The following is a 57,552-nucleotide window of genomic DNA, read 5'->3' on the forward strand; positions in this document are numbered from 1 at the left end:
CCCCCGAGCAGCCCGAACAGCAGCATCGGCGCGAACTGGCAGGCGACCGTGATGCCGACCTGCGCGACCGACCCGGTCAGCTGCAGCACGAGCCAGTCCTGCGCGATGCGCTGCATCCAGCCGGCGGTCATCGCCACCAGGTTGGTCGCCGTGAACAGCCGGAAGTTCGGCACGGACAGGGCGATGAGCGTGTGGCGCCACGGCGGTCGCGTAGCCTGGATCGGGAGCGGTTCGGTGGGCGGGGGGAGGGTCGTCGGTGACGCGCTCACGGTGCGGGGTTCTCCGGACGTCGGTGTGGATCTGGTACCCCAACGAAACTACGTGGCGCCGGCTCATTCGATACCCCTATGGTGGCTATCACTCCATTGCGATGTCGAATGAGGTCGCACCGACGGAAGGCGCGACGTGCTCGATCCGGTCCTGTTGCAGACGTTCCTGGCCGTGGCGGAGACCGGCAGCTTCACGCAGGCCGGGACCCGGCTCGGCATCAGCCAGCCGACGGTGTCGCAGCACGTCCGGCGCCTGGAGACCGCGGTGGCGCGCTCCCTGGTCGCCCGGGACACCCGCGGCGTCGCCCTGACCGACAACGGGGACGCGATGGCCGGGTTCGCACGGACGATCCTCGCCGCGCACGCCACCGCCGACGCCTACTTCTCCGGCGCGGCCACCCGCGGGCGGCTGCGGTTCGGGGCGGCGGACGACCTCGCCATCACCCAGCTGCCGCGGATCCTGCGGGACTTCCGACGGCTGCACCCGCAGGTGAACCTCGAGCTCACGGTGAACCAGTCGTCACCGCTGCTCCGCCGGGTGCACGCCGGCCAGCTCGACCTGGTGTTCATCAAGCAGACGGCGGGGGAGTCCGCCGAGGGCACCCGGGTCGCCACCGACCAGATGGTGTGGATGGCGCAGGACGGCATCGCCCTGGAGCCCGGCGAACCCGTCCCGCTCATCGCGTACCAGGCGCCGAGCATCAGTCGGCAGATGGCGATCGACGCCCTCGAGGCCGCCGGCCGCACCTGGCGGATCACCTGCAACACCCGCGACGTCAACGGGGTGCTCGCCGCGGTGCGCGCGGGCATCGGTGTCGCGGTGTTCCCGCACTCGCTGATCCCGGCCGACCTGGTGAAGGTGTCGCAGCGGCTCGGGCTGCCGGACCTGCCGGCGGTGGACTACGTCCTCATCGCGAACCCGACGGTGCAGCGGGAGCCGATCGACGCACTGACGAACGCGATCCTGTCCCGCGGGGTCGTCCGCGCCGTCTGAGCGCGTGCATCGGCGGCGAGACGCCGGCGTGTTCGGGCTGGTGTCCGCAGCAAGACGCCGGCGTGTTGTCTCGACACCGCCGAGCCGTCGAGACGCCGCGACTTTCGGGGGCGTCTCGACGTCGACGCGGCGTCCTGCCGAGACGACGGCGTCTGAGCGCGCGCGGCGCTACGGGGCGAGCGTCGGGGTCGTGCCGGTGCCGGTGACGTCCGGCAGCGTCACGCCCGCGAGCGGCAGCAACGCCGCCGCGACCGCCCACAGCAGCACGACCGTGCCGACACCGCCGAGCACCGCACCGAGCAGCGCGACCGGTCGCTGCCACGTGGCCGTGCGGTCGCGCAGTGTCACGATCGAGAGCACCAACGCGAGCAGTCCGAGCACCACGCCGACGCCGTGCACGGTCGCCGGAGCGGTGAACCACCAGGCCGCCAGACCGATCGTCGCGATCCCGGCGACGGCACCGAGCACCGCACCGGCGGTCGCGCCGAGCGCACGGCGTGGCCCCGGCACGGCGCCTGCAGTCACGGGCTGGTCGAGCAGTTCGGTCGGGAGGCCCGCCTCGCCCCCGCCGGCACCCTGCGGCACCGGGGTGGGTGCGACCAGGGCCGTGGTCGCCCGGGCTTTCGGGGTCGCGACGGCGGTGCCGCCGGGAGCCGCGGTGGTCGGCGCCGCGTGCAGCACGGCGTCGAACGACCCCGCGGCTGCGGGTGTGGGCGCTGCCGACCGTGCGGCGGCCTGCTGGTGGGCGAAGCGTCGGGGTGTCCGGTAGCCGATCGGGCCGACGGGCTCGGGTTCGGTGCCCTCGACGACCACGTGTTCGAGGCCGGGCACAGAGAACCGGGGCTGTCCGGCGACGGGCACCGCGGGTGTGGCGGTCGGCGGTGCCTCCGGCGAGGGGGTGGTGAGCGGTGCGACGAGCGGTGTCGCGTCCGCCGAGGCGGGTGCGGCGGCGACCGGGGAGACCGGCACCACGAGCCCGGAGGCGGGGACGACCGACGACGGCGGCACCGCGGGGGTCTCGAACGGCACGGTGTGCACGTTCGGCGACGTCGGGGCCGGGGGCAGCAGTTCCTGCTGCGGCGGGAAGTCGGGCACGGGGGCGTCGGCTTCGACCAGTGCGGCGATCGACGCGGGCTCGGACGTCGGTGCGTGCGCGGCCGGCGCATGCGCGGCGGGTGCCCGCTCAGCCGCGGCGTTCCCTGCCGGGGCGCCCGTGGTCGGTGGGACGGGCGCCGCGTGGGCGGCGCGTGACGAGGCGGGGGTGGGGCGGGCCTCCCGGCCGGAGGCGTTCACGTGACCGGCGGCGGCGACCCGCTCGGGCGCGACCTCGTCGACGGGCGGCGCGGTCACCCAGGCCGGGACGGGCCGACGGGGCCGGTCCGATTCGGGCATGCGATGCGCTGCCACTGCGGCGCTCCTTCCGTCGACTGATCCATGCTCAGTTGTAGCGGCAACCGCTGTGTGGATCGCAGCCCCAGTTCGGGGTCGCCGCCGACCGAGGACGACATCGCCGACATGACGACGATCTTCGACCGGGCCTGAGCGGGCTTTTCGCGCCCGGTCGTTTCGCGCTGAGCGACAGGTCACGGGCTGCGGAGCCCGTGGAGTGTCGCTCAGCGCGAAACGGCGGCGGTGCGGCGGTGCGTCGGCGGCGCGGCGCTAGCGCGTCGCGGCGGCCAGGGCGTCGCGCAGCTCGGCGGCGGTCATCCGCGGGCCGTAGCCGGGGGTGTCCCGCTGGATGCGCCAGCCCTCGGCGAGCGGCCCGGCGTCGACGACGTCGAAGCCGAACGCGTCGATGAGCTCGGCGACGGTCTGCTTGGCGGAGCCGTCGTCGCCGGCGATGACGAGGGCACGACGATCGGGGGTGCCGGCGGGCGTCGCGTGGCCGGTGAGGTCGTCGGCGCCGATGTGGTTGAACGCCTTCACGATACGGGCGCCGGGCAGGTGGTCCTGCAGCATCTCCGCCGTGGTCGTGGACTGGTCGTCGAGGGCGGCGATGTGGCCGTCGCGCTCCCAGTAGTAGTTGTTGGTGTCGATGACGACCTTGCCGACGAGGGGCTCGACGGGGATCGTCTCGATCGCGGCGAGCGGCACCGTCACGACGACGATCTCGCCCGCTGCGGCTGCCTCGTCGCGGGTCGCTGCGCGTGCGCCGTCGCCGAGTTCCGTGACCAGGTCGGTCAGGGTCTCCGGGCCGCGGGAGTTCGCGATGACGACCTGGTGGCCGTTCCGTACCGCGAGTCGAGCGAGCTGGGATCCGATGTTGCCGGCGCCGATGATTCCGATGGTTGTCATGGTGTCCCTGCAACGCTGCCCGCCGTCGTGCATTCCCCGGGAGGCGCGAACGCGCCGCCGGGAGCATGATGGCGGCATGGACCCCGACTTCCGCGACGAGACCGACCAGGACCGCTACGCGATGTAGGTCGGCGGCGAGCTCGTGAGCGTGCTCGACTACCGGGTGAACGGTGACGCGGTGGCGTTCCCGCGCACGTACACGGTCCCGAAGCACCGCGGCCACGGGTACGCGGCGCAGCTGGTCGAGTACGCCGTCGCCGACGTCGAGTCGTCGACCACGAAACGCATCGTCCCGATGTGCTGGTTCGTCGGCAAGTGGTTCGACGAACACCCCGAGAAAGCCGACCTGCTCAGCCGCAGCGCCGCGGACTGAGCACCGAACGAAGGGGCTCCCGTGCCCACCATCACCCCGTTCCTCTGGTACGACGACCAGGCCGAGCAAGCGGCCGAGTACTACGTCGGACTGTTCCCCGACAGCCGCGTCGACAGCGTCAGCCGGATGCCGGACGGTCGTGCCCTCGTCGTGGAGTTCACGTTGCTCGGCGCTCCGTACCGCGCGATGAACGGCGGCCCCGGGCACCCGCACACCGACGCGGTCTCGTTCCAGATCGACGTGGACACGCAGGACGAGCTCGACCGGCTGTGGGACGCCCTGCTCGCCGACGGCGGGAGCCCGACGGCGTGCGGCTGGTTGACCGACCGCTGGGGTCTGGCGTGGCAGGTGACCCCGTCGATGCTGGGGGAGCTGATGAGCGGATCGGGTGATCCGGAGGCCAACGCCCGCGTGTTCGAGGCCATGATGCAGATGGTCAAGCTCGACATCCCCGCGCTGCAGGCCGCGGCCTCCGGTCACTGACCCCACTCTCCGCGGACCCGCCGGTAGTGTGACCGGACGAGAAGACCGCCGGCCGGCGCCGGCGCAGACAGGCTGGAGCCACCATGGACCACCCGAGTTCGAGGGTCCGCCACAGCGACATCAGCCGGGCGTACACCGAGCTCGCCCGCATCACCCGTCGGGCGAGCATCCGGGCCCGCGGTTCGGACCAGGTGTTGAGCGTCGTCGACCAGTCCCTCGTCGACTTCGTCGTCCAGCACCCGGGCTGCATGGCCATCGACATCGCCCGGTACCTGCGGCTGAACCGGTCGACGATCTCGCGGCAGCTGTCCGGGCTCCTCGCGACCGGACTGGTGCGCACGACCGACGGCGGCAGCGGCAACGCGAAGCCGCTCGAGGCGACCGACGCCGGCCGCGCCGCGCTCGAGCGGTCGGTGCAGCTGCACCGGGACGCGCTCGACGAGCGGCTCGCCGACTGGTCGGACGACGACATCGCACTGCTCGCCGGGCTGCTGGAGCGCCTCGGTGCCTCGGACGAGGCAGGGCTCCCGATGCCGGCACCCACCGAGTCGTGACGACGTCGTTCGTCCTGCTGTCCGACACGCACCTGCCGAAGCGCGCGAAGGACCTGCCGCCCGGACTGTGGGCCGACGTCGACGCGGCCGACCTCGTGGTGCACGCGGGGGACTGGGTCGACCTCGCCACCCTCGACGCCGTGCAGGCGCGGTCCCGCCGGTTCGAGGGCGTGCGGGGCAACAACGACGGTCCGGAGTTCGACGACCGGCTGCCGCTCGTCGCCCGGTTCGGTGTCGAGGACCTTCGCTTCGCCCTGGTGCACGAGACCGGGGCGTCGACCGGTCGGGAGCGCCGGATGGACGCCGAGTACCCGGACACCGACGTGCTCGTCTTCGGCCACTCGCACATCCCGTGGGACACCGTGGCGCCGTCGGGGATGCGCCTGCTGAACCCCGGTTCACCGACCGACCGTCGTCGCCAGCCCGACCACACGTGGATGCGCGGCACGGTCACCGGCGCCGAGCTGTCCGTCGAACTGGTGCGGCTGCCGCCGGCCGCCCGCTAGTCCCGGTCGTCGGCCTCCGTCGGCGGCCCCCCGTTCCGGAAAGCGACAGATCCCCGCGGAACTTCTCCGGACATCTGTCGCTTTCGCGGGGTGTTCGACGGCCGTCAGTGCAGCAGTGTCGCTTCGGCGGCACCGACCGCGTCGCCCGCAGCCGCGGCGGCACCGACCGCACCGCCCGCCGTGACCGCGCCGCCCGCAGCCACGGTGGCCCCGGCACCAGCAGCCCCTGCCGTCGGCATCCGGAAGAACGCGAGCTCCCACTCCGTCGAACGCCGGAACGCCCGCGCCATCCGCCCCCGCTCGTCGGGCGTCGCCGCACGGGCTGCCTCCTCGACGAGCCGGTTCGCCTCGGCACTCGACGCCGCGAACCCCGGGTCCCCGTACGCCGTGATCCAGTCCGCGAAGGCGTGCCCGTCCGGAGCGACCCCGAGCTGCGACCCGACCCAGGCGTAGACCCGGAAGCACGGCAGCGCCGCGGCGGCGAGCACCGCACGGGAGCCGGAGTCGGCGGCCTCCTGCAGGTGCGCGAGGTACCCGGCGCACGTGGGGTGCACGGGATCGTCGGCGTGCGAGCCGGCCAGCCGACGGTGGTGCAGGTCGCGGGCCTCGTCGGCGCACCCCTGCGCAGCCGCCGCCCAGAACGCAGCAGCAGCAGCGCCAGCACCAGCACCAGCACCCGAACCAGCACCAGGCGCACCGACCCCGAGTGCCGCCAGGTGCCGCTCGTACGCCCGCAGGTAGTGGACGTCCTGCGCCAGGTAGCCCGCGAACACCTCCGGCTCGAGCGTCCCGTCCCGGAGCTCCACCAGGAACGCGCAGTCGATCGTCTCCTGCAGCACCGATGCCGCATCCGCCCACCACACGTCCGTGTACGACAGTGCCGGCAGGGCTGCCCGCGCCTGCGCCCCGTGGTCGACCGGACCGTTGCCGCTCCCGACCGCCAGAGCGTCGGCCCCGCGCAGCGCCGCCGTCAGCCACTCCTTCGCCACCCCGACCGCGAGCTCCCAGTCGCCGTGCCGCGCGGCGAGCGTCGCGATCGCGCTGGAGAGTGAGCACCCGGTGCCGTGCGTGTTCGTCGTCGTGACCCGGGGACCCGTGAACACCCGCACGGTGCCGTCCGGTGCCACGAGCACGTCGTCCGAGGTCGGCCCCTCGTCGTGCCCGCCCTTCGCCAGCACCAGGACGTCCCAGCGCGCCGCCACGGCACGCGCGGCGTCCAGCGACGAAGCTGACGACGACACCCCGGCCAGCTCCGCCAGCACCACGAGCTCGGCCCGGTTCGGCGTCACCAGGTCGGCGAGCGCGAACAGCGCCCCCATGGCCGCCGCCGCGTCCTCGTCGAGCAGCCGGTCCCCGCTCGTCGCCACCATCACCGGGTCGACGACGACCACCGGTGGCCGGTGCTCCCGCAACCAGTCCGTCACGACCCGCACGACGTCGGCGGTGCCGAGCATCCCGATCTTCACCGCGTCGACCACGACGTCGTCCGACACCGCGTCGAGCTGCTCCCGCAGGAACGCGACGTCCGGCACGTGCACAGACCGCACCCCGTGCGTGTTCTGCGCGACGAGCGCCGTCACGACCCCCATCCCGTACCCGTCGTGCGCGGCGATCGCCTTGAGGTCCGCCTGCATCCCGGCTCCGCCCGTCGGGTCGGTCCCGGCGATGGTCAGCACCCGCGGGACGCTCATGCGTCCGCCCCGTGGTGCGTGGCGTCGGCCTGGAGGGACGGATCGCCAGCACCTGACGGCCTCGCCTCCGTCCCGTGGTCGGGTCCAGGGCCCCACGCGGCCACGTACGCCGCCGCGGCGGATCCGGGGTCGGCCGCGGCGCAGATGCCCGAGACGATCGCGACGCCCGCGGCACCGGCAGCCCGGAGCGGCGCGACGTCGTCGAGGGTCACCCCGCCGATCGCCACGCACGGCAGATCGGTGGCGGCGGCCAGCCGGGCGAACCCGTCGTGGCCCAGCGCCGGCGGGTGGTCGGCCTTCGTCGCCGTGGGGTGCACGACCCCGACGCCGAGCAGGTCCACGGTGCCGCGGGGGAGTCGCTCGACGGCAGCCAGGTGCGCGAGCGTGTTCGCGGTGAGGCCGACGTGGGCGTCCGCGCCGAGCAGGGCACGGGCGGCGGTGACGGGGACGTCGGACTGGCCGAGGTGCACGCCCGCGACCCGGTGTCCCGCGTGCCGTGCGGCGAGGGCGACGTCGAGCCGGTCGTCGACCACCACCGTCGCACGGTCCCCGACGGCGTCGGCGACCGCCGCGGTGAGTGCCAGCAGGTCACGCGCCGAGGCGTCCTTGTCCCGTACCTGCACGATCCGGACCCCGGCGTGCACGGCGGCACGGACGACCCCGAGCACCCCGATGCCGTGCCGGTCGGCCAGGGCACCGTCGGTCACCAGGTAGACGCCGAACCCCGCAGACTGCAGCCCGCTCATGCCGACACCGACCGGGCACCGACAGGAGCGGTCTCGACCGTGATCCGGGCCTCGCGGACGACGTCCTCCGAGGTCAGCGACGCCAACCGGTCGAGGAACAGCGGCTGGAAGGTCCCCGGCCCACCGGCATCCCGCGCCGCGAGCTCCGCGGCGATCGTGTGCACGGCGGTGGCGGCGACGGCAGCGGCACCCGCGTCCTCCGGCGCGACCGACGTGAACGCGGCGACGACCGCGCCGAGCGCACACCCACCACCGGTGATGCGTGTCAGCAGGTCGGTCCCGTTCGCCACCCGGACCACACCGATGCCCGGCGCGACCAGCAGGTCGACCGCACCCGACACGGCCACCGCGGCCACGAGCCTCCCGTCCGAAGCAGCGACGGACGCGACCCGGGCGTCCTCCGTGCCCACCGTGCTGTCGACCCCCCGGCCACCGGCCGAGTCGCCGAGCAGGGCGAGCACCTCGGACGCGTTGCCCCGCAGCACCGTCGGGCGCAGCGCGAGCAGGTCGCGTGCCAGGGCGGTCCGCACCGGCAGCGAGCCGACCGCCACCGGGTCGAGGACCCACGGGGTCCCCGCGTCACGGGCGGCGTGCACGGCCTCGAGCGCGGCGACCCGCGGTTCGGCGTGCGGGGTACCGGTGTTCACCAGCAGGGCATCGGCGACGCGGGCGAACGGCCCCGCCTCGGTCGGCACGTCGACCATCGCGGGCGAGGCCCCGATTGCGAGCAGCACGTTCGCCGTGACGTTCTGCACGACGGTGTTCGTGATGCACTGCACCAGCGGGGCCCGGGCACGCACGGCCTCGAGCAGTTCGGCGGTTCGGTGGGCCCAGGCAGGGGAGGGCGCAGCGGTTTCCATGGACGATCCCTTCGCGAGTACGAGCTCGAGCAGGTTCGACGGGTGTGATCTCAGCCGCTGGATGCGGCACCCCGTGTCTCGAGCGACACCGTACACGACGCCCGGTGACCACTTCGAGGCCCGCTCCGGGCACCGTGTGCCAGGGTTGGACCGTGCCAGATGCAACGCCCCCCGGGCCCCCGCCCGGCCCCCGCGACCCCGGCGACGCCTGGGCGGTCGGCCCCGACGGCACCAAGGCGTGGGGACGCTTCGGCGCCGCCGGCCTGCTCGTCGACGACGGCGCCGGCCGCGTGCTCCTGCAGCACCGCGTCGAGTGGAGCCACCACGGCGGCACCTGGGGCATCCCCGGCGGCGCACGGCACCAGGGCGAAGCAGCCGTGACCGCCGCCCTCCGCGAATCCGCCGAGGAAGCCGGCGTGCCCGACGACGCGATCGCCCTGCGCCACACGGCACTGCTCGACCTGGGGTTCTGGACCTACACGACCGTCGTGGGGCGCGCCTCCCGGCCCTTCGAACCCGTCATCGCCGACCGCGAGAGCCTCGCCCTGTCGTGGATCCCGATCGACCAGGTCGACGACCTGCCCCTGCACCCCGGCTTCGGCAGGTCGTGGCCGGCGCTCCGCACCACGATCGCGACCACCCCGCACGTCGTCGTCGACGCGGCGAACGTCGTCGGCAGCGTGCCCGACGGCTGGTGGAAGGACCGAGCCGGCGCCGCGTCACGCCTGCTGGCACAGGTGTCGGCGCTCGCCGCGGGCGGGGTCGCCGCATCGTTGCTCGACCTGCCGTTCGCACGGTGGTGGCCGCGGTGGACCGTGGTGCTCGAGGGGGAGGCCCGGGCCGCTGCGGACGTGGGCGGTGCTGGTGGAGACGGCGGTGCGGACCGCGCTGTCGGCGCTGACCGCGGCGCCGCCACCGGCGCTGTCGACGTCGTCCGTGCTCCGGCTTCCGGCGACGACGCCATCGTCGAGTCCGCGCAGGCCGCGGTGCAGGCCGGCGACGGGCCGGTCGTCGTCGTGACGGCCGACCGCGAGCTCCGCGACCGCGTCGAGGCCCTCGGCGCGGTCGTCCACGGGCCGTCCTGGTTGCGCGACCAGCTGTAGCCGCCTGGACCGCCGTGTTCCGGATGGCGACCGAGCGGCCGTCGGTCGCTGCCGGTACGCTGGCCCTCCGTCAACGGAGACGCAACACGCAGGAGGTTCCCCTTGGAGCGCATCACCAGGGCCGACGACCGAGTCCACCGCCCCGCCGGGCCGTGGACCCCCACGGTGCACCGGCTGCTCGCCCACCTGCACGAGCAGGGGTTCGTCGCAGCCCCGGAACCGATCGCCCTCGGTGACACCCTCGAGACGGTCTCGTTCGTCCCCGGTGTCGCGGGCGAGTACCCCTGGACCGAGGACATCGCCAGCGAGGCCGCCCTCGTCACCAGCGCCCGCCTGCTCCGCCAGTTCCACGACGCCGCCGCGAGCTTTCCGCGCAGCGCCACCGACGACCTCTGGTCCCAGGCCGACCGTGCCCCGGTCGAGACGATCGTGCACGGCGACTTCGCCCCGTACAACTGCGTCTACGACGGCATCGCCGCCGTCGGCCTGATCGACTTCGACACCGCTCACCCCGGGCCCCGCGTCTGGGACGTCGCGAGTGCCGTCTACCGGTTCGCACCGTTCACCACCGGCGCCGTCGAGGGATCGACCGCCCCCGACCTCGACGAGCGGCTCGCGCGCGCCGCCGAGTTCTGCCGCGCCTACGCCCTCGACGACCGCTCCCGGAGCGTCCTGGCCGAGACGATGATCGCGTCCCTCGTCGCCCTCGTCACGACGATCGAGCACGAGGCCGCCGCCGGCAACCCGAAGTTCGTCAGCGACCTGCAGCACGGCCACGCCGACCTGTACCGCGCCGACGTCGCCTACCTGGAGCAGCACGCCGACGCCGTCACCGCCGCCGTCGCGTGACCACCAGCCCCGCGCGGCTCCGCACGGCGCGCTTCGCGGCGCAGGGCATCGCGGTGCCCGGGCTGCGACCCACCGAGGTCATCGAGCGGATGCTGGCGGTGCAGGGGCAGGACCTCGGCCAGGTGCTCTGGGCCATCGGGGTCCGCGCTCCCGGATCGTCGCGGGACGACGTCCGCGAGGCCTTCGACCGCGGGGAACTCGTCCGCTCGTGGCCGATGCGCGGCACCCTGCACGCCCTGCGCCCCGACGACCTGCGACTGCTGCTCTCGCTCACCGCCGAACGGACGCTCCGCACGATCGCCCGGCGCGCCGCCGAGCTCGGCATCGACGACGCCCTGCTCGGCCGGGCCCGGGACGCGACGGTCGCGGCCCTGGGCGGTGGTCGTGCGCTGGTCCGGGACGACCTGTTCGCGGCGTACCGCGCTGCCGGTATCGACCCGGCCGGCGGTCGCGGCTACCACCTGGTCCTGCAGCTCGCGCAGGAGGGCCTCGTCGCCTGGGGTCCCACCGCCCGCGTCGGGCAGGGGCTCGTGCTGCTCGACGAGTGGGCACCCGCCACCGCTGACCTGCCGGACCGCGACGAAGCCCTCCGCCGGGTCCTGCTCGGGTACCTGCGCGGCCGTGGCCCCGCGACCGAGGCCGACGCCGCGAGCTGGACGAAGCTGCCGCTCGGTGACCTCCGCCGAGCGCGGGCGGCGGCGGGGAACGCGGTGGAGGACCTCGGCGACGGGCTCCTCGACCTCGCCGACCGGCCGGCAGCCGCGCGCGTCCCCACCGGGCACCTGCTCCCCGGCTTCGACGAGTACCTGCTCGGGTACGCCGACCGGTCCGCGCAGCTCGACCCCGCGCACGCCGACCGGGTCGTCCCCGGGGCCAACGGCATGTTCCTGCCGATGGCCGTCGTCCGGGGTCGCGTCGTCGGCACCTGGAAGCGCACCGAGCGCCGGGCCGGGCACCTCGTCACCGTCACACCCTTCGGTGCCCTCGATGCGGCATCGGTCCGCGCGCTCGAGGCGGCGGCCGCGCGGTACGCGGCGTTCCTCGGTGCGCCCGTCGCGACCACGGTGGTCTGACGCGACCACCTGCGGACCGTGTGCCGAGACTGCCCGGCCGCCCCGACCCTCCAGACCTCACCCAGCAACCATGCGGCGGACTCCGACACTGCCTCCGGTAATGTCGCAGGGCCATGACGGACAGCCCGGCCGACGCCACCCCCTACGAAGTCCTCGGCGTCCCCGCGACGGCTGACGACGAAGCGCTCCGCCGCGCCTACCGGCGGGCCGCCCGCGAGACGCACCCCGACCTCGGCGGCGACGCCCAGCGCTTCCGCCAGGTCCAGCTCGCATGGGAGCGCATCGGCACGCCGGCAGCCCGGCGCGCGTACGACGTCGGGTCCCGCGCGTACGGCGCGTCCGGGGCGACCGCAGGCAGGGGTGACACCGGTCGCGACGCCTACGCACCCCCGGCAGCGCGTCGCGACACCCGCCCCCGGGCCCGGTCCCACGGACACCCCGGCGGTCGGTCGCGCGAGGTCTTCCTGCAGGCCGAACGCGAGTGGGTCGGCCTCGGCGACCCCATCGAGGACCCGTACGACCCCACGCTCATCCGCTCCGCGCCCCGGCACATCCGGCGCCTGCTCGCCGAGGCCCTGGCCGAAGAAGCGACCGCCCTGATCGTCTCCGACATGGGGATCGGCGTCACGGTGTGGCACGACCTCGACGCCGGAGCCGAGGGCAAGCTCGACCACGCCGTCCTGACCCCGAGCGGACTCTGGGCCGTCGAGTCCATCGACTGGGGCGCTCCGGTCCGCGTCGAGCACGGCGAGATCGTCGGCGAGACGCTCGCGCCGGGGGAGCGACCCGTCAAGGAACTCGTCCGCGCCGCCCGTGCCGTGCAGAAGCAGACCCGGGTGCGGTTCTCCGGGCGGCTGCTCGTCGTTCCGGACGCCGCCGTCACCGAGGACGTGCAGCTCGTCGGCTCCCCGAAGAAGCCCACCGCGCTCGTCGTCCGCCGGAGTGCGCTCGCCCAGGTGCTGAACGGCGTCTGGTCGCCGGCCGGTTCCGTCGACGTGTTCGAGATCCGCGACCGCCTGCAGCAGACCGTCCGCTTCGTCTGATCCTGACGCCTGACGCCTGACGCCTGACGCCTGACGCCTGACGCCTGACGCCTGACGCCCGACGCTCGACCCGGGCTCCGACCGTCACCGTCCGACGCGTCGTACGATCACGGCATGCGCGAAGAGGTCGTCGTCGTGGTCGGCGGATGGGAGCACGACTGCTGTGGGCCCGCCTACGAACGGCAGGCCACGGCGGCGTTCACCGCGTACGGCAGGACGCCGCGGTTCGCCGAGTCCCGGCACCACGACGACCCGTTCGGCATCACGGAGTTCCGTGGTCGGGTGGCCGATCTGCTCGTCGTCGCGGAGGACGGCACCCGCATCCCCGTCCACCGCATCCCGTCCGGTCGCGCGCTGGGCGGATCCGATCCGGACGACGACGGGCACCTCGAGGTGCCCTGGACCGGAGAACGGATCGAGGTCGAGTCCGACACGTTCGAGATCGTGGTCGATGTCCACGTGCCCGGGTCGGGGCCCGGGAAGCGTCAGTAGCCGCGGAGCTTCTCGAGGTCGCGGCGTTCCCGCTTGCTCGGCCGTCCGGCGCCGCGATCACGCATCGGGACGAACCCGGCCTCTTCCTTCGACAGCCGCGGCGGGGTCTTGTCCTCGAAGTGCTTCGCGGCCTCGGGGGCGCTCGTCCGCTTCAGGATGATGCCGGTCACCATGACGATCCGGTCGAAGCCGTTCTGGCGCACCCGCACCTCGTCGCCGGGGCCGATCGGCTGCGCCGGCTTCGCGCGCTCCCCGTTCACCCGGACGTGACCGGCCTTGCACGCGGCGGTCGCGGCCGACCGGGTCTTGGTGATCCGGACGGCCCAGATCCAGCTGTCGACCCGGGCCTTCTCCATGCCGACACTCTAGGCGGCCCGTACCCTGGGGCGGTGCATGCGGACGAACAGGCGGCGATCGCCCGGGCCCGTGCCCTCGGGGTGCTGCACGAGGCCGCGATCGGGGACCGCCTGGTGGTCCGGGCGCACCACGGTGACGGCGCGCAGGACGCCCTCGGTGACCTGGTCGCCCGGACGCCCGACGCCGTGACGATCGCCACCCGCCGCGGCCCGGTCGAGGTCCGGCTCGCCGACGTCGTCGCCGCGAAGCCCGTCCCGCCGCCCCCGCCCGCGCGGCCTGCTCGGCGCTGACGCGCTCGGCTCGCACCGTGCGGACTTGTCGTGCTGTCGAGCCGGGGTCGCACGGTGCGGACTTCGTCGGCGGGTGCGCCGTCGGAGGCTCGATGCGGGGTTGTGGTGCCGCACGGAGCCACCAGCCCCGCACGGTGTGGCGGAGGCGGCACGGTGCGGGATTCGCGGAGCCGGGGTCGCACGGTGCGGACTTCGTCGGCGGGTGCGTCTTCGGAGGCTCGGTGCGGGGTTGTGGTGCTGCACGGAGCCACCAGCCCCGCACCGGCTGACGAACCTCGCACCGTGCGAACCCGGCGCCCCACCCCACCCCGCCGCGCAGCCCGGCCCCGCCCACCCCGGCGAGCCGCAGGCCCCCGCGCCCCGCTCCCGACATACGCTCATCCCATGGCAGTCCCCGTCCCGCTCGGCACCGAGGACCGCACCGCCCGCCTCACCCTCCGCCGCCCGGGCTCCTGGCGCCGCGAGGACTCAGCCCAGGCGGACCTGCGCGTCACCGGCGACGACGTCGTCCTCACCGTCCGATCCCGCCCCAGCGACCGCGCGATCGGCGACGAGAACACCGGCCTGCTCGAACGGCTGCCCGGCTCCGTCGAGGGCCTGCTGCTCGTCGGCTGCGACCCGTGGACCACCGCCGGCGCCCCGGCCCGGCTGGTCGAGTACGTCCGGCCCGACGAGCACGGCGACGTCGCCGGCACCCACCTGCTCTTCGTCACCGGTCGGCACCGCGTCGATCTGACGATCGAACGCCCGCTCGCCCGGCTGCTCGAGACCGACGACCTCGTGCTCGCGGTCCTCGAGAGCGTCCGCGCCACCGAGACGGTCCCGGTCCGCCCCGAGCGTGACCTCGAACCCCTGCCGGCCCCCGCCCCGGCACCGTCGCTCGACGGCCCCCGCCTCAGCACGGACGCGATCGGCACCCTGCAGAGCCTCGCCGGACGCCGGTGGAACCCCACGCTCCTCCGCACCGCGGCGGGCCGCGAACTCATCGAGGCGGGCCTCGTCGGCCGGCTCGGCACCCTGCCGGAGTCGACCCAGACCCTCCTCGAACCCTGGCAGGGCGATGCCCAGCCGGTCACGCTGGAACAGCACCTGCCCGACGGGGGCGAGTCGCGCCTCCAGGCCTGGTCGCAGACCGTCGTCGACGGGACCGACGCGGCGGGTGCCGTGGTCGCGTCCGTCACGCCGGACCGGGCCGTCGCGCTCCTGGCCGGGAGGCTCGGCATCGGTCCGACGTGGACCTTCCCGTTCCGCACGGGGTCGCTCCCAGGGCACCTGCTCGGCCGCAGGCTGGCCGGCGGTCCGGACGCACCGGACCTGCCGGAGGTCCTCGCCGAGGCGGACCCGCGCCTCGCGCGGTTCTGGGCCGCGCCGTGGACCGTCTCGTACCTGCGTCGACCCGGCAAGCCGAAGCCGATCACGATCGTGCGGGCCGAGGGGCACGGGTTCGCGCGCGTGGGCGCGACGAAGGCCGGGGAGACCGCCTTCCGGACGGACTCCCCGGCCAACGTCTACCGGTCGGTGGTGCGGGCGCTGCTGGGCTGAGCGCGCCCGGGTGCTCCCGCTACGCGGCGGGGCCGGCGGTCAGCGTGATCGTGACAGTCTTCGCGGCGCCGGTGCTGTCGGTGTAGCGGACGCTCACCTTGTCGCCCACCGAGTGGGACTGCACGACCTTGGTGAGCTGGTCCGAGCTCGTGACCGCGGTGCCGTCGATGCTCGTGATCGTGTCCCCGGCGGTCAGGCCGGCGCTCGCGGCGCCGGAGCCCTCGACTGTGCCGGCGACGGCGACGCCGCCCGTGGTGCCGGTGGTGTTGCTGACCTCGACCCCGAGGAACGCGGGCAGCCCGATGGTGATCGTGCTCGAGGACTCCCCGGCGAGGATCTTCTCGGCGATCGTCTTCGCGGTGGTGATCGGGATGGCGTAGCCGGTGACGTCGGCCGTGCCGGAGGACGCTGCCGTGGCCATGCCGACGACCTCGCCCTCGCTGTCGAGCACCGGTCCGCCGGAGTCGCCGGAGACGATGTCCGCCGAGATCTCGATCAGGCCGGTCAGGGACTCGGTGCCGGTGCCGGACTCGCTCTGCACCTGGATGTCCTGGTCGGTCGCGGTGACGGTGCCCTCGGCGGCGACGAGGTTGCCGGTGCCCTCGGCGTTGCCGACGTCCTTGACGGTGTCACCGGTGCTCGGCTCGCCGTCGTCGTCGAGCGTGACCGTGGACAGTCCGGAGGCGTTCTCGAGCTTCAGGACGGCGACGTCGTTGGTGGCGTCGGCCCCGACCACGTCGGCCTTGTACTCCTTGCCGGTGGTCTCGTCGGTGACGGTGATGCTCGTCGCGCCCTGGATCACGTGGTTGTTCGTCAGGATCGTGCCGTCGGAGGTCAGGACCATGCCGGTGCCGGCCGCCTGTGACGACTGGTCGTAGTTCAGGACGGTGTTGATCGTCACGACGCCCTTCTTGTCGGCGGCCGTCGCCGCGGTGGCGGGGGACTGGGTCGTGCCGGTGCCGGTGCTGCCGTCGCCGCTGGTGCCGCTGCCGCTGCCGCTGCCGTCGCCGGGCACCGTGAAGCCGTTCGTGCCGTCGCTGCTGCCGGTGCCGCCGGTCCCGTCGGTGCCGGATCCGGTGCCGGGCAGCGTGGTGGTGCCCTGCGACTGGCTCGACGTCGTGGTCGTCCCCTGCGAGGACAGGCCGAGGGCGGTGCCACCGGCCGCACCGACGATGGCGAGCGCGGCGATGCCAGAGCCGATCATCAGTCCCAGGCGACGCGGGCGCTTCGTCCCACCGGGGTGGTTCGCGGTCGCCGCCGAGTACGCCCACGCGTGGTTCGCGCCGGCGAGGGCGGGGCTGCCGATCAGGTACGGGCCGCGGCCGTCCGGCGTGTAGGCGTAGGGGCCGGAGCCGTCCGGACCGTAGAGGTAGGGACCGGAGCCGTCGAACGCGTACGCCGGGCGCAGTGAGGCCGGGTCGGCGTGCGGCGCCTCCCAGTGCATCCCGGGAGCCTGCTGCTGCGCGGCGGGGGTGCCGTCCTCGTCGTGGTCGGCGGCTGCGGGGTTCGGGGTCTCGTTCATCGGTGCTCTCCGGTCGTCCCTCGACGGCCCGGTCGGGCGTCGATGGAGACCAGTACAGGGCGCTTCCCCATGACGAGCCTATGAACGAACCCTGCGCACGCTCCGGGGTTGCTCGGGGGACGCCGAGTGGGGCTCCGGCGTTAGGGTGGCCTTACTTCCATGCCTCCGTCGACGTCCACGCCCCCGGCTCCCAGCTCCGTCCCCCGACTCGTCGGTGCGACCGTGCTGGCGGTCGTCGTCCTCGCCGTGGCGTGTGCGCTGTCGATCGCGTACGGCTCGCGGCCGATCCCGCTCGGCACCGTCCTCGACACGGTGATGCACCCCGGGCGGAGCGACGAGGTCGGGCTCATCGTGCTCGGCAACCGTGTGCCCCGCACCGTCGTCGGACTGCTCGCCGGAACCGCGCTCGGGGTGGCCGGGGCGGTCATGCAGGGCGTGACGAGGAACCCGCTCGCCGACCCGAGCGTCCTCGGCATCAACTCCGGTGCGACCCTGGCCGTGGTGGCCGGGATCGCGGTCTTCGGCGTGAGCGGCACGGCTGCCTACCTGCCGTTCGCGTTCGTCGGGGCCGCACTCGCCGCCGTGCTCGTGTACGGGATCGCGACCGTCGCCCGTCGTGGCCTCTCACCCGTCGGGCTCGCCCTCGCCGGAGCTGTGGTCGCCGCAGCGCTGTCGTCGGTCACCACCGCGGTGCTCGTGACCGACCAGAGCCTGCTCGACCAGCTGCGGTTCTGGCAGGTCGGTGCCCTCGCCGGCAAGGACCTCGGCACGGCGGGGATCATCACGGCGCCGGTGCTCGTCGGGCTGGTGATCGCGTTCGGTCTCGGTCGGTCGCTCAACACCCTCGCGCTCGGGGACGAACTCGCGGCGTCGCTCGGGCAGCGGGTCGTGCTCGTCCGCGCCGTCGGCGGTCTGGTCGCGGTGCTGCTGGCCGGCTCCGCGGTGGCCGCCGCCGGGCCGATCGCCTTCGTCGGGCTCGCCGTGCCGCACGCCGTCCGCCGGCTGAGCGGCCCGGACCACCGCTGGACCATCCTGCTGTCGGCGATCGTCGCCCCCGCACTGCTGCTCGTCGCCGACGTGATCGGTCGCGTCGTGGCGTACCCGGGGGAGCTGCAGGTCGGCATCGTCACGGCGTTGATCGGGGCACCGGTGTTCATCGCGCTCGTGCGGTCGAGGGCGGTGCGGGGACTGTGAGGCAGTTGTTCGGCTCCGGCCGCCCGCGGTCCGGCGGTCTGCGCCGCTCGGCCGGCCTGCGTCGTGAGTTCACGGTGCTCGTCGCCGTGGTGGCGGTCGTCGTGGTGCTCGTCCTGGTCGGGCTCGGCGCCGGTTCGATCCCGCTCACCCCGGGCCAGGTGCTCGCCTCCCTGTTCGGCCAGGGGGACCGGATCTCGGACTTCGTGATCGGGCAGCTCCGCGGGCCGCGGGTGCTCGGTGCCGTCCTCGTCGGGGCCAGTCTCGGCGTCGCTGGCGCGATCGTGCAGAGCGTCGTGCGGAACCCGATCGCGAGCCCCGACGTCATCGGGATCACCTCGGGGGCCAGCGCCGCCGGACTCACCGCGATCGTGCTGTTCGGTGCCAGCGGTGGCACGCTCTTCTCGGTCGTGCTGGTCGGCGCCGTGGTGGTCTCGATCGTCATCGCCGGGCTCGCCTGGCGACGGGGGATCACCGGCAACCGGGTGATCCTCGTCGGGATCGGCGTCGCGGCCATCTGCCTGAGCATCACCGGCTGGATGCTCACGAGCGGCACCGTCACCCAGGCCGGCACCGCGCTGCTCTGGCTCTCCGGCAGCCTGAACGCCGTCGACCGCGACCTGGTCGGGGTGCTCGGCGTCGCGTTCGTCGTGCTCGGCGTGCTCGCGCTGCTGCAGTCCGCCCGTCTGCAGGTCCTGAGCCTCGGGGACGAGGTCGCCGCCGCACTCGGACTCCGGCCGGACCGGGCGAAGGTGCTCCTGCTCCTCACCGCCGTGTGCCTGACCGCCGCAGCCGTCGCCACCGCGGGGCCCGTCTCGTTCGTGGCGCTGATGTCTGCGCCGATCGCCCGACGCCTCGTCGGCGGCGGACGGGTGGCGCTCGCGCCGGCCGCTGCCGTCGGTGCCGCGATCACGCTCGGCAGCGACCTGCTGGCACAGTTCGCCTTCGCCGGCACCGCGCTGCCGGTGGGCGTCGTGACAGGCGTCGTGGGGGCGCCGTACCTGCTCTGGTTGCTCGCGCGGGGAAGGTGACGCCGGGTCGCACGAGTCGATGACGTCTGGTCCCACGGGTCGCTGACGCGGCGCGCGTTCGCGGATCGCGGAAGTCCCTCCACAGTCCCAGATCGGGGCTGCCGCTCGGGGCTTCGTTTCCGATACGCTGGTGGGCCAAGAGGAGGAGGTCCACCGATGCCAGATCCAGTGGTCCCGCAGCCGGGCGGTCAGAAGACCCCGGAGCAGCGGCTGGTCGACACCACGCTGACCTTCAGCATGGACATGGGCGCGGCGCTCACCGCCGAGTCCGGTGTCTCGACCGAAGAACGTGAAGCCGTCAACGCCCTGCCCTCCGGGTCAGCGTTGCTCGTGGTCCGTCGCGGCCCCAACGTGGGTGCGCGGTTCCTCCTCGACTCCGACGTCACGACGGCCGGTCGACACCCCGACGCCGACATCTTCCTCGACGACGTCACCGTGTCGCGCAAGCACGCGCAGTTCCTGCGCCACGGCACGAGCTTCAGCGTCAAGGACAACGGTTCGCTGAACGGCACGTACTTCGACGGTGTCCGCATCGACGAAGCGCTGCTCACCGACGGGGCCGAGGTCCAGGTCGGCAAGTTCCGCCTGACGTTCTACGCATCTCGGGTCGACCTGGCGCGCCTGGCGAACGCGTAGTGGCCTCACGGTCCGCTGCGGCCCGGGCGGGGTCCGCGGCACCGGACCTGCTCACCATCGGGCAGGTCCTCGCTCGCCTCAAGCCCGAGTTCCCGGACCTGTCGAGCTCCAAGCTGCGGTTCCTCGAAGAGCGAGAGCTCGTCACCCCGATCCGCACGGCCAGTGGGTACCGCAAGTTCTCCGCTGCCGACCTCGAGCGGCTCCGGGTGATCCTCGGACTGCAGCGTGACCACTACCTGCCGCTCAAGGTCATCAAGGAGTACCTCGCCGACCTCGATGCCGGACGCGAACCCGTCCTGCCTGGCGGAGGCGACGCGCCGAAGCCGTCGATCCTCGGTCGCGAACGCCGGTACACCCGCGACGAGACGGTCCGGGCAGCCGGCGCCTCCCCGATGCTCCTCGCCGACGCGGTCTCGGCTTCGCTGCTCCCGGCCACCGACACCTACGGCGACGACGGCGTCTCCGTGCTGAAGGCCCTGGTCGAACTGCAGCGAACGGGTATCGAGCCGCGACACCTCCGCACGCTGCGCAGCACCGCCGAGCGCGAGGTCGGTCTCATCGAGTCCGCCCTCATGCCGGTCTCCCGCCGGGGCGACGCGACCTCGCGGGCCAAGGCCACGGAGCTCGCGCGTGAGATCGCCGGGCACCTCGAGATCATCCGGTCGAACCTCATCCGCCAGGCCATCGGTCGGCTCGACGCATGACGCCGTCCGGTGCTCCGACAGGGCTTGTGTGTCAGTGGCCGAGGCGTATCCTCGACACGCCGGACGCGCCGGGTCGGATGTCCCGCGCGGGAGCGGTCGGAGTCGCTACCGTGGACCTCGGAACAACTCTCAACCCGTCGTTGAAGCTTCGGGTGGGAGCTCGATCGTCGTGGAAGGCAAGCTCATGAGTGGGAACGACACCCCTGGCACCGAGTCTGATGTGACCCGGTACGACCTTGGGCTGCTCTTCACCGATGGTCTGCCCGAGCACGACGAGCAGAACGGCTACCGCGGCACCGTCGCCGCACGGGCAGCCGGCATCTCGTACCGCCAGCTCGACTACTGGGCCCGCACCGAACTCGTGCAGCCGACGATCCGCGGGGCCGCCGGCTCCGGATCGCAGCGCCTGTACGGGTTCCGCGACATCCTCGTGCTCAAGCTCGTGAAGCGCCTGCTCGACACCGGCATCTCGCTGCAGCAGATCCGCACCGCGGTCAACCAGCTCCGTGAGTCCGGCGTCTCCGACCTGGCGCAGACCACGCTGATGTCCGACGGTGCCTCGGTGTACCTGTGCACCTCCGACGACGAGGTCATCGACCTCGTGTCCCGCGGCCAGGGTGTCTTCGGCATCGCGGTCGGCAAGGTCCTGCGCGAGGTCGAGAGCTCCCTGGTCGAGCTCGACGCCACCGCCGCGGCCGACCCCTCCGACGAGCTCGCCGCTCGTCGCGCTTCCCGCGCTTCCTGACCGTTCCGGTTCCGGCCGAGTGGTCGCGAACCGTCGTGTGCGCGTCGCCGAGGGGTCACGAACCGTGGCCTACGACGCCGTCTGCCGACAGTTGGTGACCTTTCGTCGGACATGAGCGGCATGTTGTGACCGCTGGCGAGCCGGGGTCGGGCGTGTCTGCCGGGGCCGGGGTGGGCCTCCCGGCAGTCGCCGAGGTGTCACGAACCGTCGTGTGTGAATCGCCGAGGTGTCACGATCTGTCGCCTGCGGGGCTGCTAGCCGACAGTTGGTGACCGCTCGCCGGACGTGAGCGGTGTGTTGTGGCCGCTGGGCGAGCCGGGGTCGGGTGTGTCTGCCAGGGCAGGGGTGGGCCTCCCGGCAGTCGCCGAGGTGTCACGAACCGTCGTATGCGCGTCGCCGAGGTGTCACGGACTGTCGCCTGCGGGGCTGCCTGCCGACAGTTGGTGACCGCTCGCCGGACGCGAGCGGTGTGTTGTGACCGCTGGGCGAGCCGGGGTCGGGCGTGTCTGCCGGGGCAGGGGTGGGCCTCCCGGGAGTCGGCACGCGGTCACGAACCGCCGTGTGCGCGTCGCCGAGGTGTCACGAACTGTCGGCTGCGACGCTGCCTGCCGACAGTTGGTGACCGCTCGGCGGACGCGAGCGGCACGTCACGCGACCGCGACCGCGACCGCGATCACGACCGCGCCGCGACCGCGTGAGCTCCGACCTACGCGGCGCCACCCTCGGCGTACGGACCGATCTTGCCGGTGCGCATGATGCGCTCGAGCAGCTGGTCGAAGTTCTTCGCCATCTCCTGCGCGGACTCGCCGGGCCAGACGTGCAGCGGCTTCGCGGCACCCTGCGCCTGCTGCAGCGACGTGCGCTCCGGCAGCTGCGGCGAGAGCACGAGCGGGCCGAACATGTCCCGGAGTTCCTTGATGCGGAACTGGTGCTCGAGCGACTGCACCCGGGCACGGTTCACGATGATGCCGAGGGGCTGCAGGCGTGGGGAGAGGCCGCGGCGGATCTCCTCGATCGCGCGCAGCGCACGGTCGGCGGCGGCGACGGAGAACAGGCCGGGCTCGGTGACGACGGTGACGCGGTCGGACGCGGCCCACGCGGTGCGGGTCAGGGCGTTCAGCGACGGCGCACAGTCGATGAGGACGAGCTCGTAGTCCTGCTCGACGTTGGCCAGGGCCTCTTCGAGCTTCCAGATGTCGCGGATCGACGGGTGCGGCCCGTCGAAGTTGATGGCGGAGGGCGACCCGACCATGACGTCGATCTTGCCCTGCGACCCCTTCGTCCAGCCCGAGGGGGCGATCGCCTGACGGACGATCTTCTCCTTCGGGTTCTCGAGGACGTCGGCGACGTTGAGGTGGCCGGCGAGGTTGATGTCGAGGCCCGTCGAGACGTCGGACTGCGGGTCCAGATCCACCACCAGCGTGCGCAGTCCCTTGGCGAACGCGGCCGAGGTCAGGCCGAGCGTCACCGTCGTCTTGCCGACACCACCCTTGAGGGAGCTCACGCTGAGTACATGCACGTTGAGCAACGTTACCGCCACTAGGGTTGTCTCACCTCAACCCGGGCTGAAAGGGACGTCGTGTTCACGAAGATCCTCGTTGCGAACCGTGGCGAGATCGCCATCCGCGCGTTCCGTGCCGCGTATGAGTTGGGGGCCCGTACGGTGGCCGTCTACCCGTACGAAGACCGGAACTCCCTGCACCGGCTCAAGGCCGACGAGGCCTACCTGATCGGGGAGCGGGGCCACCCGGTCCGGGCGTACCTGGACGTCTCCGAGATCATCCGCGTCGCCCGCGAGTCGGGGGCCGACGCGATCTACCCGGGGTACGGATTCCTGTCCGAGAACCCCGAGCTCGCCGCGGCAGCAGCCGCGAACGGCATCACCTTCATCGGCCCGGGCGAGCACGTGCTCGAGATGGCCGGCAACAAGGTCACCGCGAAGGAGCACGCGATCGCAGCCGGCGTCCCGGTCCTCGCGAGCACCCCGGCGAGCCGCGACATCGACGAACTGATCGCCGGCGCCGACGCGATCGGGTTCCCGGTCTTCGCCAAGGCCGTCGCCGGTGGTGGTGGCCGAGGCATGCGCCGGGTGGAGACGAAGCCCGAGCTGCGCGACGCCCTCGAAGCCGCGATGCGCGAGGCCGACAGTGCGTTCGGCGACCCGACGATGTTCCTCGAGCAGGCCGTCATCCGTCCGCGCCACATCGAGGTGCAGATCCTCGCCGACGCGACCGGCACCGACGCGGGCACGATCCACCTGTTCGAGCGGGACTGCTCGGTGCAGCGGCGCAACCAGAAGGTCGTCGAGATCGCGCCGGCGCCGAACCTCGACCCCGCGATCGCGCAGGCACTGCACCGTGACGCCGTGGCCTTCGCCCGGTCGATCGGGTACGTGAACGCGGGCACCGTGGAGTTCCTGCTCGACACCGAGGGCGAGCGCGAGGGGCAGCACGTCTTCATCGAGATGAACCCGCGCATCCAGGTCGAGCACACGGTCACCGAAGAGGTCACCGACGTCGACCTGGTGCAGTCGCAGATGCGCATCGCGGCGGGGGAGACCCTCGCCGACCTCGGCCTGTCGCAGGACACCGTCGCCGTGCACGGCGCCGCGCTGCAGACCCGCATCACGACCGAGGACCCGACGCAGGGCTTCCGTCCGGACACCGGCCGGATCAGCACCTACCGCAGCCCCGGCGGCGCCGGCGTCCGGCTCGACGGCGGCACGGTCGCCACCGGCGCGCAGATCAGCCCGCACTTCGACTCGATGCTCGCGAAGATGACGTGCCGCGGCCGGGACTTCCCGGCGGCGGTGTCCCGGGCCAAGCGCGCCCTCGCCGAGTTCCGCATCCGCGGCGTCAGCACGAACATCCCGTTCCTGCAGGCCGTGCTCGAGGACCCGGACTTCGCCCGCGGCGACGTCTCGACGAAGTTCATCGAGGAACGCCCGCAGCTCTTCGGCGGCCACGTCTCGAAGGACCGCGGCACGAAGGTGCTCACCTGGCTCGCCGACGTCACGGTGAACAAGCCGAACGGGGAGCGGTCGCCGCTCGTCACCGACCCGGCCGACAAGCTCCCGGCCACGGACCTGACGGCGCCGGTGCCCGAGGGACAGCGCGACCGCCTGCTGGCGATGGGTCCGGCCGAGTGGTCGAAGGCCCTGCGCGCCCAGACGGCCCTCGCGGTGACCGAGACGACGATGCGCGACGCCCACCAGTCGCTCCTCGCCACCCGGGTCCGCACGAAGGACCTCGTCGCCGTCGCGCCGCACGTCGCGCGGCTCACCCCGCAGCTGCTCAGCGTCGAGGCCTGGGGAGGCGCCACGTACGACGTGGCACTCCGGTTCCTCGGTGAGGACCCCTGGGAGCGCCTGTCCTCGCTGCGCGAAGCGATGCCGAACATCCCGATCCAGATGCTGCTGCGCGGCCGCAACACGGTCGGGTACACGCCGTACCCGACCGAGGTCACCGACGCCTTCGTCGACGAGGCGGCCCGGTCCGGCGTCGACGTCTTCCGCGTGTTCGACGCGCTGAACGACGTCAGCCAGCTGCGTCCAGCCCTGGAGGCCGTGCTCGCGACCGGCACGGCGGTCGCCGAGGCGGCGCTCTGCTACACCGCCGACCTCCTCGACCCCGCCGAGGACCTCTACACGCTCGACTACTACCTCCGCCTGGCGGAGCAGATGGTCGACGCCGGCGCGCACGTCATCGGCATCAAGGACATGGCCGGGCTCCTCCGTGCCGGTGCGGCCGAGAAGCTCGTCACCGCCCTGCGCGAGCGCTTCGACCAGCCCGTGCACGTGCACACCCACGACACCGCCGGCGGCCAGCTCGCGACCCTGCTCGCAGCCTCGCGCGCCGGGGCCGACGCCGTCGACGTGGCCGCAGCACCCATGGCCGGCACGACCAGCCAGCCGAGCATGTCCGCCCTGGTCGCCGCCCTGGCCCACACCGAGCGCGACACCGGTCTGTCCCTCGACGCCGTCGGTGACCTCGAGCCGTACTGGGAGTCGGTCCGTCGCGTGTACGCCCCGTTCGAGTCCGGTCTCGCCGGGCCGACCGGGCGTGTCTACAAGCACGAGATCCCCGGCGGTCAGCTGTCGAACCTCCGGCAGCAGGCGATCGCCCTCGGGCTCGGTGACCGGTTCGAGCAGGTCGAGGACTGGTACGCCGAGGCGAACCGGATCCTCGGCCGGCCGACCAAGGTCACGCCGTCGTCGAAGGTCGTCGGTGACCTCGCGCTGCAGCTCGCAGCGGTCGGTGCCGACCCGGTCGACTTCGAGCAGAACCCGGACAAGTACGACATCCCGGACTCCGTGGTCGGGTTCATGGCCGGCGAACTGGGCGACCTGCCCGGCGGCTGGCCCGAGCCGTTCCGCTCGAAGGTCCTGGCCGGGCGCGACGTCCGCCTCGAGGTCACCCCGGTGCCCGCGGACGAGCGCGCGCACCTCGAGACTCCCGGGCCGGAGCGCCAGCAGGCGCTCAACCGCCTGCTCTTCCCGCAGCCGACGCAGCAGTTCCAGCGCGTGCGGGAGCAGTACGGCGACCTGTCCGTCGTCCCCACCGTCGACTACCTGTACGGGCTGCGCCCCGGGCAGGAGCACAGCGTCCCGCTCGGCAAGGGCGTCGACCTGTTCGTCGGGCTCGAGGCGATCGGCGAGGTGGACGCCAAGGGCATCCGCACGGTCATGACGACGATGAACGGGCAGCTCCGCCCGGTCGCCGTCCGCGACCGTTCGGTCGAGGTCGAGACGAAGGCGGCCGAGAAGGCCGACGCGTCCGACCCCAAGCACGTGGCCGCGCCGTTCTCCGGCGTGGTGACGCTCAAGGTCGCCGTCGGTGACGTCGTCGAGGCCGGTACGCCGGTGGCGAGCATCGAGGCGATGAAGATGGAAGCGGCCATCACGGCGCCCGTGTCGGGCACCGTCGGCCGACTCGCGATCCCGGTGACCCAGCAGGTGGACGCCGGCGACCTCCTGGTGGTGCTGCAGTAAATTGACCGTTCGTCCCATCCGCCTGTTCGGCGACCCCGTCCTCCGCTCGCCGGCCGACCCGATCCGCCCCGAACTGCTCGGGAGCGCCGGGGTCCGTGACCTCGTGCAGGACCTCATCGACACCGTCAAGGAACCCGGACGTGCCGGGGTGGCCGCGCCCCAGATCGGCGTCGGACTCCGTGCGTTCTCGTACAACGTGGACGGTGAGGTCGGATACGTCCTCAACCCCGAGATCGTCGAGGTCTCCGGCGAGCCCGAGCTCATGGAAGAAGGCTGCCTCTCCGTCCCGGGGCTCGGCTACCCGACGCGTCGCTCCCCGTACGCGAAGGTGCAAGGTGTCGACGTCGACGGCGACGAGGTCGTCCTCGAGGGCACCGGCCTGATGGCCGAGGCGCTCCAGCACGAGTGCGACCACCTCGACGGCACCGTCTACGTGATGACGCTCGACCCCGAGGTTCGCCGTCAGGCACTGCGCGACATCCGTGCGCAGGACTGGTTCCACTGAGCGCTTGCACAGTCCCGCGTTCGCCGGCTGTGAACAGTGGTGTGACACCCCCACGGGGGATTGTCGCTTTGTCCTGACGAGGGGGTACCGTGCTGCTGTCGGCCTCCCACCGACGACCATCCCATCCCCCCAGGACTCCCGCATGACCAGTCAGAACGACGAGCTCAGCTCGCACCGCACCCGCACCAACCGTCGACCAGCCGAGACCACCGTCACGACCGGTTCGACCGCCGTCCTCGACGCCCCCGCGACGGAGCAGTCGCAGGAGGCCTGAGCCCCGCAGGCGCCCCCGGCGCCCGCTGAACGGCCTGGAGGCCCGGATCACGTCCGACGGACGTGATCCGGGCCTCCAGGCCGTCGCGTCCACACCCGCGCGTACCTGGCGGAATCGGGCGTCCCTGGTGAGAAGAACCGACCCGGTACGCCCGAATCGACCCGGTACGCCCGGAACGACCAGGTACGCCCGAAGCTGGTCGCTCAGCGGGGCGGCCGCCCGCGTGCCTGGCGGAATCGGGCGTGCCTGGTCGAAAGAATCGACCCGGTACGCCCGAAACGACCAGGTACGCCCGAATCGACCGGTACGCCCGAATCGACCCGGTACGCCCGGGGCTGGTCGCTCAAAGGGGCGGCCGCGCGCGTACCTGGCGGAATCGGGCGTATCTGGCCGGAAGAACCGACCCGGTACGCCCGAAACGACCAGGTACGCCCGAAAGCTGCCAGCCCGCACGAGCGGCGACCGCCTGGAGGCTCGGGGCCAGTCCGCCGGACGGGCGCCGGGCCTCCAGGCGGTTGCGTCCACGACCATGCGCACCTACCGGAATCGGGCGTACCTGGTCGGAAGAACCGACCCGGTACGCCCGATTCGACCAGGCACGCCCGGCAGGCGCTACGCGCGGTTGCGGCGCCGACCCTCGATCACCGGGGTCGCCGTCGTCTGCACCTTCGACCCGGAGTAGATGTGGTCGATGTCGGCGGCGAAGTCCTTGAGGATCACCGACCGCTTGATCGTCAGCTTCGGCGTGAGGTGCCCGGAGGCCTCGGTCAGGTCCGTGTCGAGGATCGTGAACGACCGGACCGACTCGGCGCGGGAGACCCGCCCGTTGGCGGCGTCGATGGCCTCCTGGACGGCGGAGAGCACACGCTCGTCGTAGGCGGCCTCGTGCCCGCTCAGCGCCGGGGTGATGCCGCGGGACTCGCACCAGCCGGGGAGCATCTCGCGGTCGAGCGTCACGAGTGCTGCGACGAACGGCTTGCCCTCGCCGACGACCACGACCTGGCCGATGAGCGGGTGCTCGCGGATGCCGTCCTCGAGCGGTGCCGGTGCGACGTTCTTCCCGCTCGCGGTGACGATGAGCTCCTTGGCACGGCCGGTGACCGTGAGGACCCCGTCGGCGTCGATCCGGCCGAGGTCGCCGGTGCGGAACCAGCCGTCAGCGAATGCGTGCTCGGTCGCCTCGTCGTTCCGCCAGTACCGGTCGAAGACGTCGACGCCGCGGATCAGGATCTCGCCGTCGTCGGCGATCCGCACCTCGATGCCGGGCAGCGCCCGACCGACCGTCCCGATGCGGAGTTCCCGGGCACGGTTGACGGTGGCGGGGGCGGTGGTCTCGGTCAGGCCGTAGCCCTCGAGGATGAGCACCCCGATCGAGCGGAAGAAGTGCGAGAGCCGCGGGGAGAGGGGCGCCGAACCGCTGACGGCGTACTCGACCCGGCCGCCGAGGGCGTCGCGGAGCTTGGCGTACACGAGCCGGTCGAACAGCTTGAACTTCAGCCCGAGCAGGAACGGCACCCTGCCGGTTGCGAGGGCCTCGGAGTGGGCGACCGCGGTGTCGGCCGCCGCGCGGAAGATCCTGCCCTTGCCACCGAGGTCGGCCTTCTGCTCGGCGGAGTTGTAGATCTTCTCGAACACCCGGGGGACTGCGAGCAGGAACGTCGGCTTGAAGGTCGACACCGCCCGCATCAGGTCCTTGGTGTCCGGCTCGTGGCCGACGAGGACGCCGGCGGACACCGACATCGCGGCGATGAACCGGGCGAAGACGTGCGCGAGCGGGATGAACAGCAGGGTCGAGGCGCCGTCGGCAACGACCTCGGGCATCGCTTCGCTCGCGCCCTCCACCGTGGCGGTGAAGTTGTCGTGCCGCAGGACGCAGCCCTTCGGCCGGCCGGTGCTGCCCGAGGTGTAGATGATCGTGGCGTCGTCGTGCCCGTGCACGTTCGCGGTCCGGGCGTCGAGTTCGTCGTCGGTGACGTCCTCGCCGAGCCGGGTCAGGTCGTCGAGGCCGCCGCCGTCGATCGTCCAGTGCTGGCCCAGGGACGGCAGGTCGGGTGCGATGGAGGCGACGCGGCGCGCGTGTTCCTCCTGCTCCACGATGATCGCGACCGACTCCGAGTCGGACAGGATCCAGCGCACCTGGTCGGGGGAGCTCGTCTCGTACACGGGCACGGACACCAGGCCGGCTGTCCACACGGCGAAGTCGACCAGGGTCCACTCCAGACGGGTGCGGGACAGGATCGCGACGTGCGCGCCCGGTTCGAGCCCGGCGGCGACGAAGCCCTTCGCGATGCCGCGCACCCGGGCGAGCGTCTCCGCCGCGGTGAAGGTGGTCCAGGTGTCGCCGTGGCGCTGGGCCAGGATCGGACGGTCGGGCGTCAGGCGGACGCGGTCGCCGAGGAGCCGCGCTGCCGAGCCGTGGTCCGGGGCGACCGGACCGGCGCTGGGCGGTGTGGCGTGCCTCCCGGCCGACGGCGTGGTCCCGGTGGCGGCGCTGCCAGCGGTGGACGTGTCGGTGGAGGCGCTGCTGCGTGCAGGACGCTGATCGTTCACGGTGACTCCCTTGTCTGCCGGTTCGACTCGAGTGCGCCTCAACACCGAGGCGACACCGCCAGCATAGGACGCGTCACCGGGCGTTCCGTGACTTCGCGGCGAACCGGTAGGCTCGTTGCTCGTGCACGCCATCGGAATCGACATCGGGGGCACCAAGATCGCGGGTGCGGTCGTGACGGAACTGGGCGAGATCGTCGCCGAGGACCGCGTGGCCACCAACGCTGCGGACCCGAACGCCATGCTCGACGACGTCGTCTCGATGGTCGAGCGACTCAGCTCGCTCCACCAGGTCGGCGCCGTGGGGGTCGCTGCCCCCGGGTTCATCGACGCCTCGCAGTCGATCGTCTACTACACGCCGAACATCCGGTGGCGGAACGAACCGCTCCGGCAGAAGCTGCAGCAGCGCCTCGGCGACCTCCACATCACGGTGGACAACGACGCGAACGCCGCCGGCTGGGCCGAGTTCCGGTTCGGCGCCGGTCGACTCGTGTCCGACATGACCATGCTCACCATCGGCACGGGCGTCGGCGGCGCCATCGTGACCGAGGACCGCCTGTTCCGCGGGGGATTCGGCACCGGCGGCGAGATCGGCCACCTGCGCATCGTCCCGAACGGGCTGCCCTGCGGCTGCGGCGCCCGCGGCTGCATCGAGCAGTACGGCTCGGGCCGGGCCCTGCAGCGCATGGCGAACGACGTCGCCGACGCCGGTGGCATCGGTTCGGCACTGGCCGACGCCCGCGCCGACAACGGCGGCCAGCTCGACGGCAAGATCGTCGGCGACCTGATCCTGGCCGACGACCCGGGTGCCCTCGCGGCCCTCCGTCGGCTCGGTCGGCACCTCGGCGAGGCGTGCGCGTCGCTGTCCGCGGTGCTCGACCCGCAGCTCTTCGTGTTCGGCGGCGGGGTCGCCAGCGCGGGGGACCGGCTGCTCGACCCGATCAAGCAGGCGTACCTCAACAACCTGCCGGCCCGCGGGTACCACCCCGAGCCGGACTTCGTGATCGCCGAACTCGTCAACGACGCCGGCGTCGTCGGTGCCGCCGACCTCGCCCGCATCCACGCCCGCACGGCGTAGGGTCGGCGCGCACACACGCACACACGAACGACCGCCCACCCCGGGCCGTGCACCACCCGGACCTTCTCACCACCTGGAGTCGTCGATGACCTACTGGCTGCTGAAGAACTTCGTGCTCGGCCCGCTCATCCTCACCCTGTTCCGGCCGTGGGTCGTCGGGCGTGAGCACGTCCCGACCTCGGGCCCGGTCATCTTCGCGTCGAACCACATCTCGTTCATCGACTCGGTGATCCTACCGGCGGTGCTCGACCGTCGACTCTCGTTCCTGGCGAAGAGCGACTACTTCACCGGCCGCGGCCTGAAGGGCTGGGCGACGAAGACGTTCTTCAACGCCATCGGCCAGCTGCCGATCGACCGCTCCGGCGGCAAGGCGTCCGAGGCATCGCTCCGCACCGGCCTGCAGGTCCTGGCGCGCGGTGAGCAGCTCGGCATCTACCCCGAGGGCACCCGCAGCCCCGACGGCAAGCTCTACCGCGGCCGCACCGGCATCGCCCGGATGATCCTCGAGGGGCGCGTGCTCGTCGTCCCCGTGGCCATGGTCGGCACGCGCGAGGTGCAGCAGATCGGGCAGCGCTTCCCGAAGATCAAGCGCGTCGGGGTCGTGTTCGGCAAGCCGCTCGACTTCTCGCGGTTCCAGGGGTTCGAGACCGACCGCTTCATCCTGCGCAGCGTCACGGACGAGGTCATGCACGAGCTCGCCGGCCTGAGCCGTCAGGAGTACGTGGACGTCTACGCCACCAGCGTGAAGGAGCGGGCGAGCTCCGCGCGCGAGGCCGTCATGCGGGAACGGAAGTCGACGCCTGCACGTTAGGCTCTGATGGTCCCGGCACCCCGCCAGGACGCCCATCGACGACGCGCGGCCCGGTGCCGGTCAGCGTCGTCGGGCCGCCCGCACAGAACACCGAGGTAACGCCCTTGCCCGAGTCGACCGACTTCGTCGCCCTGCAGGATCCGGACGTCATCGAGGGGCTCGACTATTGGCGGACGCTCCCGATCAAGCAGCAGCCGACCTGGCCGGACGCCGCCGCGGCCGAGGCCGCCTCGGCCGAGATCGCCACGCTCCCGCCGCTCGTGTTCGCGGGCGAGGTCGACAAGCTGCGTGAGCGGCTCGCCGCGGCCGCCCAGGGCAAGGCCTTCCTGCTGCAGGGCGGTGACTGCGCCGAGACCTTCGCCGGTGCGACCGCCGACTCCATCCGCGACCGGGTCAAGACGATCCTGCAGATGGCCGTCGTGCTGACCTACGGTGCCTCGATGCCCGTCATCAAGATGGGGCGCATGGCCGGGCAGTTCGCCAAGCCCCGCTCGAGCGACTTCGAGACCCGTGGCGACGTCACGCTGCCGGCATACCGCGGCGACATCGTGAACGGCTACGACTTCACACCGGAGAGCCGGACGGCCGACCCGCGCCGCCTGGTGCAGGGATACCACACCGCCGCTTCGACGCTGAACCTCGTCCGTGCCTTCACGCAGGGGGGCTTCGCCGACCTGCGCCAGGTGCACTCGTGGAACAAGGGCTTCGCCTCGAACCCCGCGAACGCCCGCTACGAGCACCTCGCCAAGGAGATCGACCGCGCAATCCGCTTCATGGACGCCTGCGGTGCCGACTTCGAGGCGCTCAAGCACGTCGAGTTCTACGCTTCGCACGAGGGGCTGCTGATGGACTACGAGCGCCCGATGACCCGCATCGACTCGCGCTCCGGCCTGGCGTACGACACGTCTGGTCACTTCATCTGGATCGGTGAGCGCACGCGCGACATCGACGGCGCCCACGTGGACTTCCTGTCGCGGGTGCGCAACCCGATCGGCGTGAAGCTCGGCCCGACGACGAGCGTCGACGACATGAAGGCGCTCGTCGACAAGCTCGACCCGAACCGTGAGCCGGGTCGCCTGACCTTCATCACGCGGATGGGCGCCGGCAAGATCCGCGACGAGCTGCCCAAGCTGCTCGAGGCGATCAAGGGCATGGACGCCAACCCGCTGTGGGTCACCGACCCGATGCACGGCAACGGCCTGACCACGCCGACGGGCTACAAGACCCGCCGGTTCGACGACGTCGTGGACGAGGTCCTCGGCTTCTTCGAGGCGCACCGCCAGGTCGGCACGTACCCGGGTGGCATGCACGTCGAGCTCACCGGTGACGACGTCACCGAGTGCCTCGGCGGCTCGGAGCACATCGACGAGGCCACCCTCGCCACCCGCTACGAGTCGCTGTGCGACCCGCGCCTCAACCACATGCAGTCCCTCGAGCTCGCCTTCCTGGTGGCCGAGGAACTCGGCGCGCACCAGCCCGACCGCTCGTAACGCAGGAACCGTTTCGCCGAAGCGACAGAACCCCGCGGCATGTTCGCGGGGTTCTGTCGCTTTCGCGTGTCGGACGGGAGGCCCGTGACGGCGCCGCCACGGGCCTCCCGTCCGTCCTGGGGTCGCGTCCAGGGCCGAGGGTGCGGTGTCCGCACCTACTGGTCGTAGGACAGGGTGATCGTGTCGCCGCGGTAGACGGTGGCGCCGGCGCCCGGGTCGGTGCCGGTGACGGGCAGCTTCGACTTCCAGTCGTAGAAGCCGCAGAGGATGTTCGTGCAGTCGGGCACGGACACCTTGAGGCCGAGGTCCTCCAGGGTCTTCGTCGCCTCGTTGATCGTGGGCCGCTCCGCTCCGAGGTCCGGCACGGTGATCGGCGTCGGCCCCTTCGACACGACGACGTCCACCGCCGACCCGCGCACGGCGGGGGAGTCCTGCACGGCGGCGGAGACGATCTGGCCCGAGGGCACGGTGTCGCTGTACTCCTCGGTGCGGGCGCCGAGGATCAGGCCGACCTCGTCGAGTGCGGCGGAGGCCTCGTCGACCGTCTTGCCGACCACGTCGGGGACCGGCCCGAGCGAGACGGTCAGGGTGACCGGCCCGGTCTCGCCGTAGGCCTGCACGGTCGTGAGGTCGAGGGCCTTGCCGCCGGACGCCCGACCGGTCGCCGCGACCACGGTGTCCTTCGGGGCATCGGCGGAGAACTCGTACCGGTCGTCCTGCAGCTCGAAGTCGTCGTCGAGCGCGGCCGTCACGGTGGAGAGCGGCTGGCCGACGATCGCCGGCAGCGGGATCATCCGGGGGCCGTTCGACACGACGATCTGCACCGCCGTGCCCTTCTGCACCTCGCGCTCCGCGGCCGGCTTCGTCGTGGAGACCTGCCCCTTCGCGACGACGGCGTCGAACCGTGTCCCGGTCTTCGACGCCGCCTGCAGGCCCTGTGCTTCGAGCAGCTGCCGGGCCTGCGAGACCGACTTGCCCGTGACTTCCGGGATCCGCACGTTGCCACCCGGCCCCGGGCCGAAGTACCAGCCGAAGCCGGCTCCGATCAGCGCGAGCACGACGACCACGGACAGCAGGATCCAGCCGCGCTTCCGACGCTTCGCCGACTGGTCGGCGAGCCGCTGTCCGGCGGGGGAGAGCACGCCCGGCTGGGCCCCGGTGCGACGGGGGCCCGGGGCGTTGCCACGCGCACGGGCGGGCGCTCGACCGCGGTCGCCGGTGTCCCGGTCGCCGGACCGGTCGATGATGGCGGTCTCGTCCGCTCCTGCGGCTCCTGCAGCCCCCACCGAGGCCGCGGCCGCTGCGGCGCCGAGTGTGCCGGCGCCACCGGAGGGCAGGATCGCGGTGCCGTTCTCGGGGCGGAGCACGGCCGTGCGGTACTGGCCGGTCGCACGCTGCTGGTTGCCCGACATGTGGTCGAGCATCTCGCGGGCGTCGCGGGGGCGGTCCTCGGGGTCGCGTGCGGTCGACCAGGCGACCAGCTCGTCGAGCTCCGGCGGCACCCCGGACACGGCGGCACTCGGTGCCGGCACGGAGTCGTTGGCGTGCTGGTAGGCGATCTGCATCGGCTGCTCGCCCTTGTAGGGCTGCTCGCCGGTGAGCATCTCGTAGAGCATGATGCCGAGCGCGTAGATGTCGCTGCGCGAGTCGGCGGCGCCGCGGGTCACGAGCTCGGGGGACAGGTAGGCGATCGTGCCGAGCAGTGCCGCGCCGGTCGCCGTGTTCGCGGTCGTGGCCCTGGCCAGGCCGAAGTCGCCGAGCTTGATGCGACCGTCGTCGGCGAGCAGGACGTTCTCGGGCTTCAGGTCGCGGTGCACGATCCCGGCGCGGTGCGCCGAGGCGAGGCCGGCCAGCACGGCGCGCAGGATGTCCGTCGCCTGCTCGGGCGTCAGGGCGTGGTGCTCCTGCAGCAGGTCCCGCAGCGTGATGCCGGGGATGTACTCCATGACGATGTAGGCGATCTCGCCCTCGGCGCCCTGGTCGTAGACGCCCACCAGGTTCGGGTGCGACAGCCGGGCGGCCGAACGGGCCTCCTGGATGAAGCGCTCACGGAAGGCCTGGTCGTCGGCCAGGTGCCCGTGCATGATCTTGATCGCGACGCGTCGCTCGAGGCGCACGTCGGTCGCGAGGTAGACGGTCGCCATGCCCCCGCGCGCGATGCGGGAGCGGACGCGGTACCGCTGATCGATCATGCGACCGATCATCGGGTCCGTGGCGGCGTTGGTGGTCATCGGCGGCATTCTACGAATCGAGACCGCACTCGGACGCACCGGCGCACCGGCCGTGACCCAATCTCGATCTTCCGGATGAGGCTCAGAGGGTCGCCAGCCAGCCCTCGGCGGCGCTCGCCCAGGTGGCGTAGGCCTTCGGGTAGGCGGAGAGCTGCACGGCCTGGGCCGCGTCGGTGATGCTCATCGAGGACCAGCCGGGCACGTCGAGCAGCCCGCGGGTCTTGCCGGCGTTCGGGTTGTTCCGCCCGCCGAAGAACAGCGCGGTGGCGTGCGCCGGGTCCTGCAGCTTCGCCGCGCTGCCCCAACCCTGGCTCGGCCGCTGCTGGAACAGGCCGACCGAGTCGCGGTCGCCGTGCGGCAGGTTCCGGAGGCTCGACTCCTGCATCGCGGCGGCGAGGGCCACGACGATGCCGCGGTCCGGGACTCCGAGCGATCGACCCACGGCGACGATGGTCGCGGCGTTCTGGCGCTGCTCGGCGCTCAGGCCGACGGCACCGCTCACCGCGGCGCTGGCAGCGACCGCGGGGGCGGCGTTCGACGACGGGATGACGAGTGTCTTGCCGGCGTAGATCGTGCTCGTGTACGACAGGCCGTTCGCCGACAGGAGCGACTTGACCGAGACGTGGTGCGCGGCGGCGATCGAGGCCACGGTGTCGCCGGCGCTGATCTTCACGCTCGACTTGGTCGACGGGGCCGAGGCGGTGGAGACCGACGGCGTCGACGACGTGCCGTGCGGCACCCGCAGCGTCTGGCCGGGGTAGATGACGCTGCGCTGCGACAGATTGTTCGCGCTGAGGAGCGCCGTGGTCGACACGCCGACGCGGGACGCGATGCCGGAGGCGGTGTCGCCGTGCTTCACGTGGTAGCTCGAGGTGTCCGAGCCGGAGCCGCCGGTCGACCCGGAGGTCCGCACCGCCGCCGTGGTGACGGCGGGCGTCGATGCCAGGTGGAGCGTCTGCCCGGGGTGGATGATCGTGTTCCAGCCGAGGCCGTTGCGCACGAGGATCTCCTGCGCCGACAGGCCGAAGCGGGCGGCGATGCCCGAGACCGTGTCGCCGTGGTGGACGGTGTATGTGGTGGGGGCCTTCGTGGTCGCGGCGACGGTCCGCACGACGGTCTGCGACGGCCGGGCGACGGCGGTGCCGAACACCGGGCGGTCGGTCACGGCGCGGTCCTGGTCGACGTGGCGCTTGTGGTTCGCGTCGGCGTCGTCGTGCCGGGGCTCGGCGTGCGCGACCGGGCCGGTGAGGCCTGCGGTCACGGCGATGGTGCCCGCGAGGACGATGGGCATGGTGGCGAACCGGGCGGATCGTGCGCGCCGGGCGACTTCGTCTGCAGCGTGGTCCACGGGTTTCTCCTGATCTCGACTGAGCCGTGCGCACGCATGCGCGCACTCACAGGTGCCACAACGCTGGCATGGCCTGATTCCCAAGTCAACCAGAGAGTCAGATGGGGTGGATGTGACGAATGTGACGAACGAGGCGCATTCACTCCGGCGGTCACTCTGGCACCATGGGCGTGTGAGTGCCGCACCCGTCGACGACCTGTCCCTCTCCGAACGCTGGCTGACCGTCCCCGAGCTGGTGGACATGTTCAGCACCAGCCCCGGACGGATCCACCGACTCTTCGAGCAGAAGACCCTGCTCGCAGCCCGCGTCGGCGGTGTGCTGCGCGTGCCGGTCGAGTTCCTCGAGGACGGCGAGCCCATGCCCGAACTCCGCGGCACGCTGATCGTGCTCGGCGACAACGGCTTCACCGACGACGAGGCCGTGCGCTGGATGCTCACCGTTGATGACGCGATGGACACCACGCCGATCGCGGCGCTGCGCGCCGGTCGCAAGGCCGAGGTGCGTCGCATCGCCCAGTCGCTGCTCTAGACGCGTTCCGGACAGACGGGAGGCCCGGTGCCAGCTGGCACCGGGCCTCCCGTCTGTCCTGGGGGTGTGTCTAGGACGACCGGCGGCTGACCGTGTCGGCGAGCGACGCGAGCTGCTCGCGTGCCGACGGTGTCAGCGGCGAGGCGTCCAGTGCCGCCTTGGCGCGCTGGACGTGCCGCTCGATCGACCGCTCCACAGCGGCGACGGCACCGGACTCGGTGAGGGTCGCGCGGAGCATCTGCACCTGCTCCTCGTCGAGGTCGGGGTCGCCGAGGAGCTCGTCCAGGAGCTGCCGCGGGCCGCTCGCCAGCGTCTTGCGCGCCGAGGCGATGAGGACGGTGCGCTTGCCCTCGCGCAGGTCGTCGCCGGCCGGCTTGCCGGTGACCTCGGGGTCACCGAAGACCCCGAGCATGTCGTCGCGGAGCTGGTACGCCACGCCGAGGGGGAGTCCGAAGGCGCGGAGGCCCTCGAGCTGGGAGTCGCTCGCGCCGGCGACCAGGGCGCCGATGACCAGCGGGGCCTCGATCGAGTACTTCGCCGACTTGAAGACGATGACGCGCTGGGCGCGGAGCAGGTGCTCGGACTCGTCGATGACGGGCCAGGCGGTCTCCTCGTGCACGTCGAGGTACTGCCCCGCCGTGACGTCGAGGCGCATCGCGTGGAACTCCTGGCGGACGATGCGGGCCCGCACCGGGTCGAGGAGCGCGAGGCCCTCGTCGAAGACCGAGTCGCTCAGCGAGAGCAGCAGGTCACCGAGGAGCAGCGCGGAGTTGGTGCCGTACTGCCCGCGGTCGCCGACGAAGCCGGACTCCTCGTGCAGGGACTCGAAGCGGCGGTGCGCGGCGGGACGCCCACGACGGGTGTCCGAGCGGTCCATGATGTCGTCGTGCACCAGGGCTGCGGCGTGGAAGACCTCGAGTGCTGCGGCGACCGTGACGACGGCCTCGGCGGTGGTCTGCCGGGACCCTTCGGCCAGCGGGTCGAACGAGCCCGAACGGCCCGCCACCGACTGCCATCCCCAGTAGCAGAACAGCGCCCGGAAGCGCTTGCCGCCGGACAACAGGTCTCGGGCGTACCGGTCGAACGGCGCGAGGTCGGGGCTGATCGCGAGGAGCCGTTCACGCTGCTCGTCGAGTGCCCGGTCGATACGCGCCGATACGAGGTCCACTAATCGCGTACTCTCAGCCACGATCCCTACCCTAGTGGAGTGGTCGAGGCATAGAATCGGTCCACTCAACCCGCGTTTTTCAACCCCGCGTCGATCCCAGGAACAGAGGGAACCAAGATGCCGCTCTCGGAACAGGAGCAGCGCCTTCTCGAAGAGATGGAGCGCAGCCTCTACCAGAACGATTCCGATTTCGTGGCGCGTGTCACACGTCGACAGGGTCGTCCGACGTACACAGCCATCACGCTCGGGGTCCTCGGCGCACTCGCCGGGGTCGCCATCGTCATCGTCGGCCTGGTGATCAAGGCGCCGCTGCTCGGCATCCTCGGTTTCGTCGTGATGCTCGCCGGTGTCCTGTTCGCGCTGCGCCCGGGCATGCGTGCCCCGAAGGCGAAGCCCGCTCGGCCGGGCAAGCCCGCGTCCGGTGGGTCCGCGCGTCCGTCCGCCGGTGGTGGCGGGTCCTTCATGGACCGGATGAACGAGCGCTGGGACAAGCGCAACGACCAGAGTCAGTAGCTGACGGGGGTCAGCAGGACTCCCTCCACACTCCTCCACGGGGTCGGCCTTCGGGTCGGCCCCGTTTCGTGTTCCCCGGGGGCTGGTTTTTGCGGGGTCCGGCCGGGGTCGTGCCGGGGTCCGTGCCGGCGCGAGTGGTCACGACATGCCGCGTGCTGGCCGCCGAGGTCGCACGAACTGTCGGCTGGGGGCCGCGCGAGCGACAGTTCGTGACCACTCGGCGTCGCGGTGGCGGTGCGTCGTGACCACGCGCTGACCGGCGGCCGGGCGTGGTGGAGTCGACCGTGCGCCCGCGTGGGCTCTGCAGCGGAGGTGGGACGGGCCTCCAGGCCGGGGTGGCCGGGGTGGACAGCCGCCGGTGCGTGCGCGAGTGGTCAGGACATGCCGTGCGGTGGACGCCGAGGGTGCAGGAACTGTCGGATGGGGGCTGCGCGAGCGACGGTTCGCGCCCACTCGGCGTCGTGGGTCCGCGGCGCGCCCCGAGGCGCTCCACCGGCTGCGAAAGTCCTCCACTTTCCTCCACGGCTGCTCTGGCGCTCGCGAACCGCATGGATCCGGGCATCCGCGCTCATCCCCGCGGGCTGCATTCCGGCCTCGATGCCCCCAGTAGGGGTGCCGCGGGCAGAAAAGGGAGCGGATTCCTGGTCGAGGGGAGGGGAGTGGAGTAAAGTGGGGCTCGCAACGGTCCGGTGGAGCGGAGGGGAGGCCCGACGTGCTGCTCGGTACTCATGCCCCGAAGCTCGACGAGAAGGGTCGCGTGATCCTCCCCGCCAAGTTCCGGGACGAACTGTCCGGCGGGCTCGTGATGACCCGCGGCCAGGAGCGCTGCGTCGTGGTCTTCAGCGCCCGGACGTTCGAGGAACTCCACGAGCGCATCCGGACCGCCCCGATGACGTCGAAGCGCACCAGGGACTACATGCGTCTGTTCCTCTCGGGGGCCAGCGCCGAACAGCCCGACAAGCAGAACCGCGTGACGATCCCGCAGAACCTCCGCGAGTACGCGGGGCTCGAGCGGGACCTCACGGTCATCGGCAGCGGTGACCGTGCCGAGATCTGGTCCACCCCCGCGTGGGAGGCCTACTACGCCGAAGCCGAAGAGGCATTCGCCGACAACGACGAGGAGGTGATCCCGGGGATCTTCTGATCCGCGGATCGGGACTCCCAGCCGTGAAGCCCTGACGCCACTTCCCCGGTGTCAGGTCGCATGGATGGGGATCCGGACCCACGGCCCAGGAGACGAGGGGCTGCACATGGCCGACAACGACAACGAGACGCCACGCTTCCCGCACACGCCGGTGATGCTCCAGCGCATCGTCGACCTCTTCACGCCGACGCTCGAAGGACCGGGCAAGGTCGTCGTCGACGCCACGCTCGGCATGGGCGGCCACTCCGAGGGCCTGCTCGAGCGGTTCCCGGAACTCACGCTCATCGGACTCGACCGCGACACCGACGCACTCGGCATCGCGGGGGAGCGCCTGGCCCGTTTCGGCGACCGTGTCCGCCTCGTGCACACCGTGTACGACGGCATCGTCGACGCGATCGAGGGCGAGGGCTTCACGAAGGTCGACGGCGTGCTGTTCGACCTCGGCGTGAGCTCGCTGCAGCTCGACCGGGCCGAGCGCGGGTTCGCGTACAGCCAGGACGCACCGCTCGACATGCGCATGGACCGGACCGAGGGGCAGACCGCCGCCGACGTCCTGGCCACCTACGAGGAGGGCGAACTCCGCCGCATCTTCCAGCGCTACGGCGAGGAGAAGCTCGCCGGCCGCTACGCCCGAGCGATCGTCGAGCGGCGGACGACGAAGCCGTTCGAGTCCTCCGGGGACCTGGTCCAGGTGCTGCACGACGCGACCCCGGTCGCCATCCAGCGCCAGGGGCACCCGGCCAAGCGTGTCTTCCAGGCGCTCCGCATCGAGGTCAACGCCGAACTCAGCGTGCTCGAGCGGGCGATCCCGGCGGCGCTCGACGCCATCGCGGTCGGCGGCCGGATCGTCGTCGAGTCGTACCAGTCCCTCGAGGACCGCATCGTCAAGCGGGCCCTGGTGGAGCGCACGAAGTCGAGCGCCCCCGCCGGCCTGCCGGTGGAGCTGCCCGAGCACGCCCCGACCTTCTCCCTGATCGTCAAGGGCGCCGAGCTGGCCGACGAGGCCGAACGCGCCGCCAACCCCCGAGCAACCCCCGTGCGCCTGCGCGCGGCCGAGCGGATCCGGAACTGACATGAGCACGAACCTCGCACTCGTCGACCCTGCGGTCGTCCCGTCGCGGGCCCCGCGCCCCGACCGTCAGCACCGCCCCGAGCTGGTCGAGGTCACGCCGACCGCGGCCCAGCGCCGGGCTCGCCCCCGCATCGGGTACGCCGTGGTGGCCGTCGCCGCGCTCGGCATCCTGCTGCTGGCCCAGCTCGGCATCAGCATGGTGCTCAGCCAGGGCGCCTACACGCTCAACTCGCTGTCGGCCGAGCAGACGAACCTGTCCCGCACGCAGCAGTCGCTGTCCGAGCAGCTCCGGGTCCTCGACTCGCCGCAGAACCTGGCCCGCAACGCCCAGTCGCTCGGCATGATCGCCAACTCGACGCCCGTGTACCTCGACCCGAAGACCGGTCGGGTGTACGGCACGCCGACGCCGGCGAAGCCCGACGAGGCCACGGCGTCCACCGAGAACCAGGTGCCGAACTCGCTGCTGAACGACGTCCCGCTGGCCACGAAGCCGGGGGACACCTCCACCAGCAAGGAGACGGGCACGACGAGCACGACGGACACGTCGGGCACGTCGAGCACGAAGGACTCGTCGGGCGCCACGGGCACCACGGGAACCACCGACAGCACCGCCACGTCTGAGAAGACGAGCGGCGCCAGCGCGTCGGACCAGGGGACGGCGAAGTCGTCCGTAGAGTCCGACGCGAACCCGCTCCAGGCGCCCTCCACCCGGTGACCGGCGGGTCCGCCGCACCCTCAGCACCGCCCGGGAAGGACCGCACCGCGTGACGAAGACGATCCGCAACCGACGCCTGCGCTACAGCATCGTGATGCTCGCCGTGATCGCCCTCGTCGGGGTGTTCGTGGTGCGGCTCGTCGACATCCAGGTCGTCCAGGCGTCCGAGCTGAACAAGGCGTCGGCCCAGAAGCGCAGCATCCCCGTGACGATCTACGGCACCCGGGGGTCGATCGTGGACCGCAACGGCACCGAACTCGCCGACAGCGTCACCCGGTACAACATCACGACCTCGCCGCGCCTGGTCAAGCAGTTCAAGGGCAAGCTCGGTGGCACCCGCATCAAGGACGTCAGCGTCGGCACCGCCCTCAGCGCGCTGGCGAAGGCCTCCGGCGGCGACGTCGCGACCATGCGGAAGAACATCGCCGCGAACCCGAAGTCCGACTTCGCGTACCTGGTCAAGGGCCTCGACGTGCAGCACTACGAGGCCGTGCGGGCACTCGGCATCCCCTGGCTGTACCCGGAGCCGCAGGCGGCGCGGGTGTACCCGACGGGTGCGACCACGGGCAACCTCACCGGCTTCATGGGCACCGACGGCGCCCAGGCCGGCCTGGAGTACTCCTACAACCAGTGCCTGGCGGGCACCAATGGGTCCGAGACCTACGAGCGCGGCGAGGACGGCGTGCAGCTCCCGGGCAGCACCGTCACCACGAAGAAGGCCAAGGACGGCGGCACGCTCGAGACCACGATCGACAGCGACCTGCAGTACATGGCGCAGCAGACCATCGCGTCCGCCGCCAAGACCCTGCAGGCGGAGTCCGCGACGGCGACGGTCACGAGCGTCAAGACGGGTGAGCTGCTCGCGGTCGCCGACTACCCGACGGTGGACCCGAACGACGTCGACGCCACGACCGACAAGGGCGCCTTCGGTTCCCGTGCCCTGACGGCGTCGTACGAGCCGGGCTCGACGATCAAGGCCGCGATCGCCGCCGCGCTGCTCGACCAGGGCAAGTCGAACCCCACCGACCAGGCGGTCGTGCCGTACTCGCGCACGTTCCCCTGGGGCGGCACGATCCACGACTCGGAGTTCCACCCCACCGAGAACCTCACGCTGACCGGCATCCTGCAGAACTCGTCGAACGTCGGCATCACCGAGCTCGGTGCACGGCTGACCGCTCAGCAGCGCTTCGACTACATGAAGAAGTTCGGGCTGTTCGAGCCGGAGACGGCCATCGACTACCCGGGCCAGCCCTCGATGGACTACGGCACGAGCCCGAACTGGGACCAGCAGACGAACATCAACTCGATGTTCGGTCAGGGCATCTCGACGACGGCCGTGCAGGTCGCGAGCGTGTTCCAGACGATCGCGAACGACGGTGTCCGGATCCCGCTGCACTTCGTCAAGGGCTGCACCACGGCCGACGGCAAGACGATCGACGCGCCCGACGTGCAGAAGCAGCGGGTCGTCTCCGCAGCCGCCGCCACGCAGGTCACCGGCATGCTGCAGAGCGTCGTCACGGGTGGCACGCTGGTGGGCATGAAGCCGATCTCCGGCTACAACATCGCCGCGAAGACGGGGACCGCCGAGGTGGCCGAGGGGTCGCAGGGCTACGGCGGTCAGCGCATCACGTCGGTGGCCGGAATGGCACCCGCCGAAGACCCCCAGTATGTTGTCACGGTGACGTTCACGAAGCCGCAGACCAACAAGTGGTCCAGCGGAGCGGCTCCGGCGTTCCGCACACTCATGTCCCAGGTGCTCGAGAAGTACCGAGTAGCCCCCTCCGCGTCCGAGGCGAAGCTCTACCCGTCCACGTGGTGAGGAAGAAGGAACACTTGTCCGCACGGATCCCCCCGGTCCTCCGACCCGAACACCCGACCCCGAGGGCCGTCTCCGAACTCGCCAACGCGTTCGGTCTGCGAGTCGTCGGCTCGGTCGACAGCATCGAGACCACCGGTGTCACCCTGAGCGCCACCGAGGTGCAGCCGGGTGACCTGTTCGTCGGCGTGCACGGTGCGAACCGGCACGGCGCACAGTTCGCGACGGAGGCCGCCGAGCGCGGCGCCGTCGCCGTCCTGACCGACCAGGACGGCGTCGCACTGGTCGAGCCGTCCGGCCTGCCGGTGCTCGTCGTCGACGACCCCCGCGCCGCCCTCGGCGACGTCGCGGCGTGGGTCTACCGAACCCACCCCGACGAGGCCACCGACCTGCCGCAGCTGTTCGCCGTCACCGGCACGAACGGCAAGACGAGCACGTCCTACATCCTCGAGGGCATCCTCAAGCAGCTCGGCCTGGTCACCGGCCTGAGCTCGACCGCCGAGCGCCACATCGGTTCGCTCAGCGTGACGAGCCGCCTGACCACGCCCGAGGCCAGCGAGATGCACGCGCTCCTCGCCCGCATGCGCGAGAGCGAGGTCCGCGCGGTCGCCGTCGAGGTCAGCGCCCAGGCCCTCAGCCGGCACCGCGTCGACGGCATCGTCTTCGACGTCGCGGCCTTCACGAACCTGTCGCACGACCACCTCGACGACTACGCCGACATGGAGGAGTACTACCAGGCGAAGCTCCCGCTGTTCCAGCCCGAGCACGCCCGTCGCGGCGTCGTCTCGCTGGACACCGACTGGGGCCACCGCGTGGTGCAGGACTCCCGCATCCCGGTCACCACGATCACGGTGCACCCCGACGTCGAGGCCGAGTGGCACGTCGACATCGTCGAGGCGCACGCCGCCTACACCGAGTTCCGTCTGACCGGCCCCGAGGGCCGCGAACTGACCACCCGTGTGCCGCTGATCGGCTGGCACATGGCGGCGAACGCGGCACTCGCGATCGTCATGCTCGTCGAGGGCGGGTTCGAGCTGGGTGCCATCGCGCACGCGCTGGAGAGCAACCACCGCCGCTACCCCGACGAGGACGACGCGAGCGAGCGTGACGGCGAGACCCACCGCGTCTCCGCCATCGAGTGCTACCTGCCCGGCCGCACCGAGCGCGTCTCCGGCGAGCACGGCCCGAGCGTCTACGTCGACTTCGGCCACAGCGCCGACGCGTTCGAGAACACCCTCGCCGCGGTCCGGCAGTTCACCTCCGGCAAGGTCCTCATGCTGTTCGGCGCCGACGGCGACCGCGACACCACGAAGCGCGGCGACATGGCACGCGTGGCCGCGGCCGGCAGCGACATCCTCGTCGTCACCGACCACCACCCCCGCTTCGAGGACGCCGCGTCGATCCGGAAGACCCTGGTCGACGCCGCACGTGCGGCGTACCCCGACCACGAGATCCACGAGGTCAGCCCGCCCGAGGCCGCCATCCGCACGGCCGTGAGCCTCGTCGGCGAGGGGGACTCGATCCTCTGGGCCGGCCCGGGCCACCAGGACTACCGCGACATCCAGGGCGTCCGCACGCCGTACTCCGCCCGCGACGAGGCCCGCGTGGCCCTGCGCGAGGCCGGCTGGGAGCCGAACTCCGGTCCGGCGGAGGACGTCCGATGATCGCCATGACCCTCGCCGAGATCGCCACCGCGGTCGGCGGCGAGCTGATCGGCGGCGCGCAGGCGACCGACGTCGCCGAGCCCGGCGACCTGGTCGTCGAGGGCTCGGTCGAGACCGACTCCCGCCTGGTCCGCCCCGGCAGCGTCTTCTTCGCCCTCCCCGGTGAGGTCACCGACGGCCGACGCTTCGTGCCCGCAGCGGTCGACGCCGGTGCCGCCCTGGTGATCACGCCCGAGCGCGTGGACACGACCGCGCCGCAGATCGTCGTCGCCGACGGGTACGAGGCCCTCGCCGCGCTCGCGCACGAGGTCGTCACGCGCGTCCGGATGAGCACCGCGGACCGCGTCGACGCCGACGGTCGCCCGGCACCCCTGCGGGTCGTCGGCATCACCGGCTCGAACGGCAAGACGAGCACGAAGAACATGCTCCGCACGATCCTCGAGCAGCACGGCGCGACCGTCGCGCCCGAGGGCTCGTTCAACAACCACGTCGGCGCACCGATCTCGATGCTCCGAGTGACGTACGACACCCGGTACCTCGTGGTCGAGATGGGCGCGAGCGGCGTCGGCCACATCGCCAAGCTCGTCTCGATCGCCGAGCCCGACCTCGGCGTCGTCCTCAAGGTGGGCCTCGCGCACGCCGGCGAGTTCGGCGGCATCGAGGCGACGCAGCGCGCGAAGTCCGAGATGGTCACCGACCTGCCCGAGACCGCCACGGCCCTGCTCAACGTCGACGACGACCGCGTCGCGTCGATGCGCGACCTGACGGCCGCGCGCGTGGTCGGCTTCGGCACGTCGACGGACGCCGACTACCGCATCACCGGCATCGAGACGGACCGCAGCGGTACCCGCTTCACCCTCGCCGCGCCTCCCGTCCGCCACGAAGGCGACCGTCCGACGGACGCGACCCTGTCTGGAGGCCCGGATCACGTCGACGTGCGCCTCGCGATCCTGGGTGAGCACCACGCCATGAACGCGTCCGCCGCGCTCACCGTGGCCCACCTGTGGGGCGTCCCGCTCGCCGACGGCGCCGCGGCGCTCGCGTCGATGACGCGCGCCGAGCGCTGGCGCATGGAGCTGCTCCAGGGCGGCCCCGAGGGCGTCACCGTCATCAACGACGCGTACAACGCGTCGCCCGACTCCACCGCGGCGGCGCTGCGGACCCTGGCGCAGATCGTGCGCCCGGGGGAGCGGACCGTCGCCGTGCTCGGTGAGATGGCCGAGCTCGGTGAGTACTCCGTCGAGGAGCACGACCGCATCGGTCGGCTCGTCGTCCGCCTCGGCATCGGACAGCTCGTGGTCGTCGGCCGCGGCGCGATGCCCATCCACCAGGCCGCCACCCTCGAGGGATCGTGGGACGGCGAGTCCGTGTACATCGAGGACGTCGACGACGCCGTCCGTGCCATGCAGGAGATGCTCCGCCCCGGCGACGTCGTCCTCGTCAAGTCCTCGAAGTCTGCCGAACTGCGATTCCTCGGCGACCGCCTCGGAGGTGTCACCGAATGATCGCGCTCCTCATCGCCGGCGCCACGTCGCTGGTGTTCACGTTGCTGCTCACCCCGTCCTTCATCAAGCTCTTCCACCGTCTCGGGTGGGGGCAGTTCATCCGTGACGACGGTCCGCAGTCCCACCACACCAAGCGCGGGACCGCCACCATGGGCGGCATCGTCCTGATCATCGGTGCGGTGATCGGGTACTTCGTCGGCCACCTGATCGGAGGCGACTCGATCACGCTGTCCGGGCTGCTCGTGCTGTTCCTGATGGTCGGGCTCGGGTTCGTCGGCTTCATCGACGACTTCCTCAAGGTGCGCCGTCAGCGGAGCCTCGGGCTCGGCGGCTGGGCCAAGATCCTCGGCCAGGTCATCGTCGGCGTCATCTTCGCGACGATCGCCCTGGTCGTGCCCACGTCGAACGGCAAGCCGCCGGCGTCCACGATGATCTCGGCGATCCGCGACGTGCCGTGGCTCGACTTCATGGCGCTCGGCACCGTCATCGGCACCGTGCTGTTCCTCGCCTGGATCGTCCTGCTGACGGTGTCCACGTCGAACGGCGTGAACGTGGCCGACGGGCTCGACGGCCTGGCCACCGGGTCGAGCATCCTGGCGATCGGCTCGTACGTCATCATCGGCTTCTGGCAGTCGAACCAGATCTGCGGCGGGGCACGGCTCGACTCGAACACCGCCCACGCCTGCTACACCGTCTCGAACCCGCTCGACCTCGCCGTGGTCGCGGCCGCGGTCTGCGGTGGGCTCATCGGGTTCCTCTGGTACAACACCTCGCCGGCGCAGATCTTCCTCGGTGACACCGGGTCGCTCGGCCTCGGCGGTGCCCTGGCCGGCCTCGCGATCCTCAGCCGTACCGAGCTGCTGCTCATCCTCATCGGTGGCCTGTTCTTCATCGTCACCGGCTCCGTCATCCTGCAGCGGGCCTACTTCAAGATCACCCACGGCAAGCGCATCTTCCTGATGAGTCCGCTGCACCACCACTTCGAACTGAAGGGGTGGGCCGAGGTGACCGTCGTCGTCCGCTTCTGGATCATCGCCGGGCTCTTCGTCGCGGCGGGGGTCGGACTCTTCTACCTCGAATGGATCGCACGCGTTGGTTGACCCGGTGTCCTCGCCGTCCCGCCTCCAGCCCCTCGACAGCTGGTACTCCGAGGGGTGGAAGGGGCTCAACGTCGCCGTCCTCGGCCTCGGTGCCACCGGGTTCTCGGTCGCCGACACACTCGTGGAGCTCGGCAGCGAGGTGACGGTCTACTCGTCCGACGCCCCCGCCGACAGCGTCGAGCTGCTCGACGTGATCGGTGCGCGATTCCTGCAGACGCCGCTCGACACCGTGCCGGACGCCCTCGTGCAGCAGGCACCCGACGTGGTCATCGTGTCGCCGGGGCTGCCCCCGCACAACGCCACCGTGCAGTGGTCGGTGACGAACAGCACCGTCTGGGGCGACATCGAGCTCGCCTGGCGCGTGCGCGACAAGGTCGTCCGCGGCCCGGTCGCGGCCCCCTGGATCACGATCACGGGCACGAACGGCAAGACGACGACGACACAGCTCACGACCGCGATGTACGAGGCCGGCGGCCTGCGTGCCGTCGCGTGCGGGAACATCGGCGTGCCGGTGCTCGACGTCGTCCGCGACCCGGTCGGCTACGACGTGCTCGTCGTCGAGCTCTCGAGCCACCAGCTGCACTACGCGGCGACCTCCGGTGACGGCGCCGTGGTGCCGCTCGCGAGCGCCTGCCTGAACATCGCCGACGACCACCTGGAGTGGCACGGCTCCGCCGAGGCGTACCGCGCGGCGAAGGCCAAGGTCTACGAGCGCACCGTGATGGCGTGCGTCTACAACACCTCGGACGAGGCCACCCGGCAGATGGTGCAGGAGGCCGACGTGGTGGAGGGCTGCCGTGCGGTCGGCTTCACCCCCGGCGTCCCCGCTCCCGGTGACGTCGGCATCGTCGAGGACGTCCTGTGCGACCGGGCCTTCAACGAGGACCGCCGCAACAGCGCGCTCGAGCTGTCGACGATCGCCGACCTCGAGGCCGCCGGGCTCGCCAGCCCGCACATGACCATGAACGTCCTGGCCGCCGCTGCCCTGGCCCGTGCCGGCACCGTCCAGCCGAGCGCCATCCAGTCGGCGGTCCGGGCGTTCCGCGCCGACCACCACCGCACCGAGCTCGTCGCCCAGGCGGACGGCATCACCTGGGTCGACGACTCCAAGGCCACGAACCCGCACGCCGCCACCGCGTCGCTCGCGTCGTTCGACACCGTGGTGTGGATCGTCGGCGGTCTGTTCAAGGGCGTCGACGTCGACGGGCTGGTCGAGCGCTTCGGCCCCGGCGTCCGCGCCGTCGTGGTCATCGGCACCGACCGGACCCCGGTCCTCGAGGCATTCGCGCGACACGCGTCCACGGTCCCGGTGCTCCAGGTCGAGACGACGGACACTGATCAGGTCATGCGCGAGGCGGTCCGGCATGCCGCATCGGTCGCGAGGCCGGGCGACACCGTCCTCCTCGCCCCGGCGGCTGCGTCGTTCGACCAGTTCGGCTCCTACGCCGACCGGGGGCAGCGTTTCGCAGCCGCGGTCAACGAGCACCTGGGAGGAGAAGTCGATGGCGACGACACCGACGGATCTTCCGAACAGCCGTAACGGCCGGACCGCGACGACCCCACGACGGACGAACGGCGCGATCGTCGCCGTCAAGAACGTCTTCGTCGCGGAGTCCAGCACCTTCTACACGATCCTCGGCGTCACGCTGTTCCTCGTCGTCTTCGGCGTCGTGATGGTGCTGTCCTCGTCGAGCGTCGAGGAGTACGCGGCGACCCACGACTTCTTCGGGGCGGCGTCCCGCCAGGGCCTGTACGCCGTGCTCGGCGTGCCGCTCATGCTCATCGCCAGCCGGGTCCCGACCCGGATCTGGCGGAAGTGGGCGATGCGGCTGCTCGGTGCGGCGCTCGTCCTGCAGCTGCTCGTGTTCACCCCGCTCGGCATCGACATCCAGGGCAACCGGAACTGGATCGAACTCGGGTCGTTCACCGCGCAGCCGTCCGAGGTCGTGAAGCTCGGCCTGGTGCTCGGCATCGGCGCCATCATCTACGTCAAGCGGGACAAGCTCGACGACTGGAAAGAGGTGTTCATCCCGATCGGGATCGCCTCGATGCTCTCGCTCGGGCTCGTCGTCCTCGGCGGTGACCAGGGCACCGCGATGGTCATGCTCATCCTGGTGTTCGGCGCGCTGTACATCGGCGGCGTCCGCGCCCGGCACCTGCTCGTCGGCCTCGGTGCGTTCGCCGTGATGCTGCCGTTCGTGACGATGGCCTCGGCCTCGCGCTCGACCCGCATCAGCGCCTGGCTGTCCGGGTGCACCGACACCAGCCAGTACCAGGACATCTGCTGGCAGCCCGTGCACGGCATGTGGGCGCTCGCGTCCGGCGGCGTGTTCGGCGTCGGCCTCGGCAACTCCAAGGCGAAGTGGTCGTGGCTGCCCGAGGCGGACAACGACTACATCTTCGCGATCATCGGCGAGGAGCTCGGCCTGATCGGCGCCGTCGTGGTGCTCAGCCTGTTCGTGGTGCTCGCCGTCGGCATGATCAAGATCATCCGGCAGTCCCGCGACCCCTTCGTGAAGACCGTCACCGGTGGCATCCTCGCGTGGATCATCGGCCAGGCGCTCATCAACATCGCGGTCGTCCTCGGCCTGCTGCCCGTGCTCGGTGTGCCGCTGCCACTCATCTCGGCCGGTGGTTCGGCCCTCATCATGACCCTGGTGGCGATCGGCGTCGTGCTCTCCTTCGCCCGTGACCTGCCCGGCAAGAACGACCCCGGCCTGACGAACGCCCCACTCGGCCGGACCTCCACGAACGGATCACTGCGGTGAGCAAGTACCTCTTCGCCGGCGGCGGCACCGCCGGCCACGTCAACCCCCTGCTCGCGGTCGCCGACCGGCTGACCGAGCGGGAGCCGGGCGCCGAGGTGCTCGTGCTGGGCACCGCCGAGGGCCTGGAGTCCCGTCTCGTCCCGATGCGCGGCTACGAGCTGCTGACGATCCCGCGCCTGCCGTTCCCGCGGAAGCTGAACGGAGCCGCCCTGCGCTTCCCGCAGCGGTTCGCGGCGGCGGTCAAGCGGACCGAGCAGATCATCCGCGACCACGAGATCGAGGTGGTCCTCGGTGTCGGTGGCTACGCGGCCGCTCCGGCGTACATCGCCGCCCGCCGCACCGGCACCCCGATCGTCGTGCACGAGCAGAACGCCAAGCCCGGGCTGGCGAACCGCCTCGCCGCCTTCCTCACCGAGCACGTCGGCCTGACCTTCTCGAACACCCGCCTGCGTCACGGCCGCGTCGTCGGCATGCCGCTCCGTCGCGAGATCGAGTCGCTCGACCGTCGTGCCGTCCGGGCCGAGGGGCTCACCGAGTTCGGGCTCGACCCGGACCGACCGGTGCTGCTCGTGACCGGTGGCTCCTCGGGTGCGCGGAGCATCAACCGGACGATCAACAAGTCCGCCGCCGCGATCGTCGGAGCCGGCTGGCAGGTCCTGCACGTCGTGGGCGCCGCGTCGGACATCGGCCCGAGCGACCTCGACGGCTACCACGTGCTGCCCTACTGCGACCGGATGGACCTGGCGTACGCGGCGAGCGACTTCGTCGTGTCGCGCTCCGGCGCCGGCATGGTGTGCGAGCTGACCGCCGTCGGGCTGCCGAGCGTGCTCGTGCCGTACCCGGTGGGCAACGGTGAGCAGCGCCACAACGCGAAGGACGTCGTCGACGCCGGGGGAGCCGTCCTGGTGGCCGACGGGGAATTCGACCAGGACTGGGTGACGTTCCAGCTGCTGAGCATCCTGCAGGACCGCTCCCGCATCGCGGACATGACCGTGCGGGCGGGCAGTGTCGGCCACCGCGACGGCGCCGACCGGATGACCGACCTGGTCCTCGACGCCGCGAAGCAGGCCCCCAGCACCACGGAGGAACGATGACCATCAAGCCGGACCTGACCCAGCCGATCCCGGACGACCTGGGCACGGTGCACTTCGTCGGCATCGGCGGCGCGGGGATGAGCGGGATCGCCCGGATGTTCCTCGCCGCCGGGCACCGCGTGACGGGCAGCGACTCCCGCGAGACGGAGACGACCGGCACGATGCGCGACCTCGGCGCGACCGTGCACATCGGTCACGACGCCGCGAACGTCGGCGAGGCCGACACCATCGTCGTCACGAGCGCCCTCTGGCCCGACAACCCCGAGCTCCTCGAGGCACAGCGCCGCGGTCTGCCCGTGCTGCACCGCTCGCAGGCCCTCGCCGCCCTGATCGCCGAGCACCGCCTGGTCGCGGTCGCCGGTGCGCACGGCAAGACCACCTCGACCGGCATGATCGTCACCGCGATGGTCGAGCTCGGCCTCGACCCGAGCTTCGTCAACGGCGGCGTCATCCAGTCCCTCGGCACCAGCTCGGCCCCGGGGTCCAGCGACCTGTTCGTGGTCGAGGCCGACGAGTCCGACGGCTCGTTCCTGCTCTACGACGTCGCCGTGGCGCTGATCACCAACGTCGACGCCGACCACCTGGACCACTACGGCAGCGAGGAGGCCTTCACCGAGGCCTTCGTCGAGTTCGCCGCGAAGGCGAGCGAGCGCGTCGTCATCTCGAGCGACGACGCCGGAGCGAAGACGGTCACGGCCGGCATCCGCCAGCGCCAGGACGCCCCCGAGATCGTCACGTTCGGCGAGGCCGTCGACGCGGACGTCCGCATCGAGGGCATCACCGAGTCGGCTGGCGTCGAGGTCGACTTCCGCGCCGGTGGCGAGGCGTACCACCTGACCCTCCGCGTGCCCGGCCGCCACAACGCGATCAACGCCGTCGGCGCCTTCGCGGTCCTGACCGGCCTCGGCGTCGCCCCGGCCGACGCGGTCCGCGGGCTCGAGGCGTTCGGTGGCACCCAGCGCCGCTTCGAGCTGCACGGTGTCGAGCGCGGCGTCTCGGTCTACGACGACTACGCGCACCACCCGACCGAGGTCGCCGCGGCGCTCAAGGCCGCCCGCAACGTCGTCGGCGACGGTCGCATCATCGCGATCCACCAGCCGCACCTGTACTCGCGCACCCGCCTGATGGCCGGCGACTTCGCCAAGGTGTACGAGGAGCTCGCCGACCACACGGTCGTGCTCGACGTCTACGGCGCCCGCGAGGACCCGGAGCCCGGCGTGACCGGTGCCCTGGTGCAGGAACGCTTCGCCGACCAGTCGCGCGTCGAGTTCCTCCCCGACTGGGACGAAGCGGCGGCCCGCGCGGCCGCGGTCGCCCGTGACGGCGACATCATCATGACGCTCAGCTGCGGCGACGTGTACCGGATCATCCCGCAGGTGCTCGGCGCCCTGGGCACCGACGGAGCGTCGTCCCGGTGAAGCGCCCCGAGGGGTTCGACGAGGGGGACGCCCGCAGGGACGCCCCGGCCGAGGCTGCGGAAGCGCCCCGGCAGCGTCGTGGTCCCTCGAAGCCGCGGCTGCCGTTCCGCGGACGCGTCGCCGACGACCGGGAGGCCCGTCCCGCGTCCGCCCCGGACGCCCCGGTCGACGAGACGGTCGACGACACCGCCGAGCCCACCCCCGCGGACCGGCCCGCCGCCGATACTTCGGGTCCGCACCGGGACCGCGTCGGTGCGTTCGCCGGTGCCGCCGGACGCCGGTTCGGCGCCGGGCTCTCCACCGTCGCCGACCGCCTGCGCGAGTACACGCCGAACGAGGACCACCGGGACCCGGAGGCCGACCGCCGCGACGCGGAACGCCGAGCGGCCTCGAGCGGTGGAGCCGACCGCGACGCGACCGTGACCGACGTGCTCGACGCGGGCAGTGCCTCCCGGACCGACCAGCACTCCGAGGCGCCCATCGGGGCGCGGGTGCGCGCTGCCGAGACCGCCCGCGAGGCGCGCATCGCGAAGCGGCGCCGTCGGCTGCTCGAGCGTGCCGAGGTCCGCCGGTTCACCCGGCGCAGCCGGCACCGCCGCGCCGCGTGGATCACGGCGGCGAGCGTCGTCCTGGTGCTCGGGGTCTCGATCCTCGTCGCGGTGTTCTCCCCGCTGATGGCGCTCCGCACCATCGAGGTCAAGGGCACCAACCGCGTCGACGAGTCCGCGCTGCGCCAGGCGCTGTCCGACCAGATCGGCACGCCCCTGGCCCGGCTCGACTTCGACGCGATCAAGCGGGACGTCGCCGGGTTCCCGCTCATCGAGAGCTACGTGACCGAAGAGGCCCCGCCGCACACGCTCGTCGTCACGGTGACCGAGCGCACGCCGGTGGTCGCGGTGCGCTCCGGCAGCACCTTCGACCTCGTCGACCCCGCGGGCATCGTCGTCCAGTCGTCGCCGAAGCGCCCGGCGACCATGCCGCTCGCCGACATCGCCCGTGCGCGCCTGGGGTCCTCGAGCTTCCGCACCATGACCGAGGTCGTGCTGGCGCTGCCCTCGACGGTCCGGTCCCAGGTGACGCGCGTCGCCGGGTCGACGGCCGACGACGTCACCCTGACGCTCAAGGACGGCTCGACCGTCGTGTGGGGGAGCCCGGACGACTCGGTCGCGAAGGCCGAACTGCTCGCCGCGCTGGTCAAGGACCACGCGGCACGGAACCCCGGCGTCGTCGTCGAGTACGACGTCTCGGCACCGGACAACGGCGTGATCCGTGCCAAGGACTGAATTGCCGGACCTGATCGGCGACACGCGGCGTGGCGGGGCGACACTGCGCCGAACGCACCCGTAGCGTCGGAGCCAGCACCACATCTACCAGCATTGCCCCTGAACTTCAAGTAGAGGTTGAGGGTTCTACCGGAGGCCTGACTGACGTGACCACGAACCACAACTACCTCGCCGTCATCAAGGTCGTCGGTGTCGGCGGCGGCGGCGTCAACGCCGTCAACCGCATGATCGAGCTCGGTCTCCGTGGGGTCGAGTTCATCGCGATCAACACCGACGCCCAGGCGCTGCTGCTCAGCGACGCCGACGTCAAGCTCGACGTCGGCCGCGAGATCACCCGCGGCCTCGGTGCCGGCGCGGACCCCGAGGTCGGCCGTCGTGCCGCCGAGGACCACGCCGAGGAGATCGAAGAGGCCCTGGCCGGCGCCGACATGGTGTTCGTCACCGCGGGCGAGGGCGGCGGCACCGGCACCGGTGGCGCACCGGTCGTCGCGCGCATCGCGAAGTCCATCGGGGCACTGACCATCGGTGTCGTCACGAAGCCCTTCAGCTTCGAGGGCAAGCGCCGCCAGTCGCAGGCCGAGAACGGCGTCGCGGGCCTCAAGGACGAGGTGGACACGCTCATCGTCGTCCCGAACGACCGCCTGCTCGAGATCAGCGACCGCGGCATCTCCATGGTCGAGGCGTTCGCCACGGCCGACCAGGTCCTCCTGGCCGGTGTGCAGGGCATCACCGACCTCATCACGACCCCGGGCCTGATCAACCTCGACTTCGCCGACGTCAAGAGCGTCATGCAGGGTGCGGGTTCCGCGCTCATGGGTATCGGCTCGTCGCGCGGCGCCGACCGTGCGATCAAGGCGGCCGAGCTCGCCGTCGCGTCGCCGCTGCTCGAGGCCTCGATCGACGGTGCGCACGGCGTGCTGCTGTCGATCCAGGGTGGTTCGAACCTCGGCATCTTCGAGATCAACGACGCCGCGCGTCTGGTGCAGGAAGCCGTGCACCCCGAGGCGAACATCATCTTCGGTGCGGTCATCGACGACACCCTGGGCGACGAGGTCCGCGTGACCGTCATCGCCGCGGGCTTCGACGGCGGCGAGCCGGCGCAGCAGCAGAAGGAACGTCGCTCGAGCTACGTCGACCCGGAGTCGAGCGCAGCGGCGCCCGTCGCCGCCTCGACCGGCGCGATCGAGGACTCCACCACGTCGAGCCCGTCCTGGGCCTCGCAGGAGCACCAGCCGCCGGTGCAGCGCGCCGCCGACCCGGCGTTCGACGACGACGACGAGCTCGACGTCCCCGACTTCCTGAAGTAGCCCACCCTTGGTAGCCGACACGCGCCTCCCGTCCGCCTCGTCTCACGACAACGGACTGGAGGCGCGCGTTGCGTCCGTCCGGAGCGGCATCGCGGACGCGGCGCGCGCCGCAGGGCGCTCACCCGACGAACTCACGCTCGTCGTCGTCACGAAGTACCACCCGGCGTCACTCGTGCGCGAGCTCGCCGCACTCGGCGTGACGGACGTGGGGGAGAACCGCCACCAGGAGGCGCAGGCGAAGGCCGCCGAACTGGCGGACCTCGGCCTGACCTGGCACTTCGTCGGGCAGCTGCAGTCGAAGAAGGCCCGCCAGGCCCGGCGGTACGCCCAGGTGGTGCAGTCGCTCGACCGTGGCTCCGTCGTCGACGCGTTCGCCCCGACCGAGGCCGAGCCGGAGCCGCCGGTCATCGACGGATTCGTGCAGGTCAACCTCACCGACGACCCCGGCCGCGGCGGGGTGCAGCCGGACGACGTCGAGGCGATGGTGACCCGTGTGCTGGCCACCGGGACCATCCGGCTGCGGGGTGTGATGGCGGTCGCGCCCCTGGACGAGGAGCCCCGAGCCGCCTTCGCCCGACTCCGCTCGATCTCCGAACGGGTCGTGTCGCTCGAGCCCGGCGCCACCGACATCTCGGCCGGCATGAGCGGGGACTACGCCGAGGCGATCCTCGAGGGCGCGACACACCTGCGGATCGGCACCGCAATCACGGGAAACCGGCCGCCCGCACCCTAGCCTCGTTGCAGGGCACCACGAGCACGAACCCCGGAGGAACCATGGCCAACCCGCTGAAGAAGACGATGGTCTACCTCGGCCTCGCCGATGAGGAACTCGACTACGAGGACGAGCAGCAGGCCGAGCCCGCGCGCCAGCAGGCAGCCCCTGCTCGCCAGGCCGCAGCGGCTGCTCCGGCGCCCGCCGAACCGCAGGAGGCCCCTGCCGCGGCAGCAGCCCCGGCGGCCGCTCCCGCAGCGGCGCCGGCTCCCACCAAGACGCACACCCACCAGCGCGGCGCCCAGGTCACTCCGCTCCGCCGCTCGCACACGACCGCACAGAAGGCGACCCCGGTCCAGGAAATGAACGAGATCCTCACCGTCCACCCGCGCGAGTACAAGGACGCCCAGTCCATCGCCGAGAGCTTCCGCGACGGCATCCCCGTCATCATCAACCTCTCGCAGATGACCGAGGGTGACGCCCGACGCATGATCGACTTCGCCTCGGGGCTGTCGCTCGGCCTGTTCGGCAAGATCGAGCGCGTCACGAACAAGGTCTTCCTCCTGTCGCCGGCACACGTCGCAGTGAGCGGTGAGCCCGCTGAGGTAGAGTCCGACATCGAGGCGAACTTCTTCGCCCAGTCCTGAGCCGTACCCGGCACACCCGCCCCTGAGCGTCGTCTGACGACGCTCGCCCGAGACGAGCGAGCCCCATCGTGTCCGTGATCCTAGGGATCATCTCCCTCGCGTTGCTCCTGTACTTCTTCGTGATGTGGGGGCGCTTCGCGCTCGACCTCGTGCAGAGCTTCAACCGTTCCTGGCGGCCGCGCGGGGGCATGCTCGTGGTGTCCGAGTTCGTCTACACGGTCACGGATCCGCCCATCCGAGCGGTGCGACGGGTCCTCCCGCCGCTCCGCCTCGGTCCGGTGGCGCTCGACTTCGGCTGGACGATCGTGATGCTCGTCGTCATCATCGCCCGGTTCGTGGTCGCCGCCCTGGCACGCGGTATCTGAGCGGACTCCCGTCCGCGACACGCGCCACGCCCGGCGCAGGTCACGGTTCCGCCCCATCGTCGGTGTACGGTGGTCGGGATCGATGCCCGCTCCGGTGGCGCATCCGCAC

The 57,552-nt window shown here is 72.0% G+C and carries 54 protein-coding genes and 1 riboswitch (1 of these 55 cut by a window edge); of the genes, 41 read left to right on the plus strand and 13 right to left on the minus strand.

Features of this window, described 5'->3' with window-relative positions; translation table 11 throughout:
• Positions 1–269, minus strand: partial view of an MFS transporter gene (locus tag DEJ12_RS12980; protein ID WP_111030310.1) — the 5' end (the start) only. Its footprint begins 1,054 nt before the window's first position; the window shows 269 of its 1,323 coding nt (coding positions 1–269); it begins with the start codon at positions 267–269; its stop codon lies off the left edge, out of view.
• Positions 270–405: 136 nt separating this feature from the next.
• Between DEJ12_RS12980 and DEJ12_RS12985 the strand changes: the two genes are divergently transcribed.
• Entirely contained in the window at positions 406–1,263 is an 858-nt protein-coding gene (locus DEJ12_RS12985; RefSeq protein WP_111030311.1) for a LysR substrate-binding domain-containing protein, read from the plus strand.
• A 168-nt stretch (positions 1,264–1,431) separates the two neighbouring features.
• Here DEJ12_RS12985 and DEJ12_RS12990 read toward each other — a convergent pair whose 3' ends face one another.
• Both DEJ12_RS12990 and DEJ12_RS12995 read right to left on the minus strand, forming a co-directional pair.
• The gene (locus tag DEJ12_RS12990) at positions 1,432–2,670 is read right to left on the minus strand and encodes a hypothetical protein (protein ID WP_146249186.1); all 1,239 of its coding nucleotides are present in this window, start codon (positions 2,668–2,670) and stop codon (positions 1,432–1,434) included.
• Between the two features lie 252 nt (positions 2,671–2,922).
• Entirely contained in the window at positions 2,923–3,558 is a 636-nt protein-coding gene (locus tag DEJ12_RS12995) for an NADPH-dependent F420 reductase (protein ID WP_111030313.1), read from the minus strand.
• A gap of 142 nt (positions 3,559–3,700) precedes the next feature.
• On the opposite strand from DEJ12_RS12995, the gene DEJ12_RS13000 reads away from it, so the two are divergent.
• The 4 genes from DEJ12_RS13000 (at position 3,701) to DEJ12_RS13015 (ending at position 5,474) form a co-directional block, all read left to right on the plus strand.
• Positions 3,701–3,931: a GNAT family N-acetyltransferase gene (locus DEJ12_RS13000; protein ID WP_309147051.1), complete on the plus strand. Its 231-nt coding sequence runs from the start codon at positions 3,701–3,703 to the stop codon at positions 3,929–3,931.
• Between the two features lie 21 nt (positions 3,932–3,952).
• Complete coding sequence (locus DEJ12_RS13005) at positions 3,953–4,414, plus strand: VOC family protein (RefSeq protein WP_111030314.1); 462 nt, start codon at positions 3,953–3,955, stop codon at positions 4,412–4,414.
• An 83-nt stretch (positions 4,415–4,497) separates the two neighbouring features.
• On the plus strand, positions 4,498–4,968 hold the full coding sequence (locus tag DEJ12_RS13010) for a MarR family winged helix-turn-helix transcriptional regulator (protein WP_111030315.1): 471 nt from the start codon (positions 4,498–4,500) through the stop codon (positions 4,966–4,968).
• Positions 4,965–5,474, plus strand: a complete 510-nt coding sequence (locus DEJ12_RS13015) for a metallophosphoesterase (protein ID WP_111030316.1) — start codon at positions 4,965–4,967, stop codon at positions 5,472–5,474. Before DEJ12_RS13010 ends, DEJ12_RS13015 begins: the two co-directional genes overlap by 4 nt.
• A gap of 104 nt (positions 5,475–5,578) precedes the next feature.
• On the opposite strand, the gene thiD is transcribed toward DEJ12_RS13015, so the two are convergent.
• From thiD to thiM, 3 genes are all read right to left on the minus strand, one after another.
• Complete coding sequence (gene thiD, locus DEJ12_RS13020) at positions 5,579–7,165, minus strand: bifunctional hydroxymethylpyrimidine kinase/phosphomethylpyrimidine kinase (RefSeq protein WP_111030317.1); 1,587 nt, start codon at positions 7,163–7,165, stop codon at positions 5,579–5,581.
• A complete protein-coding gene (gene thiE, locus DEJ12_RS13025; RefSeq protein WP_258370665.1) occupies positions 7,162–7,911 on the minus strand; it encodes a thiamine phosphate synthase in 750 nt (249 codons plus the stop codon). Before thiE ends, thiD begins: the two co-directional genes overlap by 4 nt.
• A complete protein-coding gene (gene thiM / locus DEJ12_RS13030; protein WP_181433199.1) occupies positions 7,908–8,771 on the minus strand; it encodes a hydroxyethylthiazole kinase in 864 nt (287 codons plus the stop codon). The genes thiE and thiM overlap by 4 nt, the downstream gene beginning before the upstream one ends.
• A riboswitch (TPP riboswitch) is annotated at positions 8,760–8,855 on the minus strand. (Overlaps the previous gene by 12 nt.)
• A gap of 68 nt (positions 8,856–8,923) precedes the next feature.
• Here thiM and DEJ12_RS13035 point away from each other — a divergent pair.
• The 5 genes from DEJ12_RS13035 (at position 8,924) to DEJ12_RS13055 (ending at position 13,331) form a co-directional block, all read left to right on the plus strand.
• On the plus strand, positions 8,924–9,874 hold the full coding sequence (locus DEJ12_RS13035; RefSeq protein ID WP_111030318.1) for an NUDIX domain-containing protein: 951 nt from the start codon (positions 8,924–8,926) through the stop codon (positions 9,872–9,874).
• A gap of 102 nt (positions 9,875–9,976) precedes the next feature.
• Complete coding sequence (locus DEJ12_RS13040) at positions 9,977–10,723, plus strand: phosphotransferase enzyme family protein (RefSeq protein WP_027465222.1); 747 nt, start codon at positions 9,977–9,979, stop codon at positions 10,721–10,723.
• Positions 10,720–11,796 carry a winged helix DNA-binding domain-containing protein gene (locus tag DEJ12_RS13045; protein WP_111030319.1) on the plus strand — a complete coding sequence of 359 codons (1,077 nt, stop codon included), beginning with the start codon at positions 10,720–10,722 and terminating at the stop codon, positions 11,794–11,796. The genes DEJ12_RS13040 and DEJ12_RS13045 overlap by 4 nt, the downstream gene beginning before the upstream one ends.
• Positions 11,797–11,909: 113 nt before the next feature.
• Positions 11,910–12,839 carry a DnaJ domain-containing protein gene (locus DEJ12_RS13050; RefSeq protein ID WP_071405400.1) on the plus strand — a complete coding sequence of 310 codons (930 nt, stop codon included), beginning with the start codon at positions 11,910–11,912 and terminating at the stop codon, positions 12,837–12,839.
• Positions 12,840–12,953: 114 nt separating this feature from the next.
• Positions 12,954–13,331 (plus strand): hypothetical protein, encoded by a 378-nt coding sequence (locus DEJ12_RS13055; RefSeq protein ID WP_181433125.1) that lies wholly within the window; start codon positions 12,954–12,956, stop codon positions 13,329–13,331.
• Here DEJ12_RS13055 and DEJ12_RS13060 read toward each other — a convergent pair.
• Positions 13,325–13,687, minus strand: coding sequence for an RNA-binding S4 domain-containing protein (locus tag DEJ12_RS13060; RefSeq protein ID WP_071405402.1), 363 nt, complete (start codon positions 13,685–13,687; stop codon positions 13,325–13,327). The two genes, DEJ12_RS13055 and DEJ12_RS13060, sit on opposite strands and share 7 nt — an antisense overlap.
• A gap of 33 nt (positions 13,688–13,720) precedes the next feature.
• Between DEJ12_RS13060 and DEJ12_RS13065 the strand changes: the two genes are divergently transcribed.
• Positions 13,721–13,978, plus strand: coding sequence for a hypothetical protein (locus DEJ12_RS13065; protein ID WP_258370582.1), 258 nt, complete (start codon positions 13,721–13,723; stop codon positions 13,976–13,978).
• A gap of 384 nt (positions 13,979–14,362) precedes the next feature.
• Positions 14,363–15,520, plus strand: coding sequence for a hypothetical protein (locus tag DEJ12_RS13070; RefSeq protein WP_111030320.1), 1,158 nt, complete (start codon positions 14,363–14,365; stop codon positions 15,518–15,520).
• 19 nt (positions 15,521–15,539) lie between these two features.
• On the opposite strand, the gene DEJ12_RS13075 is transcribed toward DEJ12_RS13070, so the two are convergent.
• Positions 15,540–17,042, minus strand: a complete 1,503-nt coding sequence (locus DEJ12_RS13075) for a S1C family serine protease (protein ID WP_258370583.1) — start codon at positions 17,040–17,042, stop codon at positions 15,540–15,542.
• Positions 17,043–17,201: 159 nt separating this feature from the next.
• Here DEJ12_RS13075 and DEJ12_RS13080 point away from each other — a divergent pair, with 159 nt between their 5' ends.
• The 5 genes from DEJ12_RS13080 (at position 17,202) to DEJ12_RS13100 (ending at position 21,349) form a co-directional block, all read left to right on the plus strand.
• Entirely contained in the window at positions 17,202–18,236 is a 1,035-nt protein-coding gene (locus DEJ12_RS13080; protein ID WP_111030321.1) for an iron ABC transporter permease, read from the plus strand.
• Entirely contained in the window at positions 18,233–19,264 is a 1,032-nt protein-coding gene (locus DEJ12_RS13085) for an iron chelate uptake ABC transporter family permease subunit (RefSeq protein ID WP_258370584.1), read from the plus strand. Before DEJ12_RS13080 ends, DEJ12_RS13085 begins: the two co-directional genes overlap by 4 nt.
• A gap of 156 nt (positions 19,265–19,420) precedes the next feature.
• Positions 19,421–19,900 (plus strand): FHA domain-containing protein, encoded by a 480-nt coding sequence (locus DEJ12_RS13090; protein ID WP_051596676.1) that lies wholly within the window; start codon positions 19,421–19,423, stop codon positions 19,898–19,900.
• Positions 19,900–20,604: a MerR family transcriptional regulator gene (locus tag DEJ12_RS13095; protein WP_111030322.1), complete on the plus strand. Its 705-nt coding sequence runs from the start codon at positions 19,900–19,902 to the stop codon at positions 20,602–20,604. Before DEJ12_RS13090 ends, DEJ12_RS13095 begins: the two co-directional genes overlap by 1 nt.
• A gap of 184 nt (positions 20,605–20,788) precedes the next feature.
• A complete protein-coding gene (locus tag DEJ12_RS13100; protein ID WP_027465231.1) occupies positions 20,789–21,349 on the plus strand; it encodes a MerR family transcriptional regulator in 561 nt (186 codons plus the stop codon).
• A 706-nt stretch (positions 21,350–22,055) separates the two neighbouring features.
• Here DEJ12_RS13100 and DEJ12_RS13105 read toward each other — a convergent pair.
• Entirely contained in the window at positions 22,056–22,868 is an 813-nt protein-coding gene (locus DEJ12_RS13105; protein ID WP_027465232.1) for a ParA family protein, read from the minus strand.
• A 60-nt stretch (positions 22,869–22,928) separates the two neighbouring features.
• Between DEJ12_RS13105 and DEJ12_RS13110 the strand changes: the two genes are divergently transcribed.
• From DEJ12_RS13110 to DEJ12_RS18245, 3 genes are all read left to right on the plus strand, one after another.
• Positions 22,929–26,339 (plus strand): pyruvate carboxylase, encoded by a 3,411-nt coding sequence (locus tag DEJ12_RS13110; protein WP_111030323.1) that lies wholly within the window; start codon positions 22,929–22,931, stop codon positions 26,337–26,339.
• 1 nt (position 26,340) lies between these two features.
• Positions 26,341–26,844 carry a peptide deformylase gene (locus DEJ12_RS13115; protein WP_111030324.1) on the plus strand — a complete coding sequence of 168 codons (504 nt, stop codon included), beginning with the start codon at positions 26,341–26,343 and terminating at the stop codon, positions 26,842–26,844.
• Between the two features lie 142 nt (positions 26,845–26,986).
• Positions 26,987–27,118, plus strand: a complete 132-nt coding sequence (locus tag DEJ12_RS18245; protein ID WP_258366694.1) for a hypothetical protein — start codon at positions 26,987–26,989, stop codon at positions 27,116–27,118.
• 612 nt (positions 27,119–27,730) lie between these two features.
• Here the strand turns inward: DEJ12_RS18245 and DEJ12_RS13120 are convergent.
• On the minus strand, positions 27,731–29,668 hold the full coding sequence (locus tag DEJ12_RS13120) for a long-chain fatty acid--CoA ligase (protein ID WP_111030325.1): 1,938 nt from the start codon (positions 29,666–29,668) through the stop codon (positions 27,731–27,733).
• Positions 29,669–29,789: 121 nt separating this feature from the next.
• On the opposite strand from DEJ12_RS13120, the gene DEJ12_RS13125 reads away from it, so the two are divergent.
• The 3 genes from DEJ12_RS13125 (at position 29,790) to DEJ12_RS13135 (ending at position 33,044) form a co-directional block, all read left to right on the plus strand.
• Positions 29,790–30,743: an ROK family glucokinase gene (locus tag DEJ12_RS13125; protein ID WP_017886608.1), complete on the plus strand. Its 954-nt coding sequence runs from the start codon at positions 29,790–29,792 to the stop codon at positions 30,741–30,743.
• Positions 30,744–30,828: 85 nt separating this feature from the next.
• A complete protein-coding gene (locus DEJ12_RS13130; RefSeq protein ID WP_071405408.1) occupies positions 30,829–31,554 on the plus strand; it encodes a 1-acyl-sn-glycerol-3-phosphate acyltransferase in 726 nt (241 codons plus the stop codon).
• A 104-nt stretch (positions 31,555–31,658) separates the two neighbouring features.
• Complete coding sequence (locus DEJ12_RS13135; RefSeq protein ID WP_110864693.1) at positions 31,659–33,044, plus strand: class II 3-deoxy-7-phosphoheptulonate synthase; 1,386 nt, start codon at positions 31,659–31,661, stop codon at positions 33,042–33,044.
• Positions 33,045–33,199: 155 nt separating this feature from the next.
• Here the strand turns inward: DEJ12_RS13135 and pknB are convergent, their stop codons facing one another.
• Positions 33,200–35,275, minus strand: a complete 2,076-nt coding sequence (gene pknB / locus DEJ12_RS13140) for a Stk1 family PASTA domain-containing Ser/Thr kinase (RefSeq protein WP_111030370.1) — start codon at positions 35,273–35,275, stop codon at positions 33,200–33,202.
• Between the two features lie 82 nt (positions 35,276–35,357).
• Positions 35,358–36,623, minus strand: a complete 1,266-nt coding sequence (locus DEJ12_RS13145) for a LysM peptidoglycan-binding domain-containing protein (RefSeq protein ID WP_258370586.1) — start codon at positions 36,621–36,623, stop codon at positions 35,358–35,360.
• 172 nt (positions 36,624–36,795) lie between these two features.
• On the opposite strand from DEJ12_RS13145, the gene DEJ12_RS13150 reads away from it, so the two are divergent.
• Positions 36,796–37,152 carry an Rv2175c family DNA-binding protein gene (locus DEJ12_RS13150; RefSeq protein WP_181433126.1) on the plus strand — a complete coding sequence of 119 codons (357 nt, stop codon included), beginning with the start codon at positions 36,796–36,798 and terminating at the stop codon, positions 37,150–37,152.
• 70 nt (positions 37,153–37,222) lie between these two features.
• Here the strand turns inward: DEJ12_RS13150 and DEJ12_RS13155 are convergent, their stop codons facing one another.
• On the minus strand, positions 37,223–38,341 hold the full coding sequence (locus DEJ12_RS13155) for a polyprenyl synthetase family protein (RefSeq protein WP_071405410.1): 1,119 nt from the start codon (positions 38,339–38,341) through the stop codon (positions 37,223–37,225).
• Between the two features lie 96 nt (positions 38,342–38,437).
• Here DEJ12_RS13155 and DEJ12_RS13160 point away from each other — a divergent pair, with 96 nt between their 5' ends.
• From DEJ12_RS13160 to DEJ12_RS13240, 17 genes are all read left to right on the plus strand, one after another.
• Positions 38,438–38,833 carry a DUF3040 domain-containing protein gene (locus DEJ12_RS13160; protein WP_110864614.1) on the plus strand — a complete coding sequence of 132 codons (396 nt, stop codon included), beginning with the start codon at positions 38,438–38,440 and terminating at the stop codon, positions 38,831–38,833.
• Positions 38,834–39,545: 712 nt separating this feature from the next.
• Positions 39,546–39,977: a division/cell wall cluster transcriptional repressor MraZ gene (gene mraZ / locus DEJ12_RS13165; RefSeq protein ID WP_017886616.1), complete on the plus strand. Its 432-nt coding sequence runs from the start codon at positions 39,546–39,548 to the stop codon at positions 39,975–39,977.
• Positions 39,978–40,083: 106 nt separating this feature from the next.
• The gene (rsmH, locus tag DEJ12_RS13170) at positions 40,084–41,049 is read left to right on the plus strand and encodes a 16S rRNA (cytosine(1402)-N(4))-methyltransferase RsmH (protein ID WP_111030326.1); all 966 of its coding nucleotides are present in this window, start codon (positions 40,084–40,086) and stop codon (positions 41,047–41,049) included.
• Between the two features lies 1 nt (position 41,050).
• Positions 41,051–41,764, plus strand: a complete 714-nt coding sequence (locus DEJ12_RS13175; RefSeq protein ID WP_111030327.1) for a hypothetical protein — start codon at positions 41,051–41,053, stop codon at positions 41,762–41,764.
• A gap of 49 nt (positions 41,765–41,813) precedes the next feature.
• Positions 41,814–43,583: a penicillin-binding protein 2 gene (locus DEJ12_RS13180; RefSeq protein WP_111023101.1), complete on the plus strand. Its 1,770-nt coding sequence runs from the start codon at positions 41,814–41,816 to the stop codon at positions 43,581–43,583.
• Positions 43,584–43,597: 14 nt separating this feature from the next.
• The gene (locus tag DEJ12_RS13185) at positions 43,598–45,244 is read left to right on the plus strand and encodes a Mur ligase family protein (RefSeq protein ID WP_071405414.1); all 1,647 of its coding nucleotides are present in this window, start codon (positions 43,598–43,600) and stop codon (positions 45,242–45,244) included.
• Positions 45,241–46,749 (plus strand): UDP-N-acetylmuramoyl-tripeptide--D-alanyl-D-alanine ligase, encoded by a 1,509-nt coding sequence (gene murF, locus DEJ12_RS13190; RefSeq protein WP_111030328.1) that lies wholly within the window; start codon positions 45,241–45,243, stop codon positions 46,747–46,749. Before DEJ12_RS13185 ends, murF begins: the two co-directional genes overlap by 4 nt.
• Positions 46,746–47,849, plus strand: coding sequence for a phospho-N-acetylmuramoyl-pentapeptide-transferase (gene mraY, locus DEJ12_RS13195; protein ID WP_071405416.1), 1,104 nt, complete (start codon positions 46,746–46,748; stop codon positions 47,847–47,849). The genes murF and mraY overlap by 4 nt, the downstream gene beginning before the upstream one ends.
• A gap of 4 nt (positions 47,850–47,853) precedes the next feature.
• Positions 47,854–49,389 (plus strand): UDP-N-acetylmuramoyl-L-alanine--D-glutamate ligase, encoded by a 1,536-nt coding sequence (gene murD / locus DEJ12_RS13200; RefSeq protein ID WP_111030329.1) that lies wholly within the window; start codon positions 47,854–47,856, stop codon positions 49,387–49,389.
• Entirely contained in the window at positions 49,352–50,617 is a 1,266-nt protein-coding gene (gene ftsW, locus DEJ12_RS13205) for a putative lipid II flippase FtsW (protein ID WP_110864618.1), read from the plus strand. The genes murD and ftsW overlap by 38 nt, the downstream gene beginning before the upstream one ends.
• A complete protein-coding gene (gene murG, locus DEJ12_RS13210; protein ID WP_111023106.1) occupies positions 50,614–51,711 on the plus strand; it encodes an undecaprenyldiphospho-muramoylpentapeptide beta-N-acetylglucosaminyltransferase in 1,098 nt (365 codons plus the stop codon). The genes ftsW and murG overlap by 4 nt, the downstream gene beginning before the upstream one ends.
• Entirely contained in the window at positions 51,708–53,129 is a 1,422-nt protein-coding gene (gene murC, locus DEJ12_RS13215) for a UDP-N-acetylmuramate--L-alanine ligase (RefSeq protein ID WP_111030330.1), read from the plus strand. Before murG ends, murC begins: the two co-directional genes overlap by 4 nt.
• Entirely contained in the window at positions 53,126–54,412 is a 1,287-nt protein-coding gene (locus DEJ12_RS13220; RefSeq protein ID WP_111030331.1) for an FtsQ-type POTRA domain-containing protein, read from the plus strand. Before murC ends, DEJ12_RS13220 begins: the two co-directional genes overlap by 4 nt.
• A gap of 146 nt (positions 54,413–54,558) precedes the next feature.
• On the plus strand, positions 54,559–55,719 hold the full coding sequence (gene ftsZ / locus DEJ12_RS13225) for a cell division protein FtsZ (protein WP_027465251.1): 1,161 nt from the start codon (positions 54,559–54,561) through the stop codon (positions 55,717–55,719).
• Between the two features lie 7 nt (positions 55,720–55,726).
• The gene (locus DEJ12_RS13230; protein WP_111030332.1) at positions 55,727–56,452 is read left to right on the plus strand and encodes a YggS family pyridoxal phosphate-dependent enzyme; all 726 of its coding nucleotides are present in this window, start codon (positions 55,727–55,729) and stop codon (positions 56,450–56,452) included.
• A 41-nt stretch (positions 56,453–56,493) separates the two neighbouring features.
• Positions 56,494–57,078: a cell division protein SepF gene (locus DEJ12_RS13235; RefSeq protein ID WP_071405422.1), complete on the plus strand. Its 585-nt coding sequence runs from the start codon at positions 56,494–56,496 to the stop codon at positions 57,076–57,078.
• 68 nt (positions 57,079–57,146) lie between these two features.
• The gene (locus DEJ12_RS13240; RefSeq protein WP_084741074.1) at positions 57,147–57,443 is read left to right on the plus strand and encodes a YggT family protein; all 297 of its coding nucleotides are present in this window, start codon (positions 57,147–57,149) and stop codon (positions 57,441–57,443) included.
• Positions 57,444–57,552 lie beyond the last annotated feature (109 nt).

This window comes from Curtobacterium sp. MCLR17_059, assembly GCF_003234665.1.
In the GTDB taxonomy this organism is placed as follows: Bacteria; Actinomycetota; Actinomycetes; order Actinomycetales; family Microbacteriaceae; genus Curtobacterium; species Curtobacterium flaccumfaciens.

What these genes read in the sequence shown, in the direction of transcription:
- DEJ12_RS13090 (WP_051596676.1), top strand. Translation starts at nt 19,421, where the DNA reads ATGCCAGATCCAGTGGTCCCGCAGCCGGGCGGTCAGAAGACCCCGGAG.
- DEJ12_RS13160 (WP_110864614.1), top strand. Translation starts at nt 38,438, where the DNA reads ATGCCGCTCTCGGAACAGGAGCAGCGCCTTCTCGAAGAGATGGAGCGC.
- DEJ12_RS13055 (WP_181433125.1), top strand. Translation starts at nt 12,954, where the DNA reads ATGCGCGAAGAGGTCGTCGTCGTGGTCGGCGGATGGGAGCACGACTGC.
- DEJ12_RS13235 (WP_071405422.1), top strand. Translation starts at nt 56,494, where the DNA reads ATGGCCAACCCGCTGAAGAAGACGATGGTCTACCTCGGCCTCGCCGAT.
- DEJ12_RS13075 (WP_258370583.1), bottom strand. Translation starts at nt 17,042, where the DNA reads ATGAACGAGACCCCGAACCCCGCAGCCGCCGACCACGACGAGGACGGC.
- DEJ12_RS13050 (WP_071405400.1), top strand. Translation starts at nt 11,910, where the DNA reads ATGACGGACAGCCCGGCCGACGCCACCCCCTACGAAGTCCTCGGCGTC.
- DEJ12_RS13060 (WP_071405402.1), bottom strand. Translation starts at nt 13,687, where the DNA reads ATGGAGAAGGCCCGGGTCGACAGCTGGATCTGGGCCGTCCGGATCACC.
- rsmH (WP_111030326.1), top strand. Translation starts at nt 40,084, where the DNA reads ATGGCCGACAACGACAACGAGACGCCACGCTTCCCGCACACGCCGGTG.
- DEJ12_RS18245 (WP_258366694.1), top strand. Translation starts at nt 26,987, where the DNA reads ATGACCAGTCAGAACGACGAGCTCAGCTCGCACCGCACCCGCACCAAC.
- DEJ12_RS13175 (WP_111030327.1), top strand. Translation starts at nt 41,051, where the DNA reads ATGAGCACGAACCTCGCACTCGTCGACCCTGCGGTCGTCCCGTCGCGG.
- DEJ12_RS12995 (WP_111030313.1), bottom strand. Translation starts at nt 3,558, where the DNA reads ATGACAACCATCGGAATCATCGGCGCCGGCAACATCGGATCCCAGCTC.
- DEJ12_RS13130 (WP_071405408.1), top strand. Translation starts at nt 30,829, where the DNA reads ATGACCTACTGGCTGCTGAAGAACTTCGTGCTCGGCCCGCTCATCCTC.
- ftsW (WP_110864618.1), top strand. Translation starts at nt 49,352, where the DNA reads ATGGCGACGACACCGACGGATCTTCCGAACAGCCGTAACGGCCGGACC.
- thiD (WP_111030317.1), bottom strand. Translation starts at nt 7,165, where the DNA reads ATGAGCGTCCCGCGGGTGCTGACCATCGCCGGGACCGACCCGACGGGC.
- DEJ12_RS13010 (WP_111030315.1), top strand. Translation starts at nt 4,498, where the DNA reads ATGGACCACCCGAGTTCGAGGGTCCGCCACAGCGACATCAGCCGGGCG.
- murF (WP_111030328.1), top strand. Translation starts at nt 45,241, where the DNA reads ATGATCGCCATGACCCTCGCCGAGATCGCCACCGCGGTCGGCGGCGAG.
- thiM (WP_181433199.1), bottom strand. Translation starts at nt 8,771, where the DNA reads ATGGAAACCGCTGCGCCCTCCCCTGCCTGGGCCCACCGAACCGCCGAA.
- DEJ12_RS13100 (WP_027465231.1), top strand. Translation starts at nt 20,789, where the DNA reads ATGAGTGGGAACGACACCCCTGGCACCGAGTCTGATGTGACCCGGTAC.
- DEJ12_RS13080 (WP_111030321.1), top strand. Translation starts at nt 17,202, where the DNA reads ATGCCTCCGTCGACGTCCACGCCCCCGGCTCCCAGCTCCGTCCCCCGA.
- DEJ12_RS13070 (WP_111030320.1), top strand. Translation starts at nt 14,363, where the DNA reads ATGGCAGTCCCCGTCCCGCTCGGCACCGAGGACCGCACCGCCCGCCTC.
- thiE (WP_258370665.1), bottom strand. Translation starts at nt 7,911, where the DNA reads ATGAGCGGGCTGCAGTCTGCGGGGTTCGGCGTCTACCTGGTGACCGAC.
- murC (WP_111030330.1), top strand. Translation starts at nt 51,708, where the DNA reads ATGACCATCAAGCCGGACCTGACCCAGCCGATCCCGGACGACCTGGGC.
- pknB (WP_111030370.1), bottom strand. Translation starts at nt 35,275, where the DNA reads ATGACCACCAACGCCGCCACGGACCCGATGATCGGTCGCATGATCGAT.
- mraY (WP_071405416.1), top strand. Translation starts at nt 46,746, where the DNA reads ATGATCGCGCTCCTCATCGCCGGCGCCACGTCGCTGGTGTTCACGTTG.